Raw genomic sequence first — 52058 nt, 5'->3', positions numbered from 1 at the left:
TGCGCCTCCTGTAAAATGGAAGGCTGAACCTACACGAAAATGCCCCGTGTCTCAAGCGCCCCTGCCGGAGCCTGCGCCCGGCCGGGGCGGGCCCGATACTGTGCTTTCTTGACGCCCGCCCGCGGACAGCATAGTGTGGATAGCTTCCAATACTGAATAATCCGCACGCCGCTGCGTGCGTAAAGGAGCGACCATGAGCAAGGATATCAAAGCCTTCTGCCAGCCTGACAGCAAGGGCTTCTTCGGCGCGTATGGCGGCCAGTATGTGCCTGACGCCATCAAAGCCCGCCTGGACGAACTGGACCAGGCCTTCAAGGAGGCTCTGGCCGACCCCGAATTCACGCGCGAGATGCAGCGCCTGCTGCTGCATTTTGCCGGTCGTCCCAGCCCGGTCTTCCACTGCCGCAACCTCAGCAAGAAGCTGGGCGGCGCGCAGATCTGGCTCAAGCGCGAAGACCTCAACCATCTGGGCGCCCACAAGGTCAACAATACCATCGGCCAGTGCCTGCTGGCCAAACGCATGGGCAAGACCCGCGTCATCGCCGAGACCGGCGCGGGCCAGCATGGCGTGGGCACCGCGGCCAGCGCCGCCCTCATGGGCCTGGAATGCGTCATCTGCATGGGCGAGGTGGACGTCGTCCGCCAGCACCTCAACGTGACCCGCATGGAGATGCTGGGCGCCCGCGTGCATACGGCCATGAGCGGCCAGCGCACCCTCAAGGAAGCCGTGGACGAGGCCCTGGAAATGTGGGTCAACGAACCCGAGACCTTCTATGTGCTGGGTTCCGCCGTGGGCCCGCACCCCTACCCGCTCATGGTGCGCCACTTCCAGTCCGTCATCGGCAGCGAGGCCCGCGCCCAGATGCTGGAATTTGCCGGTCGCCTGCCCGATGTGGCCATGGCCTGCGTGGGCGGCGGCTCCAATGCCGTGGGCCTGTTCTCCGGCTTCGTGCATGACGAGGGCGTGCGCCTCATCGGCGTGGAGCCCGGCGGCCGCGGCAACGGCTACGGCCAGCATGCGGCCTCGCTCTGCTACGGCGAGCCCGGCGTGCTGCACGGCTTCAATTCCTACATGATCAAGGACGAAAAGGGCGAGGCCGGCGAGGTCTACTCCATCTCCGCCGGTCTGGACTATCCTTCCGTGGGCCCCGAACTGGCCGAACTCAAGGATGCCGGTCGTGCCGAATACGTGAACATCACCGATGAAGAGGCCCTGCAGGCTTTCTATGCCCTGTCGCGCAACGAGGGCATCCTGCCCGCGCTGGAATCCTCCCACGCGCTGGCCCATGCCATGAAGCTGGCCCCCACCATGGACAAGGACGCCATCATCTTGGTGAACCTGTCCGGCCGCGGCGACAAGGACGTGGCCCAGGTGGCCGATCTGGTGAACAGCGGCGCCTTCGTGCCTGCCGGCGACTAACGATGTCACGGCCGGGGGCAGGCCACGCCCTCCCCTCACGGCCTCTTCGCCAATGCGATCCCGCAGACCGGCACACCCTGTGCCGGTCTGTTTTTTTTGACACAAGAGACGTGACAGTCCATCCCCTTGGATGGTAACGCCACCTCACGGCTCCGGAAGGAGCTCTCCCAGTACAGGGGGGCGCCCGGGGCCCTGTTCATCTCCTGACCATGCCTGCCCCTGCGGGCGGCCGTCAGGCAAATTCCATTCTGACGAGGCACACCATGCGAGAGATCGACGCCGCGACCATCAGTGCCGCCGTGGCAAAGCTGGCCGTGCAGGCCTGCTGTCATCTGCCCGCCGATGTCCGGGACGCGTTCCGGCAGCGGCTGGACAAAGAGCCTTCGCCCGTGGGGCGCAACATCCTGGAACAATTGCTGGAAAATGCGGACATCGCCGCGCGGGACGACATCCCCATCTGCCAGGACACCGGTCTGGCCGTGGTCTTTGCCGAGGTGGGGCAGGACGTGCACATCACGGGCGGCGATTTTGAAGCCGCCATCCACGAAGGCGTGCGCCGCGGCTATGTGGACGGCTATCTGCGCAAGTCCTGTGTGGCCGAGCCCCTGTTCGAGCGCAAGAACACGGGCGACAACACCCCGGCCGTCATCCACACCCGCATCGTGCCCGGCGACGGACTGACCCTGCGTCTGGCCCCCAAGGGCGCCGGTTCCGAGAACAAGAGCGTGGTCAAGATGCTGGTGCCCGCCGACGGCATCGAAGGTGTGCGCAAGGTAGTGCTGGACGCCGTGCTGGCGGCCGGGCCCAACTCCTGCCCGCCCATGGTGGTGGGCGTGGGCCTGGGCGGCACCATGGAAGTGGCCGCTCTGTGCGCCAAGCGCGCCGCGGCCCGCGATCTGGAAAGCCGCAACCCCGATCCCCGCTACGCCGCCTTCGAGGACGAGCTGCTGGGGCTCATCAACCGCACGGGTATCGGCCCCCAGGGCCTGGGCGGCGAGACCACGGCACTCAAGGTGCATGTGGAATGGGCCCCCACCCACATCGCCTCCCTGCCGGTGGCGGTCAACATCAACTGCCATGCGGCGCGTCACGCCGAAGTGCGTCTGTAGGAGGCTGCCATGTCCGATGTAAAACGTATCCGCGCGCCCTTCGACGAAGCCACGGCCCGTTCCCTGCGCGCCGGTGACCGGGTGCTCATCACGGGCACCATCATCGCCGCCCGCGATGCCGCCCACAAGCGCCTGGTGGAGGCCCTTGACCGGGGCGAAGAGCTGCCAGTGGATCTGGACGGGGCGGTCATCTATTATGTGGGCCCCAGTCCGGCCAGACCGGGCCGGGCCATCGGCGCGGCCGGGCCCACCACGGCCGGGCGCATGGACGCCTACACGCCCACCCTGCTGGCCCGGGGCCTGCGCGGCATGATCGGCAAGGGCTACCGCAAGCCCGAAGTGGTGGAAGCCATGAAGCGGCACGGCGTGCCCTATCTGGCGGCCGTGGGCGGTGCCGGGGCGCTCATCTCGCAGCGCATCAAGAAATACACGGTGCTGGCCTACCCCGACCTGGGCCCCGAAGCCGTGGCCGCGCTGGAAGTGGAAGACTTCCCGGCCATCGTGGTCATCGACAGCACCGGTGACAATTATTACGAGACCGGTCAGGCCCCCTACAGGAAGCTCTGATGGATGATGCGGGGGAAGGGGACCCCTTTGACTGACGCGCAAAGGGGTCCCCTTCCCCCTCGCCCCCATCCCTCCCCCAACGCGTTTCATTATGGAGGATGACGGGCAGCCTCTCACGCGGGCGTGTCCCTGCCTGCCGGTCTCCCGGCAGAGGGTTCGATAGTTGTCAAAAATAAAAGCGGCGGACAGGAATTTTCCCGTCCGCCACTTTTGCGTTTTGCGTTGTACTCCCGTCAGGCTGCGGGCAGCCCGCTAGAAGCTGTACATGTAGGAAAGGCTGAAGTTCCAGGCGTCGCGCACTTCGTCGTTGCGGCCGTTCATGCGGCTGTTGCCCCACACGCTGCTGTCATGATCCAGCCACAGGGCCACATAGGCCACATCCAGGGCCACGGTGAAATTCTCGGTCACCTTCGTGGTGCTGGTCAGGCCCCATTCCAGGGCATAGTCCTGGCGGGTCAGGTAGAGGCCGTCCATGCCCACCGTCCCGGACAGGGCGCCGGAATTGGCCGCCAGCCCCTGCGAGGACAGCCACTTGGCCATGCCGGGGTCGTTAGTACCGCCGATGAGGTTGACGCGGAAGGTCTGGTACAGGTCTTCGATGACGTTGACGTCGCGCAGCTGCAGGCCCACGCCCCAGGTGCCCGTCATGCCGTTGCCCACCGCGCCTTCGCGGGAGATGTACTCGTTGCCGTTGAAGGCATAGTGCGACCAGGCGTTGTGCACGTTGGCCACGCTGAGATAGGGCATGCGCTCGGAACCGTTGCCGCGGTCGTCGTCATCGCCGGAAGCGTACCAGCCGTAGATGCCGGGCTTGGTCCAGCCCAGATCGTATTCCACCAGCAGCGAGGCCAGCCAGCCGGCGCGGTTGGCGGAAGTGTCGTCATAGCTCACGGAACCGTAGTTCAGGTCCCAGGCGATGCGCCAGGGATCCAGCAGGGTCAGCTCGCCGGTCAGGCCCGCCCAGAAGGCATTGCCGTACAGGTCCATGCGGCTGTTGTGGGACGCGCCACCGGCAGGCAGCATGCCCGCCAGATACTGGATGCCCGAAACGCCCACGCTCTTCCAGTCGTTGGCGTGGTCGGCATCAAGGCTGTTGGGACCGATGCCCGCGTACATGGCCCAGGGCGTCAGGCGGAAACCGTCGAAGGTCAGGGGCAGCAGCAGGGCCGCCACATCCACATTGTCCATGTAGTTCTTGCGGAGGCCGTCGTCGCCGTAGCCCTGGAAATTGTCGTTGTACAGGCGCGCCCACAAAGCGGTGAGGGCCACGTTCTCGTTGATCTGCCAGCTGGCCGTGATGCCGGCGGCGTCATCGCCCCACACCTGGCTGCCGGTGGTCATGCTGGGCAGGAAAAAGCCCTGCAGGCCCATGCGGACCTTGATGTCGGTATCCGGCACCATCCAGTCCAGCCAGGCGTTCTTGACTTCCACCACCGTGCCGTCGGCGCCCAGGGCACCGCCGGTGGCGCTCTGGCCCCAGATCTGGTCGCCCATTTCAAAGATGACGGAACCGGAAAGGTTTTCCGAGGCCACGGCATCCAGTTGCAGGCGCAGGCGCTGGCGGGCCTCGAAGTTGTCCTCGTTGCCCTTCTTGTAACCGGTCATGCCGTTGCCGCCGGTGAAGGCGCCATGCTCGCCGTAATCAAAGGCCATGATCCACTGGCCGCGGATCTTGAAGTCGATGGCCTGGGCCATGCCCGCGGCGGAAAAGAGCAGGCCGGCGGCCAGGAGGAGCGTTGCGATCTTTTTCATGGCGTATCCTTCATGAGGCGAATTTCTGTCCCGAAAGACAGGAGGCAGCATAGCCGCCGGCGTTCCGGCTGGCAAGATGGCGCGTCAAATTTTTTTTACCGCCCCTCGTCTTCGTCCTGCGGCCTGCCCAGCGGCCCGCCCGCCTGCCGCTGTACGGGCGCGGGCCCGGTACTGCTGCGCACGACCAGCTCCGGCATCACCTCCACGCGGGTGATGCTGCACCCGGGGCCGCTGGTGATGCGGTTGTGGAGCATCTCCAGCGCGCTGCGGCCCTTTTCCGCGATGTGGTGCTCCACCGTGGTCAGGCCCACCCGCGAGAAGTGCGAAGGATAGATGTTGTCGAAGCCGCACAGGCTGTAATCTTCCGGCACCCGCGCGCCGCTCTCCAGGATGGCGTCCAGCACGCCGTAGGCCACCATGTCGTTGACGGCCACGAAGGCCGTGATGTCCCGCTCGGCCATGCAGCGCCGGGCCAGAGTGTAGCCGGTACGGTGTTCGATGTTCAGGTCGCCGCGCTCCTGTTCGGGCGTGATGGTGCAGGTGCGGACAAGGAAGCGGCCTTCGGGACAGGCCTCGCGGAACACGTCGCGCAGGCCTTCCAGACGCCGCAGCCGTGCCGAGTTGTCCTTGTTCAGGGGCGTGGCGATGCAGGCGACGGAACGGTGCCCCAGCCCGATGAGGTAGCGGGCCACCAGCACGCCCGCGTTATAGTTGTTGAGTTCCACCGTATCCAGATTGAGGCTGGCGTCCCTGTCGCCGATGACCACCACGGGCGTCTCCCGGTTGGCCAGTTCGGCCTGTGCCGGGCACAGCGGCATGGCACAGAAGACGATGCCCCCGATGGAAGCGGCCGACAGGGTACGCAGCAGGCGGGCCTCCACAGCGGCATCACGGTAGGTGGGGAAGACCATGGTGTCGTAGTCGTGCCGGGCGGCGGCATCCTGCACGGACTGCACCAGGGTCGCATAGTAGGGGTTGACCACATTGGGGCAGAGGATGGCCACGCTCTTCTCGGCCATGAGGTGCGAGGGTCGGTGCCGCCGGATGCCCCGGTAGCCGAGGGCCTCGGCCGCCTCGCGCACCTTGAGGACCGTCTCGCGCGAGAAAGAGACGTCCGGCCGCTCCGAAAGGATCATGGACGCGGTGGCTGTGGAGACGCCGCTGCGGGCGGCGATGTCTGCCAGAGTGACGCGCTGGCTGCGTTGCATGGGCACCTCCCTGCGCAATAGATAAAAAACGTTGCTGTTAAATTTAATTTTTAATTAAAAATTAATCAAGACTACCTGCCCAAACGGCCGATTTTAGTCTTTTTCATGTAAAATAATGTTACATTTCCATGAAAATATTCTGTCCGGGCCTTGCCCCTCTTGTCTTATTTTTCCTGCTATGGCAGCCTTCTCCCAGCGTCTTTTGCCGGGCGGCCCCGGAGCGGCCCCGATGATTAAAAATTAAATAAACTTCAACCAAATTTTCAGGAGCAGGCATGAATCCTCCCTCCCAGAAACAGATCCGTACCGTGGCCCTGGCCAGCCTGCTGGGCGCCACCATCGAATGGTACGATTTCTTCCTTTACGGCGTCGTGGCGGGCATCGTTTTCAACAAGCTCTACTTCCCCACCGACGACCCCTTCATCGGGACCCTGCTGGCCTACAGCACCTTTGCCATCGGCTACCTGGCCCGCCCGTTCGGCGCTTTCGTCTTCGGCCACTTCGGTGACAAGATCGGCCGCAAGAGCATGCTGGTGCTGACCATGCTCATCATGGGCGTGGCCACCATCGGCATCGGTCTGGTGCCCACCTATGCCCAGATCGGCATCGCCGCTCCCATCATCCTCCAGACTTTCCGCCTCATGCAGGGCCTGGGCCTGGGCGGCGAATGGGGCGGCTCCGTGCTCATGACCTACGAATACGCCAGCAAGCGTGAGCGCGCCTTCTATGCCAGTATCCCCCAGATGGGCCTGGCCACGGGCCTGTGCCTGTCCTCCGGCGTGGTGGCCCTGCTCTCCGCCAGCCTGACCGACCAGCAGTTCCTGGAATGGGGCTGGCGCATCGCCTTCCTCATCAGCGTGGTGCTGGTGGGTGTGGCCCTGTACATCCGCCTGCACATCCTTGAGACCCCCGACTTCCAGAAGGCCAAGGATTCCGGCAAGACCGCCGACAAGACCCTGCCCATCGTCAAGGTCTGCCGCAACCATCCCGGCAACATCGCCCTGGGCGTGGGCGCCCGCTGGATCGACGGCGTGTTCTTCAACGTGCTGGCCGTGTTCGTCATCAGCTACCTGGTGCAGTACATCAGCATCGAGCGTACCCAGGCCCTGACCATCGTCATGATCGCGGCCCTGCTCATGTGCCCCTTCATCCTCATCGCCGGCCGCCTGGCCGACCGCTACGGCCGCGGCATGGTCTACGGTGTGTCCAGCCTGCTCTGCGGTCTGTCCATCTTCCCGTCGTTCTGGCTCATGGAAGGCAGCGGCGGCAGCCTCTTCCTCATCGCCCTGGCCATCATCATCCCCATCAGCGTGTTCTACGCCGGTGTCTTCGGCCCCGAAGCCGCCCTGTTCTCCGACCTGTTCCCGCCGGACGTGCGCTACACCGGCATCTCCATCGTCTACCAGTTCCCCGGCTTCCTGGTGGCCGGCATCGTGCCCGGCCTGTGCACCTTCCTCATCAACTGGAACGAAGGCGATCCCCTGTATGTCTGCCTCTTCACCCTGCTCGCGGCCGTGACCAGCGCCCTCTCGGCCTTTGCCATCCAGCGCAAGAGCAGCGCCGCCCAGCGCAAGCACGGTGACGACGCCGAGCATATCTAGGCGTATACGGGTTGTCATCATGGAAATCCTGCAAATATCGGACCTGCACCTGCGCGGCGACGGCAAGCTCTCCTTCCGCAAGGTGGACACGCCCGCCTGCCTGCGCACGGCGGCGGCCTATCTGCACGCCCTGAACCGCATGCCCGACGCCATCGTCATCACCGGCGACCTGGCCGACAGCGGTGACGAGCATGCCTACCACATGCTCTACGAGGCACTCGGCGACCTGCCCGTGCCCATCTACGCCGTGCCCGGCAACCATGACCGCCGTGACCGCATGCGTGCCATCCTCAAGGGCTGGGTACCCGAAGAAAGCCCCGTGCCGCCGCGCGTCTGCCATTGCGTGGACATGGGCGAAGTGCGCCTGGTCATGCTGGACAGCATGGAGCCCGGTTCCCACAGCGGCCACTGTCCCGAAGCCATGGCCCGCTGGCTGGACGCCTGCCTGCAGGAAGACAGCAGCCGCCCGGCCCTGGTCTTCATGCATCATCCGCCCTTCATCACGGGCATGGGAGCCATGGACGAACCCTTCGAAGGCGCCGACCTGCTGCGTGACGTGCTGTCCCGCGCGCCCTGGGCCCGCCTGTGCTGCGGCCACATGCACCGCCCCATCTTCACTGCCTGGGCGCAGGGCCTGGCCCTGACCGTGCCTTCCATCTCCATGCAGATCGACCTCGACCTCAGCCCCGAGGGCGGCGACACCTTCCGTATGGAGATGCCCGGCTATATGCTGCACCACTGGGACGGCAGCCACCTCAACAGCCACGTGTGCCAGATCCCCGCCGATGTGGACTTCTCCGGTCCCCATCCCTTCGCGGATTCCGTCAACCCCGTGGAAGACTGATACCAGGACGGCAGGCTCAGGCCTGCCGTCTTCTTTTTTCCTTCATGTCCACACAGCGCCGTCCGCACAACTCCGGCGCCGTGCGTCACCTTCAACAGGAGCATCCCCGCCGGATGCTCCTTTTTTTGTCCGCCTCTCCACACCAGCCCGCACGGAGAAGGGAACGCAGACAGGACAGGCCCGCCAAAAGCGGAAAACGCGCACAAGATCCGTCAACGCCCCGCTTTCCTGCCCTTGCCTTTCGCACAGGGCCGGGCCCTCTCCTGCGGTTGCACCATATTTTTCCGAAAACGCGCCTGCAGGACCGTCCCTTTCCGGCTTCTGGCAACCTGTACCTCGTCCGCTCCGGCCCCGCCCCTCCGGCTTGAGGCCGCTGTCGCCCCGTGCTAAAATCAGCTTTTGTCCCTGCCCTGCCGCAGGGACCGGCGCGCCGGCACGTCCCCGCGCTTCCGCGTCCACCGTGCCGGCCGGTGACGCCGTACAGACTCTGCCAAGGATCATCCCGTGAGCGATTCTCCTTTTACCCGTCCCGTCATCCGTCCCGATGCCGACATCCTCGCCCGTGTGCCCGGCCTCTGCCTGGGCTGTCTCGTCCATGAAGTGGAGGTCGAACCCAGCCGCCCTGACTGTCAGGACTATCTGGACAACGAGCTGGCCCCCCGTCTCGTGGCCCGCATGGAAGGCGAGCCCCTGGCCCAGTGGCCCAACCTGGGGCCCTCGCGTGCGGGCTGCAAGGCCTGCGGCAAGGACCCCGGCCGCTACCGCATCTCTTCCGAGGCCCTGTACCGCCGCCTCAAGCAGGGCAAGGGACTGTACGCCATCAACAGCGTGGTGGACGCCAACAACATCGCCTCGCTGGAGACGGGCTTTTCCCTGGGCAGCTACACGCTTGCCAATCTCCGGGGCGACATCACCCTCCGCCGCGGCCTGCCGGGCGAGACCTACGAAGGTATCGGCAAGGGCGGCCTCAATCTGGAGAACCTGCCCCTGCTGGCCGATGCGCTGGGCCCCTTCGGCAGCCCTGTCAGCGATTCCACCCGCGCTCTGGTGGATGAACGGACGCGCGTCTGTCTGACCATCATCTACGGTTTTGACGGAGCGGCCCCCGTGGAAGAGGCGCTGCGCATCAGCGCCGCCGCCTTCGCCCGCTTCTGCCGCTGCCGTCCCCTGTGCGATCCCTGGTGCGTCCAGGGCTAGGATATCCCCGGCAGCCGCAACGGCTCCCAAACGCCGTTTGCCTGCGCCGGACGATTTTACCCTTCTTACCGGAAGGCCCCCGTCACGGGCCGTACCGGCCCCCTCAAGGAGCCCCCATGACCGATCTTTCCTGCTTCAAGGCCTATGACATCCGCGGCAAGGTGCCCGATCCCCTGTCCCCCGAGCTGGCCTTTGCCCTGGGCCGCGCCGTGGCCGAACATTTTGCCGCCCGGCGCGTCGTCCTCGGCTATGATGCCCGTCTGAGCGGCCCGGTGCTGCACGCCGCGCTGGCCGCTGGCCTGCATCAGGCCGGGGCCCGGGTCTTCAGCCTGGGCATGTGCGGCACCGAAGAGATCTACGATGCCGCCGCCCGGCAGGACTTCGACGCCGGCATCATGATCACCGGCAGCCACAACCCGGCCGACGAGAACGGCTTCAAGCTGGTGCTGCGCGGCGCCCGGCCCGTGAGCGGCGATTCCGGCCTGCACGACCTGCGCGACCGCGTGGCGGCCCAGCTGGCCGCAGGCGTGAACCTGCCTGCGGACGAAGCCCCGGTGACGCCGGTCAGCTTCCGGCAGGAGTATGTCCGCCGCATCCTGGACTACACCGGCGCCGCCGCGCAAAAGCCCCTCAGGATCGTGGCCGACGCGGGCAACGGCTGTGCCGGTCTGCTGCTCAAGGAGCTGGCCCCGCACCTGCCGCACGAGTTCATCTTCTGCCAGATGGAGCCCGACGGCACCTTCCCCAACGGGGTGCCCAATCCCCTGCTGCCCGAAAAGCGCGCCGCCACGGCCCGGGCCGTGCGCGAACACAAGGCCGACCTGGGCATCGCCTGGGACGGCGACTTTGACCGCTGCTTCTTCTACGATAACGAAGGCAACTTCATCGAAGGCTACTATCTGGTGGGCCTGCTGGCTTCCGAGCTGCTGCCCCGCTTCCCCGGTGCCAGGATCATCTACGATACCCGCGTCTACTGGAACACCCGCGAACTCATCCAGGCGGGCGGCGGCATCCCCGTCATGGGCAAGACGGGCCATGCCTTCATGAAGGAACGCATGCGCGCCGAAGATGCCGTCTATGGCGGCGAGATGAGCGCCCACCACTACTTCCGCGACTTTGCCTACTGTGATTCCGGCATGCTGCCCTGGCTGCTGGTCATCGCGGCCATGCAGCGCCACGGCAAGCCCCTGGCCGAGCTGGTGCGCGAACGCATGGATGCCTGGCCCTGCAGCGGCGAGATCAACCGCCGCGTGGCCGACGCCCCGGCCCTGATGCGCAAGATCCGCGACCACTACGCCCCCGCCGCCACCTATGAAGACGCCATCGACGGCGTCAACCTGGAGTTCGGCAACTGGCGCTTCAACCTGCGCATGTCCAACACCGAGCCCCTGCTGCGCCTCAACGTGGAGAGCCGTGCGGACAGGGCCCTGCTGGAAGAAAAGACCGCCGAGCTGCTGGCCCTCATCGACGCCGGTCTGTGATTTGGGATGGGCGAGGGAAGGAGGGGCCCTTTTTGAAAAAAGGTCTCCCTCCTCCCCTCGCGCTCCCCTCCTCCTGCCAAAAACGTTTACTCTGGTCACCGGCAGGATAGAGAAGAAGCGACGGGGAGCACACGGCTGCCGGTCTCCCGGTGATACGCAAGAGGGTTTTCCCATGTCTGCCGCCGCAATTGCCGCCATGCCGGTCTCCCGGTGATACGGAGAAAATGCCTTCCGGCCGCTTTCGGCCTGCGTGACGGCACAAAGGGCTGCAACACGATGACAGCGCCTGCGAGGCAGCGACGGAGACCATCGGGTCAGACCCAAAGAAGGTTTTTTCGGGGTGGGGGAGAGTTTGAGAGGGGGAGGGGCAGTTTTTGCCCAAAAAACGCCCCTCCCCCTCTCAAGCCCTGTCGAACAGAAAACGAACCACAGGGAACCAGGTCATGGAAAAAAGCAAACTGGCCGCCGCCATGTTCATCGTGGGCAGCATCGGCCTCTTCGTCCACTACATCCCGCTGCCCCCGGCGGTCATCGCCTGTGCCCGGGCCGTCATCGGCACCCTCTTCCTGCTGCTGGTGCTGCGCCTGAAAAAAACGCCCCTGCACGGTCAGGCCATCCGCAAGAATGCCCTCTGCCTCCTGCTCTCCGGCGCGGCCCTGGGCTTCAACTGGATCTTCCTTTTCGAGGCCTTCCGCCATACGGGCATCGCCGTGGCCACGCTCTGCTATTACATGGCGCCGGTCTTCGTCATCCTGCTCTCGCCCCTGGTGCTCGGCGAACGCCTGACCCGCCGCAAGATCGTCTGCACCCTGCTGGCCGTGCTGGGGGCCGTGTGCATCTCCGGCGTGTTCACCGGCAGCCGGCAGGACCCGCGCGGCATCGCCTTCGGGCTGGCGGCCGCCCTGCTCTACTGTTCCCTCATCCTCCTCAACAAGCGTCTGCGTGGACTGGATACGCTGGAGACCACCTTCTGCCAGCTCTGCACCGCCGCCCTGGTCATGCTGCCCTATGTGCTGCTGGGCGGCCATCTGCACGGTCTTGCTCCCGCGCCGTCCACGCTCTTCCTGCTGCTGGTGGTGGGCATTGTCCACACCGGCCTGGTCTATATCCTGTTCTTCTCGGCTGTGGGCCGTCTCCCGGCCCAGACCACGGCCGTGCTCAGCTATGTGGATCCCGTCACCGCCATCCTGCTGGCCACCCTCTTCCTGCACCAGCCCTTCGGCCTGGCCGAAGCCTGCGGCACCGTCCTCATCCTGGGCGCCACGCTGGCCAACGAACTGCCGGGGAACAGGACGGCCGAGGCCCAGTCCTAAAGCATGGACGGGTGCCGGGGAATGCGTGTGCAGCCCCGGCCAGCGTTCGCGCGAAAGCACAGCGGCCCGACATGCCGGGATGCGGCCGCCTGCCTTGTATCCTGTTGCAGAAAACCGTCTGCCGCGGGCTGCCCATGCGGGGCGGCTTCGCCGGGGCACCAAAGGCCGTGCCGGATCCTCTCCCATTTTTGCCGCATCCTGCCCGCCCCCTTTACTCCCGGCGGGCAGTCCTTATCTGTAGGGTCCCGGCGCGTCGGCGACCGGGTGTTTTCAACCAAGGAGTATCCCCATGCAGGTCCTGCTCATCAACGGCAGTCCCCATCCCAAGGGCAGCACGGCCACGGCCCTGGCCACTGTGGCCCAGCAACTGGAAAAGGCCGGTATCGAGACCACCACGCTTCACGTGGGCCACAAGGCCATCCGCGGCTGTATCGCCTGCGGCAAATGTGCCCGGACCGGTCTGTGCGTCTTCAAGGACGATCCGGTCAACGAATGCGTCGAACGCATGCGTGAGGCCGACGGTCTGGTGGTGGGCTCGCCCGTCTACTATGCCGGGCCCAATGCCAGCCTGTGCGCCCTGCTGGACCGCATGTTCTACATGAAGTCCGCCCCCTACGCCTTCAAGCCCGCGGCCGCTGTGGTGAGCTGTCGTCGCGGCGGGGCCAGCGCTTCCTTCGACCGCCTCAACAAGTATTTCACCATCGCCCGCATGCCCGTGGTCTCCTCCCAGTACTGGAACTCCATCCACGGCAACAATGCGGAAGAAGCCGTGCAGGATGCCGAGGGCCTGCAGATCATGCGTACCCTGGGCGACAACATGGCCTGGCTGCTGCACTGCATCGAGGCCGGCCGCAAGGCGGGCATCACCCCGCCTGCCGTGGAGCCCTGGCAGCCCACCAACTTCATCCGCTAGACTGGCCGGGCGACACCCGCACGAGGCATCCGGCGGCACTGCCATGCCCCTGTGCGCCCTGCCCATCAGGCAACAAAAAAGAGGCCCTTTGCGGGCCTCTTTTTTATGGCAGCCTGAAAGCCGCGCTTTACGCTCGTGCAAGACTCCTTCTGCCGTCCCGTGCTACAACGGCGGGATCGTCCCTTCCGGGACGCGGACCATCAGCACCACATTTTCGTGGAAGGAGGAAGCAGGATGAACGCATGGCTGCTCCTGATACTGGCAGGACTGTGCGAGATAGGCTGGCCGCTGGGCCTCAAATGGGCGCAATCGGGCCTGTGGCGTCTGCCCGGATTCATCATGGCGTGCGTCTGCATGCTCGTCAGCGGCGCCCTGCTCTTCATGGCCCAGAAGCACATCCCCATCGGGATGGCCTACGCCGTCTGGACAGGCATAGGCGCGGCCGGTACCTTTCTGGCCGGGGCCCTGCTTTTCGGCGACCCCGTGCAGCCGCTGCGGCTTGCGGGCATCGCGCTCATCATCGCGGGCGTGGCCCTGCTCAAGCTGGCCTGAGTGTCGGCACATGGAATGGACAGGAAAGGAGCGGACGCCTGAAGGGACCGGCTGTCCGGCATCGGGAAGAGGCCCCGCCCGGTAAAGGATGCGGCAGGGACAACGGCAGGAGCGTCGAAGGGTACGGGCGGCGGCATGGCTCCGGGCCTCTGCCCCAAGGCCGGAATGCCCTGTCTGCGGGAGGCACACATGATCATCACCACGGAACGCCTGCACTATCTTTGGGCCGTGGCCGAGACCGGCTCCTTCGCGGCCGCCGGGCGCCGTCTGGGCGTGAGCGGCGCGGCCGTGCAGCAGGTCATCCGGCATTTCGAGCAAGATCTGGACGCGCCCCTGTTCCGGCGCAGCCCGGGCCGCAGTCCGGTGCTGACCGACCTGGGGCGGCAATTCTACTTCCACGCCCTGGACATCATCCCGCGCCTGGAGGGGCTGGAGAACCTGGCCGCCACACGGGGCCAGGGGCAGGAAGGGCAGCTGCGCATTGGCCTGCACGGCTTCGTCATGTTCCCGGAGGTGCGGGCCGCGCTGGTGGAACTGCAACAGGCCTTCCCGCTGCTGGAGATATTCCTGTATGACGGCGAGGATTCCGTCCTGCATTGCGACAAGCTGCGCCAGCTGGACAGCAGCGCCCGCCATACGGTGGACATCCTGCTGGCCCCGGCGCGCCTGCGCTACGATCACGGCGGCCAGTCGGTCATGGCCGGGCGTATCATCTGGCGCGTGGTGGCCGCTGCCGACCATCCCCTGAGCCGCATCCGGGGCAGTCTTTCCCTGGACGACCTGTTGCGGCACCGCCAGCTCCTGCCCCTGCCGGGCGTCATCAGTTCCGATGCCTTTTACGACAGTTTCCGCTTCAGCAGCCATCTGGTGCATTACAGCCAGTTCTACCAGTTGCAGGAGATGCTGCTGGCGGGCATGGGCTTTGCGGTCTTCCCGGCCCAGCTGGCCCGCCCTTTTGTGGAACAGGGTCGCCTCAAGCTGCTGGAACTGGACTTTGACGACGGCATCAGCACCACCGCGGTGGAGCTGGCCTGGGTCGAGCCCCTGGGCACGGCCGGTCGCTGGCTGGTGGAACGCCTGCGCGAGCTGCCGACGGAGGAAGGGGGGCGCTGAACCGCGCCGGGCCTACCAGTGCTTGCCCACGGTCATGCCCAGGAAAAGGGCCGCGAAGCCCAGGATGGTCTGGGCGCCGATATTGAACAGCAGCAGAGCCAGACGGGTCTGCCCCAGGGCGAAGGAATCGAAGATCAGGGACGAGAAGGTGGTGAACGAACCCATGAAGCCCACCAGGATGATCAGGCGCACCGTGTCCGAGATGAGCAGGCGCACCGCGGCCAGCTCCCAGATCAGCCCGAACAGGAAGCAGCCCAGCACGTTGACCACAAAAGTCCCCAGCAGATACTGCCGCCCCACCAGCGTGTTGGCCAGTTCCGAAACACCGTAGCGTGCCAGGGCCCCCGCCCCGCCCGCCAGAAAAAGAAGGCCGCAATTGCGCAGCGCCGTCACATCCATCGTCATCCTCCATCATGATCGCAGGCTGGTGGGCCGTATCCGACGCCGCCGCGCCCATCCGCAGCAGGCAGACCTTTACGGCAACGCGCTGACGTCCGCCGCGTCCCGGGCGCACGTCCCCCACGGCAAGGCAGCGGCGGCTTAAAAATGTCAGACGACCGGGCTTTGCAATCCCGCGCTTCTGCTTTAGGGTCAGCTGTGGAGTGATGCCCGGCAACATCCGGTCCCTGCCTGCGATGCCACGCCGCAACAGAGACGTGGCCCACGCCGCCGCTCCGCTGTCTGCCGCCCCGGCAGGCCATGATCCACATGTTCCCGTACTGAAGTCGTCTGACCGGGGGTCCCATGTTCCCCTTGCTGCACGGACGCCGCTGGTGGCATTTTCGCCGTTTTGAGGGTTTGCTGCTTTCCCTCGCCTGCATGTTCCTGCTGAATATCATTTTTCCCGGAAAAATCTATGGCGGTACGGCCCAGGCCTGCTACCTGCCCCTGCAACTGCTGGCCGGGATCAATCTGTACGGCCGCCTCCGGCCGGGCTTTTGGGCGGCGGCCCTGACGGCCGCGGGCATCCTGGCCCTGCATCCCTTCCAGGCGCTGTCCTCCATGCCCCGGGCGCTCCAGTTCAGCCTGCTTTTGCTGCACGGTCTGTTCTTCTTCATCATCCTGCTGGAAGTCTTCATCCAGCTTTACCGCGCCCAGACGCACCGCCTGCACCTGGATGCCCGGCAGACCCTTTGCGCGGGCCTTTCCGGCCTGCTGCTCATCGGCTACAGCGGCTTTTTCCTCTTCCTGCTGCTGGAGAACTTCCAGCCCGGTTCCTTCCGGGGCCCCGATCCCGGCGGTGTGAGCCTGCAGGATCTTTTCTACTTCAGTTACATCAGCCTCATGACCATCGGCTACGGCGACATCACGCCCGTCTCCTGGGCCGCGCGCAATGCCACCGTGCTGGTGTCCCTGTCCGCCAACATCTACTCGCTGGTGGTCATCGCCTCCATCGTGGGCCGCACCTTTGCCAGCCGCCCCGGCCAGAAGGCGGACAAGGAGCCCGCCCCCAAAGAAAATCCGTAGCGGTACCACAGGGATACTTCCGCCATCCATGTTCCGTATGAAAAGGAAGGGCGTCGTCCCCACCCCGCAGCGCACGACGGATACAGCACACACCTTCCCCTGCCGCCGTGCCCCGTCACAAGGCCCTACACGCGGCGGCGGAACATCCACACCGCCACGCAGACGCAGACCACGGTGATGGCGCAGATCTTGAGCAGGCTCACCGAAGCGGCCTCGAAGGTGATGTCACGCAGGAACACGCCCTGCACCAGGGTGGTGAAATGCCGGATGGGGTTGAGCTGGCTGCCGTGCTGCAAAAACATGGGCATGTTGATGACCGGAGTCACGGCCCCGGAAAGCAGGATGCAGGGCACGCCCACGGTGAAGGCGCCCAGAAAGGCCTGCTGCTGGGTGGAGGACAGGGAAGAGATCATCAGGCCGATGCCGCCCGCCGCCAGCGAGAAGATGAAGATGGCCACGTAAAGCAGCACGACGGAGCCCGTGAAGGGCACGCCGAAACCGAAGACCGAGACCAGCAAAAAGATGGTGCCGTGGGCCAGCCCCACCACGCAGCCGGGGATGAGCTTGGCAAGGGCGATCTCGGTGGGTGTGGCCGGCGAGACCAGCAGCTGGTCGAAGGTGCCCGCCTCGCGCTCGCGGGCGATGGACAGGCCCGTCACCACCAGCCCCAGCATGAAGCTCAGCATGCCGATGAGGTTGGGCAGGAAGAACCACTGGAACTCGAAATTGGGGTTGAACCAGCTGCGCTGCCGGATGTCCAGGCTGCCGCCGCCCGCCAGCGCGGCCTGCCTCCCCAGCGGTGTCTGCGCGGCCACCTCGGCCAGCATGACCTGCACATAGTAGGCCGCGATCTGGGCCGCGTTGGAACGCCTGCCGTCCAGCAGCAGCTGCACGGTCACGGGCTCGCCACGGGCGGCCCTGCGGGAGAACTCCGCATCGAAGACCATGACGAACAGGGCTTTTTCCTGCTCGATGGCCGGGCGCACCTCCTGCTGACCGCGCAGGAAGAACACATGCCGGAAGGTGGGCGAGCCCTCCAGACGGCGTACGATCTCCCGGCTCAGGGGGCCTTCGTCATGGTCGAGCACGGCCACGTCCACATTGCGCACTTCCATAGTGGCGGCCCAGCCGAACACGATGATCTGCATGAGCGGCGGCACGATGAGCAGCATGCGGGAGATGGGATTGCAGAACAGGACCAGCAGTTCCTTGCGCACGATGGCCAGCATGCGCCGGATATGGAGCAGGAAGGCATCGCGCAGCATCAGACATCCAGCCTTTTGACCAGCTTTTTATAGACCAGCCCCAGCATGAGCAGGGCCAGCAGGCTCATGGCCCCCAGACAGGGCCAGAACAGCTCCCAGACGTCCCCGGTCAGGAAGAGCGTCCGCAAACAGGTATTAAAGTAACGGGCCGGCACCAGATGGGTGATGGCCTGCAGGACGGGCGGCATGCTGTTGATGTCGAACACGAAGCCCGACAGCAGCAGGGCGGGCAAAAAGCCGGAAAAAAGCCCGGCCTCGGCGGCCTGCAACTGGCTGTGCAGGCTCACGGAGATGAGCAGGCCCTGCCCCAGGGCGCAGAGCATGAATACCGAGGAGATGAACAGCAGCGCCCCCACCGAGCCCCGGTAAGGCACGCCGAACAGGGTCACGGCGGCCAGCGCGCACAGGCCCATGCTGAACATGCCCATGCAGTAATAGGGGATGAGCTTGCCGAGCAGCATCTGCCAGCGGCTCACGGGCGTGGCCAGCATGGCCTCCATGGTGCCGCGCTCCCACTCGCGGGCAAAGACCAGCGAGGTCAGCAGGGTACCGATGAGCGTCATGATGACCGTGATGGCTCCGGGTACCAGAAAGCGCTCGCTCTTGGCCGTGGGATTGTACCAGTAGCGCTCCTCTATGCTCACCGGGCCGGCCTGCGGCACCCCGCCCGCCTGCCGGGCCTCCTGCCAGCGCAGCAGCACGGCCTGCGCATAGCTCTGGATGAAGCGGGCCACGTTGGGCTCGGTACCGTCCACGATGAGCTGCACGTCCGCCGTCGTGCCCCGGTCCAGCTGGGTGTCGAACTGCTGGCCCAGCACCAGGATGCCCTGCACGGAGGATTCGCGCATCAGGCGCTCGCCCTCGCGCATATGGCTGATGGAACGGATGACGAAGTGCGGCGAATGGGCAAAGTCCGTCAGCAGGGCCCGCGAATGCTGGCCGCCGCTCTGGTTGAACACGGCCAGCTGCAATACGCCCGCGTCCAAAGTGATGCCGTAGCCGAAGAGCAGCAGGAACAGAAGGGGCAGCACACCGGCCACCAGATAGGACGAGGGGTCCCGCCCGATCTGCTGGAACTCCTTGCCCACCAGGGCCAGCAATTGCCGCACCCAGAGGCGGCGTGACAGACGTTCTTGCATCAGTATTCCCTCTCCCGGCCTGCCGTTGCAGACGCCATCTTTCCTATCCGCTTTCCCGTCCCGCATCCCTGCCGCCCCGGCGCAAGATTCCGGCCCCCTGCCCTGCCGGTCAGGGCCGGCGCAGGGCCGCGCCCATCAAACGGCAAGGCAGCGCGGCCGTCAAAGCAAGGCGGGGAAGCTGGAGCTACCTTTCCCCCGCAGCCGCATGAGCCATCCCCTATTGCGGGTGCTCGGCATCATAACGCCGGATGCTGGCGATGAAGGCATCTTCCAGCGTGGGGTCGTCAGGCACGCCCGGCAGGCCCCGGCAGGAGGCCTTGAGCTCGTCCGGCGTGCCCATGCTGATCATGGCGCCCCGGTAGATGAGGGCCATGCGGCCACAGTATTCGGCTTCTTCCATGAAATGCGTGGTCACCAGCACCGAGGCACCGGCCTCGGTCATGGCCGTGATATGCTTCCAGAAGTCCCGGCGGGTGCGTGCGTCCACGCCCGATGTGGGTTCGTCCAGAAACAGCACCGGCGGCTCGTGCAGGGTGGCGCACAGCAGGGCCAGGCGCTGCTTCTGCCCCAGCGGCAGGCTGTGGGTGCGGCTGTCCAGATAGTCCGTCAGTTCCAGGGCCTGCGCCAGCACGGGCAGCAGGGCCTTGCGGCGTTCCGGGGCCAGACCGTACAGCTCCGCACAGGTCAGGATGTTCTCGCGCACCGGGATGTCCAGATACAGGGAAAATTTTTGCGCCATGTAGCCCAGACGCGAACGCGCCGCACTGCCCGCACGCAGCAGGTCCACGCCGTCCACGCTGCACTGGCCCGACGTGGGCCGCGACAGGCCGCAAAGCATGCGGAAGGTGGTGGACTTGCCCGCACCGTTGGGCCCAAGAAGACCAAATATCTCCCCGGCGCGCACCGTGAAGCTGATGTGGTCCGCCGCCGTGAAATCCCCGAAGCGCTTGGTCAGCTCCTTGGCCACGATGCGTTCCGGCGCTTCCACGGACAGTTGCGACACATGCCCGCCGCTCTCGCCGCCTGTCCTGCCGTAGGGCGAAGGTTCCTGATTGAGGCCGCCCACCATGTGCATGTAAGCGTCTTCCAGACGGGCGGGGACGTTCTCGCCCCCGGCCTCGCGCACGGCGGCCCGGGTGCTTTCCGGGGCATCCCGCCCCAGCAGCACGCGGATGCGGCTGCCCTGCATCAGGGCATCTTCCACGCCCGGCGTCCGCGTCCAGCGGGCCAGGGCCGCCTTGCTGCCCTCGCTGCCCGGCGACACATGGAACACGCGCCCTTCCACCCGGGCGGTGAGCCCCTCGGGCGGGCCGTCGTAAAGGATGCGGCCGCCGTCCAGCATGATGATGCCCGGACAGCGCGCGGCCTCGTCCAGATAGGCCGTAGACCAGATGACGGTCATGCCGTCGTCGCTCAGTTCGCTGACCATCTGCCACAGCTCCTGCCGCGACAGGGGGTCCACGCCCACGCCGGGTTCATCCAGCAGCAGCACGCGCGGCGCCCCCAGTAGGGCGCAGGCGATGCCCAGTTTCTGCTTCATGCCGCCGGAAAGGCGTCCGGCCAGACGGCGGGTGAACGGCCCCAGCGAGGTGAAGGCCAGCAACCTGTCGAACAGGGCATCGCGGGCCTCGCCCTCCAGACCGCGCAGACGGGCGTGCAGGCGCAGATTGGCCATGACGGAAAGGTCTTCATACAGGCCGAAACGCTGCGGCATGTAGCCGATGCTGTTGGGCGCGTCCGCCGCCACCTTACGGGCGGGACGACCGAACAGCAGGGCCTGCCCCGCCGCCGGTTCCATGAGCCCGGCCAGCAGGCGCAGCAGGGTCGTCTTGCCCGCACCGTCCGGCCCCACGAGACCGGTGATGCGTCCGGCCGGGATGCGGGCATCCAGACCGCGCAGGGCCTCCACGGCCCCGAAGCGCATGGCCAGACCGCGCAGCTCCACGGCGATGCCGTCCTGCGGCGTCGCGGCGTCCTGCACAGCCTCCGGGGCGGCCTGTCGGCCGGTTGCCCCGCTCCGGTCATCGCCATCGGCACGACCGTGCGCAGGCCGGGCCGTGTCCGGCACCCCGGCTGCCCGACGCCGCCACCAGGCGGACCAGAAGGACATTAGGGCTCCACCAGGGTCACGGTCACGGGCATGCCCTGCCGCATGACGTTATCGGGATCGTCCACCTGCACCCGCAGGCGGTAGACCAGCGAGGTGCGCACTTCCATGGTCTCCACGCTCTTGGGCGTGAACTCCGCCGCCGGAGAGATGAAGCCCACCCGGCCCGAAAATTCCTTGTCCGGCACCGCATCCACGCGCACCCGCACGGCCATGCCCGGCTTGATGCGCCCCAGTTGCGGCTCGTCCACATAGACGCGCAGCCACACCGGGTCCACCAGGCTCAGGGTGTACACGGTCTGCCCGGCCTGCACGATGGCCCCGGCCTCGCGGGCACGGGTCAGGACGATGCCGTCCTGCGGCGCGGTCAGCAGCGCATCACGCAGCCGGATCTCCGCCAGCTCCAGTGCCGCCGCCGCGGCATCCACCGCCGCCCGCTGGGCCAGCACCTCTTCCTCGCGGTAGCCGGACAGCAGCATGTCGAGCTGTTCCTGCGCCGAGCGCAGCTCCGCCCGGGCCGACCTGTCCGAACTGCGCGCGTTGTCCAGCTCCTTCTGGGAGATGGCGTTGCGTGCGCGCATGGCGCTGACGCGGTTCAGATTGATGGCCGCATTGTCGGCCACGGCACGGGCACGGGCCACGGCGGCGCGGGCCTGTTCCACTTCTTCCGTGCGGTAACCGCGCTCCAGGCGCAGCAGCTGGGCCTTCTGCCCGGCCAGCTGGGCCGCCGTCTGGTCCCGCTGCTGGCGCAACAGGTCGTCGTCCAGACGGGCCAACTCCTGTCCGGCGCGCACGCTGTCGCCTTCGTCCACCAGTACCTGGGCGATACGGCCATCCACGCGGAAGCTCACATCCACCTGACGGATCTCCACATTACCGTACAGCACCAGGCTCCCCTGCGTCCTGTCCCACAGGAAGTACCAGCCCAGCGCCACGGCCACGCCCACAAGCAGCACCGCTGCCAGAATCTTTTGCCGCATATCTCTCTCCCGCATGGAGCCCGGTCAGGAAGGAAGTCCCCCTGCGCCCCGCAGCCCCGGACACGTCTCCATTCTGGCCCCGGCTCGGGAATCCGGCATGATACCGGCCGGATGCGAACGTCAGGGCCCTCAGGCTAGGCAGCATACGAAGATTGTCCCGCCCTGTCCATCCGGGGCGGGGATGGGGATGGCGGAGATGGCGGGGGAGGAAGGGGCATTTTTTGTAAAAACTGCCCCTTCCTCCCCCGTACCCCCTCCAACCCCGAAAAAACTTTGCTCCGGTCGTTATGGCAGGTCCCCGTCTTTGAGCGACGGCAGGAGATTCCCGCCCCGGTCCATGAAACAAGAAAGACTGATAGCTGTGCAGGATATAAGGGAAATATGAGCTCTCAGCATCCGGCACGGAAGGTGGAACAAAAGACAGGAGCCCACCGCAGACCGGGAAACACGATCCGGCGGCTGTACGGCAGGCCATGCCGGACAAGCGAAAGATGAGGCCAGGGAAGAACGGGCAGGAAAAAGACAGGCCCCATGACGACGGCGCTGGAGAAGCGCAGACAAAAAAGCCCGTCGCAGGACACGACGGGCCGGGGAACATGGACAGGAGAGCCGCTGCCGTCAGGTCAGGACAGCGGAGAAAGGGACAGGCTCACCCAGGCATGGCTGCCGCGGGGCCTTTTCCCGGAAGGGTCAGCGGTCTTCCTCCTTGCGCCGGGCGGAAAATTCTTCCAGACGCTTTTCCCCGGGACCCGGGGCAGGACGACGGGGCATTCAGCCGCAACCGCCATTCTTGAAGACCCAGCGCATGACGAGGAACATGACGATGATGCCGATGACGGCGAACAACGGTCCAGGCATATGACCTCCCGGGCATGATGTATGCCCTGTGGTTACGGGTTATCCCGGCAGCTGCGCTTCGGCACGCCAGGCGGCCAGCGCTTCCGGGAAGGGAGAGAGCACGCGTTCCAGCACGCCCTGCGCCAGCGAGATGCATATGCCGTAATTGGTCATGGGCAGCCCGTGGGCCCGGGCTTCGTCCAGCCGGGCCAGCATCTGGCCGCGCGTGATGGCGCAGGCGCCGCAATGCACCACGGCGGCCGCGTCTCCCGCATATTCGGTAAATTCCTTGCCGGCCAGCATGGGGGTCTCCACGGGGCCGCCGGCCAGCCGGGCCAGCAGGCGCGGGATCTTCACGCGGCCGATGTCATCTTTTTGCGCATGGTGCGAGCAGGCTTCCTGCACCAGCACGGTCTGGCCGGGCCGCAGACGGGTCAGGGCCGCCGCCCCCCGGGCCAGATCCACCAGATCGCCCTTGGTGCGGGCCATGAGGATGGAGAACGTGGTCAGGGGCACGGACGGCGGCGTCAGGCGCGCGGCCACATGCACTACCTGCGAATCGCAGACCACCAGATCCGGCGGCTCCCGCAAGACGGCAAAGGCCTGCGGCAGCTGCTCTTCCGTCACCACAAGGCACAGGCAGCGGCCATCCAGGCTGTCCCGGATGGTCTGCACCTGCGGCAGGATGAGGCGGCCCTGCGGCGCCCCGGAATCCAGCGGCACCACCAGCAGCAGCGTGCCGTGCTCCGGCAGCAGGTCGTGCACCAGCGGCGGCTGTTTCAGGGCCCCGGCCGGAGCCAGACGGGCCAGCGCCGCCCGGATGCCTTCCAGTCCCCAGCCTTCCCGGGCCGAGGCCCAGAGCACGGGGACCGTCGCGGCAAGGCCGTCAGGACGCCATGCGGCATCACAGGTATCCGCCGTCCCGCGGCTGTTGACCACCACGGCAAAGGGGATGCCCGCAGCGGCCAGACGGGCGGCGGTGTCGGCGTCCACGGCCTCCCAGCAGGGGGCATCCAGCACCAGCAGGGCCACGTCCACCCGGCGCATGGCCCGCAGGCTGCGCTCCACCCGCTGGGCGCCCAGCGAGGCATCCCGATCGTCCAGCCCGGCCGTATCCAGAAAGACCACCGGCCCCAGGGGCGCCATCTCCAGCGTCTTTTCCACCGGGTCCGCCGTACTGCCCGGCGTGGGGGAAACGATGGCCACATCCTGACCCACGAGCGCGTTGAGCAAGGAAGACTTGCCCGCATTGCGCCGCCCGAACAGACCGATATGCAGGCGCAGGGCCTTGGGACTTTCGTTCATGCCGAACTCCTTCATGCTGGCCGCCGGTCATGCCGGACGACACGCCATAACTTGTATGCTGAAAATCCTGATGCGGAAGCTACGGGAGGCGACAGGACAGGCTCATGCCTTCAGCCGCGCTCCCGGCCTTTCCTTCCAGATATAGGAACGCCACGGGCACCTGTCCATGCCGTCATCATCGAAAGAGCATAAAACACTGCCCCGCTGCACATTCCAGGCCCGCTTGCAGCAGCTCTCCCCGCTCCCTGGCCGTCGCCGTCACAGAAGCCTTTCCTCACCAAAGACAAGGAAGTCCGTTCCACACCTGCCCTGTCACGGACATCCCGGCATGAGGACATAGAGAATAAAGCGACTCGCCAAAGTCCCTCTGACATCTCCCAGCCCCCATGGCCATCCCGCGATGTCCCTGCCCCGCAGACAAAGACGGGGACCCATCATACCGGCCGGAACAAAGTTTTTTCGGGGTTGGAGGGGGTACGGGGGAGGAAGGGGCAGTTTTTACCAAAAAACGCCCCTTCCTCCCCCGTCAAAACATTTCGCTCTCCCCTGCCTAAGCTTCCGGCAGCGCATGCTCCAGCCCGGCGCCCGCAATGGCGCGCCGCACGGCGTCCATGTCCACCACAGCCTTGTGGTCGTAGATGCGGTAGGCAGCCCGGCGCGCCGCCGGGGTGAAGGAAGGCATGAGCACGTTGCCGCCCGCGGCAAGGCCCTGCCGCTGACCGTCTTCGGGACGCAGGCTGGCCAGCGCCGTGGTGGCGGGCAGGTTGGCCCAGGGCAGGGCCAGACGCAGCACGGCCATGACCCGCAGGCACAGCTCCGTGGAGCCGCGCGGCTGCCGCCCCAGGGGCGTGTCAGCCTGGGGCACGAAGGGCCCGGCCCCGCACATGGCCACGCGCATGTCCCGCACCAGCAGGATGTCGTCCACCAGGCTTTCGGGGCGCTGGCCGGGCACACCGACCATGAAGCCTGAGCCCACCTCATAGCCCAGCTCCGCCAGCCAGGAGAGGGCCTGCAGCCGGTCGGTCAGACGATAGCCGGGATGCAGGGCGGCATAGAGACGGGCATCGGCGGTCTCGTGCTTGAGCAGGAAGCGGTCGGCCCCGGCCTCCCGCCACAGGGCGTACCATTCGCGCGGCTGCTCGCCCACGCTCAGGGTCACGGGCAGGCCGAAGCGCTCCTTGAGGCCGCGCACTATCTGCGCCAGCCAGAGAGGGTTGCGGGCCATCTCGCCCGATTGCAGCACCAGCGTGTCCACCCCGGCGGCCACGGCCTGTGACGCGGCCCGCAGCAGCTCCGCCGCCGACAGGCTGTAGCGGGACAGACGCCTGTTCTCGTGGCGCAGGCCGCAATAGCGGCAGTTGCGGCGGCAGACATTGGAAAATTCCAGCAGGCCGCGCACATGCACATGCCGCCCCTTGTGCCGCAGGCGACACTGGTGCGCCAGGGCCTGCAACTCCGGCCAGGGCAGGTCGAAAAGCAGCTCGCGCACTTCGGCCCGGGAAAGGGAGGGGATGGAAGCGGGGGCCGCGGAAGAACAGACGGCCTCGCGGCTGGCCGTCGCGGGGGAAGACGGTGCGGATTCCGGCATGGCGGGATCTCCTGGAAAGACTGGCGGGGCAGGAAGGGCCCTGCCCGGCGGGATGGAGGAAGGAAAAAGGCGGCAAGCGCCACGGGGAAAGCCCGGGGCCGCTCCCGGCAGACAGGAGCAGCCCCGGAAAAGGCTGTTGGCCTAGAAGCGGAAGTCCCGCTGCCCGGCCTCGATGGCGTCCAGGCACCGGATGGTGCGGGCGCGCACCTTGTCGCTGGGGATCTTGTCCAGTTCCTTCCGGATCATGTCCAGGCCCACGGCCCGGGTGGCGGGCGAGGCGTAGTCCTGCAGATATTCCTTGAGGGTCAGCAGGGCATTGGGATGACAGCAGTTGAGGATCTGGCGGCTCTTGCACAGGCTCATGAAGCGGTCGCCGGTGCGGCCCTCGCGGTAACAGGCCGTGCAGAAGCTGGGGATGTGGCCCTGATCCATGAGCCAGCGGACCACCTCGTCCAGGGTGCGGCGGTCGCTGACATCGAACTGGGCGGAGTTCTCGTCCTCGGGCTCGGGCTCGCAATAGCCGCCCACGCTGGTGCGGGAGGCACCGCTGATCTGCGAGACGCCCAGGGGCAGCACCTTTTCGCGCACGGCCTGGCTCTCGCGGGTGGAGATGATCATGCCGGTATAGGGCACGGCCACGCGGATACAGGCACAGATGCGGGCAAAGGTCTCGTCGTCGATGCCGTTGTCGAAAACGTCGGGATCGATGTCGTCGGCCTTCTTGATGCGCGGCACGCTGATGGTGTGCGGGCCCACGCCGTGCACGGCCTCCAGATGCTCGGCATGCATGAGCAGGGCCGCAAATTCGTAACGATAGCCTTCCAGACCGAAGAGCACGCCCAGACCCACGTCGTCGATGCCGCCCTGCATGGCGCGGTCCATGGCTTCGGTATGCCAGGCATAATCATGCTTGGGGCCCGCGGGGTGGAGCTTTTCGTAGCTCTGCTTGTGGTAGGTCTCCTGGAACAGGATGTAGGTGCCGATGCCCGCATCCTTGAGCATCCGGTATTCTTCCACGGTGGTGGCCGCGATGTTCACGTTGACGCGGCGGATGGCCCCGTTCTTGTGGCGGATGCCGTAGATGGTGCGGATGCAGTCGAGGATGTAGCCGATGGGGTTCATGGTGGGGTGCTCGCCCGCTTCCAGGGCCAGACGCTTGTGGCCCATGTCCTGCAGGGCGATGACCTCGCGGGCCACTTCCTCCTGGGTCAGCTTTTTGCGGATGATGTGCTTGTTGCGGGCGTGGTAGGGGCAGTAGACGCAGCTGTTGACGCAGTAATTGGACAGGTACAGCGGCGCGAACATGACGATGCGGTTGCCGTAGAACTCGTGCTTGATGCGGTTGGCCAGCCGGTACAGGGCCTCTACCCTGTCCGGCAGCTCACAGGCCAGCAGGACGGAGGCTTCCCGGTGGCTCAGGCCTTTGCAGAGCGCGGCTTTGGCAAGGATGCTGTCGATGAGCCCGGCATCGCGGGCGTGTTCCGCCGCCCAGGCAAGGGTCTCCTGCACCTCTTCGTGATCTATGAATTCTTCGGCATGCAGGGAATGGGGATCATACATGGCAAACCTCTCTGGCGTGCGCCGTTTTCGGACAGGACACAGGGCTCGACAGAGAGGAACGGAAACCGTCCCAGGGTCAGGTGGCCCCCTTTCCGCAGACGGCAGGATGGCTAGAATTTCTGTTCGTAAGGATAGGGAGAAGCGGCGAACATCTCTACATCACGGGGATTGGGGAACGTCCCCGCCTCCACCAGACGGCGATACCCGGCGGACTGGTCTGCCCAGCGGGTATGCAGCAGTTTTTCGGAAAGCGGGCCCAGCGGCCGCTTCAGATAGGCGGCATACAGTTCCCTGACCTGGGCGTTGTCCTGCGAGGCCCGCACGGGAAAGGCGGCATCCGCGCCGTAGACACCGTGGATGCGGTCCAGCATGTAGTCCCTGATGTCCCGGAACCTGGCCACAGCCACACCGGCCATGCGCAGGCTGATCATGGCACCGCCCGCGACCACGCAGGCCGCACGCAAGAAACCGCGACGGGTCAGATGCATCATCTTCATGGTGTATCCTCCTAAACTTCCGCGCGGTCAAGGCGTTGCCGCAGCGAGGCATACAGGCTGGTGGCCCGACGCCGGGCCTGCTCCAGCAACGTGGGCATGATAGGCTGCCCGCCGCCGCAGACGCAACCTCCAGGACAGGCCATGAATTCGATGAAGTGATACGGAGACCTGCCCGCGCGCACCTCGTCACACACTTTTTTGAAACGCTTGGCCCCGTGGACCACAGCCACACGCAGCTCCGTGCCTTTGATGGTCAGCGTGGCTTCCTTGAGGCCGTCCAGACCGCGCACGGTCTTGAAATCCCAGCTTTGGGGCTTGCTGCCCGTGATGGCTTCATAGGCGTAGCGCAGGGCGGCCTCCATGACACCGCCGCTGACGCCGAAGATGGTGGCCCCGCCCGACGATTCGCCCATCAGGCTGTCGCGGCCGCCATCGGGCAGCGAGGCAAAGTCGATACCGGCTTTCTTGATGAGCCAGGCCAGCTCACGGGTCGTGATGGTGGCGTCGATGTCGCGCCGGCCGCTGGCCGCCAGCTCAGGCCGCAAGCCTTCGTATTTTTTTGCGATGCAGGGCATGATGGAGACGGTGTAGACCGTGTCGGGGTCATAGCCCATACGCTCCGCGCCGTAGGTCTTGGCCAGGGCCCCGTTCATGCCGATGGGCGACTTGCAGGACGAAAAGTGCGGCAGCAGGTCGGGATAAAAGGTCTCGGCATATTTCTGCCAGCCCGGGCAGCAGGACGTGAACTGGGGCAGGTCGCGGCGCGCGGCCAGACGCTCCACGAATTCCGAGGCTTCCTCCCATATGGTCACGTCCGCGGCGAATTCCGTATCCCAGCAATGGGCGAAGCCCAGAGCCTTGAGTGCGGAGAGCATCCTGCCCGTGCTGACCGAGCCCACCGGCAGGCCGAAGCAGTCGCCCAGGGCGTAACGCACGGCAGGCGCGGGCATGGCGATGCAGCGGACGTCCCTGCTGGCAAGTCTGGCTTCCAGCTCGGGGACCCAACTTTGTTCCTCATAGATGGCCAGCTCCGGACAATGGGTCAGGCACTGGCCGCAGTTGATGCAGGCTTCGGGATGCGGGATGGCGTGCTCCCGCCCCACCTCGCCAAAGATGGCCCCTGTGGGGCAGTACTCCTGGCAGGTATCACAGCCGACGCAACGTTCGGCATCGATCTGCACGAACGGCAGGGTACCGGGATGCGGCCCCGGCTGCGGCACATGCGGCACATAGCCGATATGCTCCATCTCGATGCGCTTCATGAATCCTCCTTGGGGGAAAGCTCCTGCCCGGCGGCAGTAAGCAGGACGCTGCGTACTTTCACACCGGGAATGTTCCCCAGTTTTCCGGTCATCGCCCCGAGGGCATCCGTACTGCCGTCCACCAGCAGGGCGATGATGCTCAGGCCCCGCTCACGGTACGGCACGCCCATGCGCCCCACCACCAGATCGGCATACTGGCTGATGACGTTGTTGACGGAAGCCGCCCGGGCCTGCCTGTCGTGGATGGCGAGGGCCACCACACCTATCCGTTTTTCCTGACTGACCATGTCGTATCCGTGTCCCCAGGACGGTGACGCGCGGCGGTACGGCCCGGCGCCCGGTGCGCCGGTCATGGCCGGCTTGCGGCCCGCCCCTGCGGGCCCGCCGCGCGATATATGGCTGTGCATGCTCCCCTGACTGTGCCGGATGCCGGGGCCCTGAAAGCAATCAGGGGATACCGGTGGCAAGTCGGCATCCCCTGAACGGTCTCCCCGACTGCCAAGAAGAGGAAGACAGGAGGCGCATGCAATCGTGTTATTTTTTATAAAAACGTGTTACAAACCTTGTAGCCTCCCCCTTGCCCTGTGTCAAGGGAGGCAGAAAAAAAGCCGGGAAGATGATCATGGATCATCCTCCCGGCACAGAGCGTCGTCATCTGCCTGCCGCCGGTCCGGACGGGCGTCCCGTCAGCGACGGCAGGTCACGGGCAACGGGGACCTGGCCCCCGGTTACACCTTGCCCTTGGTGGCAAAGTTCTCCACGGCCTTGGCGCCCTTGGCGGCGGGCATCACCACACCGGCGCCGCCCACGCAGCCGCCCACGCAGGTCATGACTTCCACCAGGTTGCCGGGGCAGCCGCCCTTGACGAAGGACTGCAGCTTCTTGAGGCCCTGGGGAGAAAGGCCGTTGATGGCCACGGGACGCACCTCGAAGCGGTCGCCCACCCGCTTTTCCACAGCGGCGGACACGCCGCCCGCGATGGCATAGCCGCGCGCCTCGTTGCTGGGGCGCTCCAGCCCGTGCTCTTCGCACTCTTCCACCACGATGCCGCGGGCATTGAACAGGGCGCCCACTTCTTCGAAGGTGAGCACGTAGTCCACCATCTCGTCGTGCAGGCCTTCCTGGCGCTTGGCCACGCAGGGGCCGATGAAGACCGTCACGGTGTCGGAATGGCGCTCGCGGGCAATCTCGGCCGTATAATGCATGGGCGTGGCGGTCTCGGACACATGGGGCAGGAGCTCGGGCGCGTGGCGGCGCACGGCTTCCACATAGGCCGGGCAGCAGGAGGTGGTCATGAAGGTGTCGCCGCGTTCCATGCGTTCCACGAATTCCGCGGCCTCACGCTGCGAGGTGACGTCGGCGCCCAGGGCCACTTCCATGACGTCGCTAAAGCCCAGACGGCGCAGGGCCGTGACGATGCGGGCCGGGCCGCCGGGGAACTGGCCCACGATGGCCGGGGCCATGAGGGCCGTCACATGGCGGCCGCTGGCCAGGGCACGGAGCACGGGCAGCACTTCGCTGCGCTCCATGACCGCACCGAAGGGGCAGGCGCGCATGCAGCGGCCGCAGCTGGTGCACTTTTCAAAGTCGATCTCGGCGCGGCCCTTGTTGCCCTTGTGGATGGCGCGCACCGGACAGGCCGCCTCACAGGGGACATTGAGGCGCACGATGGCATGGTAGGGGCAGGCGTCCATGCACATGCCGCAGTTGCGGCACTTTTCGGGGTCGATGGTGGAGCGGCCGCGAGAGAAAGAGATGGCCCCAAAGCGGCAGCTGCCGATACAGGAACGCGCCACGCAGCCCTGGCAGGCGTCAGTCACATAGTAACGGGCACGCATGCAGCCCTGGCAGGCGATGTCACAGACCGTCAGGATGGGCCAGTTGGGCTCCTTGCGCTCCAGGGCCTCTTCGGCATAGGTGCGCAGGGGGATGGAGTCGTCCGTCTCGTCTTCGAGGCGGAAGCCCATGGCGGCACGCAGGCGTTCGCGCAGGATGGCGCGGTCCTTGTAGATGCAGCAGCGGCTCATGATCTCGCTGCCGCGCGGGCGCATCAGCAGGGGGATGCGGTCCACGTCTTCCGGCAGGGTCCCGGCCCAGAACGAAAGGGCCAGACGTTCGATGACGCCGAGGCGCAGCGAACTCAACATGTTGTCAGTCTTGGTAGCGGGCATGGTCTCTCCTTGCGGTGGAACGTCCGATAGGATGTTCGTCCGAAGACAGGCAAATGGCGATGGCCGGGACATCCGGCACCAGGGACAGGCGCCTCGAACAGGCGCGACAGGACAGGAGCGGCTCCCCGGACGCACGGGGCCGGGAGGCTGGCCGCCGCGCACGGGAAGAAGGATGCACGGCAGGGTGCCGTCCCGGGATGACTGTTTAATTAAACAAACAAGATTTGCAATAATAGCGAATATTTTCACATATTACAAGAAGGAGCCCAACGCCCCTCGGGCCGGGAAAAATGCCCGCATCCGCCGCTAGCGGCGACCGGGGACGGGCTTGCGGCTGCGCATGAGCGGTTTGCCTAGGTGCATGTCCTGGGCGATGGCTTCCACCGCGCGGGCACGGTCGTCCGTACCGCGCATGACCACCATCACCAGATAGAGCTTGCCGCTGCGCTCCATGCGGGTGCGCAGGCCGCGCCCTTCCAGACGCTGGCGCAAATCGTCCACGATGCCGGGATCGCGGAAGGCCCCCAGCTGGAAGACGAAATCGTATATGTCGGTGGGCGTTGGCGGCGGCGCCTTTTCCCCCGCGGGCACGGCAGGCTGCATGCCCGGAGGCATGGGCGGATAGGCGGGGGCCCCTGCCGCTGCCGGTTTGGGGGCCTGGGCAGCCGGCAACGGCGGCGAAACAGGCTCCAGACGCGCGCCGGGCTCGGCACGCAGGGCCCGGGAAAAACGCAGCTCCGAGGCCGCCAGCACCGAGGCTTCGACCAGGGCATCCTCTGTGTTCCCGGCATCAGCGGCCGTCTGGGCTTCGCCCGCGGCGGCGCTCTCTTCCTTTTCCCCATCCGTGGCGGCCGCCGCGGCCAGGGCCGCACGGGATTCCTCAAGGCTGCTGGCCCACTGGGCACGGCCTGTCATCACACCGCCAAGATACGCCAGCACGAGGGCCGCCAAAAAAAGCACGCTGGCCGTCACCAGGACCGGCAGGGTCACTTTCAGCCCTGCGGCGGGCGTCTGCTGGGAAGTATCCTGCGCACGGCGGGACGAAGACATGGCGGCTCCTTGGAAAACGGCGTGTTGGGAAAAAGGCGGACAGTCCCGCCCGACTGATTCCTATACCAGCCGGGACGGGCAGCGTAAAGGCCCCTCCTCTCCCGCTCCTCCGCCCTTCCGCCTGTAATGCCTTGCGGCCCCGGCGGGCCTTTGCTACACCTACAGCATGCCGCACGCTGCTGTGCGGTCCGATCCTGCCAACTACGGCCGACGTGCCGTCCCAGCCCTTCGGGACTGCAACCTGACGAGGTCCGACATGTTCCATCCCTGCCGTCTGCTTGTTTTTCTGACCCTTGTGTTCGTCTCCCTGCTCGCGTCCTCCCCGGCCTTCGCGACCAGGGACACCCCGGAAGACGAAAAAAGCCTGACCATCCGCAACGAAAGCGCCGAAGAGCTGCTGAGCATCCGCTTCACTGTGGGCAACCAGGCCAACTATGCCCGTCTCGACCTCCTGCCCGGCGGTGAAGACCAGCTGCTCAATCCCGGCGGCACCGCCGACCTGCGCATGGATATGGGCCTGTATCTGTGGGACTTCAACAAGGTCCGCCTGGCCAGCGTCCAGAGCCTGACCCTGTGCGGCGAACACCATCCCTGCCTGCTGGTCCGCGGCCTTGACGGCAAGATCAGCCACGTCAACGGCACGGAAAAATCCCTGCTGCCCGCAGAAGATGCCCGGCCCGTCTGCGCCCTGAGCAAATTCCGGCCCGGCATGCTGATGAAGGACGCCTGCGCCCTGCTGGAAAAGGACCCCCTGCGCGATGACGGCGGCGCCGTGCTGACCAGCCTGGGCTTTGCCGACATGGTCTGGGCCGCCCGCCTGACGCCCTACACCCCCGGCGATGACAATGTGGAAGCCTTCCCGGTCAAGGCCGGCGGCGAGGTGCTGGAGCATGTGGAACTGCGCCAGAAGCTCAGCGACCAGCGCCTGGACGCCCTGCTGGCCAGCCTTTACAACATGGGCTACCGTCCCTGGCAGGCCGAGCTGCCGGGCCTGGACATGAATTTCACCGAGATGCCCGTGGCTGACCAGAAGCGCCAGATGGAGATCCTGCACATGGCTCTGGGCATGCTCATGAACGCCCCGCGCGGTGACGCCTGCATCATGATGGCCCCCGGCGACATGCTGCCCGACCTCATCAGCGATACCCCCCGCAAGGATGTGCAGCTGTTCACCATCACCGTGCGCCGTCCCACCGCCACCCTCATCGTGGACATGACCGCGTACAGCGCCTCGTTCTAAAAGGGCAAGTTCCTTTTGTTGATTGGAGGGGAGGCCTTCCCTTTTGCTCACAAAAAAGGGAGGCTTTTCCCCAAAAAAATACGCTTTATTCAAAATATGCAATTTTTCTGTTATGAAAAAATGTAACGTAATATTTTTATTTTTAATTATATTTATTAATCTTGATTTCAACCTAATAGAGGCTAAAGAGACTCCGCAGGAACAATTCGAACGCGGTTTATGTTATCTTAGAGGAGATGGTGTAGATAAAGACTTGGAAAAAGCTGTCTCTCTTATTGAAAAATCTGCACAACAAGGGCATGCCCACGCTCAATTTTATTTAGGCCTATTTTATGCACAAGGCGAAATAAAAAGTAAAAATATAAATAAAGCTGTAGATTTTTTCAAAAAATCTGCACAAAAAGATGATACTGATGCTCAATTCTATTTGGGATTACTTTATAAAAATGGAAATGGTGTCCCCCAAGACTTCTCTAAAGCGAATCTATACTTTGAAAAAGCTGCTCGAAAGGGATTTTATCCTGCCCAGTATGAACTGGGACTTTTATATCTGCGTGGCCTAGGCGTAGAAAGAGATTTCCATCAAGCTAAAAATCTGCTTGAGAAAGCAGCACAGCAAGATTGCGATTTAGCAATGGTTGACTTAGGAATGCTCTATTTTTATGGACTTGGTGTTAGACAGAGCTACGCTAAGGCAAAAAAATTGTTCGAAAAAGCCTCTCAACATAACAATAATGAAGCTCAACTTCTTTTGGGAGAGCTTTATGAACGGGGGCTAGGTGTCAAAAAAAATGATACGATAGCCAAAGAATGGTATGGAAAATCCTGTGACAATGGTAATCAGTCTGGGTGTAATTCCTATCGACGACTACATCTTCGCTAATAAGGCTGCTTAAAATAGAAAAATCCTCCTGCGAATTACAGGAGGATTTTCATTCAAAAAAATAACTTTCTCAAGATGTCCGCCTTTCCTGGATAAAACCCATTTGGAAGAGGAAGGAGGACTGGGGGGAAAAGTAACCTTTGTGCGCTAGCCCCAAAAATTCCACCTCCCCCGCATCTTGTTTTTCTACAGCTTGCTGGCGCGCATGTCGCGCAGCCACTGGTACCAGCCTTCCAGGCCGGAACCGTCACGGCAGGAGACCTCGAACACGGCCAGTTCCTTGTTGAGGCGGGTGGCGAAATCCCGCGCCCGTTCGCGGTCGAAGTCCACATAGGGCAGCAGGTCCACCTTGTTCAGCACCATGGCCTTGGCCAGGTTGAACAGCAGGGGATACTTTTCGGGCTTGTCGTCGCCTTCGGTCACGCTCAGCAGGGCCACCTTGGCGTCTTCGCCGCAGTCGAATTCCACGGGGCAGACCAGGTTGCCCACGTTCTCGATGAACAGGATGTCCACGCCGTCCAGGTCCAGGCTCTCCATGGCCGTCATGATCATGTTGCTGTCCAGGTGGCAGCCGCCGTCGGTGTTGATCTGCACGGCCTGGGCGCCCGTGGCCGCCACGCGGCGGGCATCGTTGTCGGTCTGCAGGTCGCCTTCGATGACGGCCATGCGGAACTCGCCGGCCAGGTCATGCAGGGTGCGTTCCAGCAGGGTCGTCTTGCCGGCGCCCGGCGACGAGATCAGGTTCAGGGCCAAGATCTTGCGCTCACGCAGCTTCTCGCGCACGCTGGCCGCGATCTTCTCATTGGCTTCCAGAACGTTGCGCACCACAGGAATTTGCATCGTTTCCTCCCGGAACTCCGGCCCTTTTCCCCAGGGCCCGCCTGGCGGCAGCATGGCCGCAGGCCGTCGGTTTATGAATCCTGGCCCCCGCTGACGGAGGCTTCCAGATGACTGATCTGCAGCTCCTTGCCCTGCTCCACCGTGTGGCCTGCCAGGGCGCCGCACGCCGGACACGGCTGCCAGAGGGCTTCCTGTCCCTCGCCGCCGAAGGTCTGCCCGCAGGTGGAGCAGCGCAACAACAGGGGGATGGTCACCAGTTCGAGCCGGGCGGCCGCATGCGGCCCGCCCTGCACCAGGGCCTCGAAGCAGAATTGCAGCGAATCCGGCACCACGCCGGCCAGGGCGCCGCATTCCACACGGATGAGGTCGAGCCGGTCACAGCCCTGTTTGGCGATCTCTTCCAGAGCTATGTCCAGGATGCTTTGTGCGATGGACATTTCGTGCATAGTGCGCCGATGCTAGCGCAAAGCCCCCGGCGCGTAAAGGGATTTGGCAAATCTTGCCATTCGGCACAAATCATGTAGAGTTTAGCCGTGCCTGCATATGGGGCCTCATGGCATGCCCCGGCCCGGAAGGCCTTTTGCCCCGCCGCCGTGACACGCGCGTCATGAACCGCCACGCGCGATCTTCCGCCGGGCACTTCCCGGCGGACATCCGGCCCAAAGGCACAGGAGCCTACTGGCATGAACAAGATCTTTCTCTGGATAGTCCTCGCGGTCATCATCCTTGGCCTGCTGCTCATCCTGCTCAACACGCGTATGGGGCAGTCCGGCGACGCCCCGGTCCCGGCCGACAACTGCGTCTCCGCCCCTGTGAAGCCCGCGCCGCCCGTTGCCCAGCCCCCCCTGCCCGTGACGCCCGGCACGCCTGCCGATGGTGAAAAGCTGGCCGCTGCCGGGGTCAAGCCTTCTCCCGCTGCCGTGGAGCGCGGCTTTGCCTTCGAGACAGGAGAGGAAACGCCCGCCACGACGGAAAGCCCTGCCCCCGCAAGTCCGGGCACGACCCCGCTCACCGCTGCCGCCCATGACGAAAAAGCCCCGGCGGCCGCTCCTGCGGCTCCCGCCGCCCCGGCGGAAGTGAAGAAGGCGGAAAAGCCCGCCCCCAAGCCCCAGCCCGCGCCCCGCAAGGCGGCCCTCGCGCCCAAGAACCAGACCATCACCAACTTCGTGGTCTTCGTGCGTGACGGCGGCGCCACCATCCGTCTGGACGCCTCGTCCCCCATCCGCTTCAAGCATCTGGAGCTGACCAGCCCCTCCCGCGTGGTGGTGGATCTGCAGGGCACCTGGAAGCTCAGCGAACCCGGTGTGCCCAAGGGCGAGATGGTCAAGGACGTGCGCCTGGGCAAGAAGGGCAGCGACACCCGCATCGTCATCGACCTGCACGCCAAAGCCAAGACGCGCTACATCCTGACCAAGGGCAAGAAGCGCCTGGACATCCGTCTGGACAAGACCAAGTAACTTCTCGCAGCAAAGCGACAAAAAAACGGCAAAAAAACGGCAGGACCTTCCGGAGATCCTGCCGTTTTTCATAACTGAAAAAGGGAGGCTTTCGCCTCCCCTTCTTTTATTCCTTTTCCATTTCCCTGCCGCGTTCGTCAGCGGCCAGCACCGCGTCCACCAGCAGGCCGGAAAGTCCCGCCCTGTCGAGGACATTGACCCCGGCGATGGTCAGGCCGCCGGGCGAGCATACCTGGTCGCGCAGTTCCATGAGCGGCGTGTCGCTGCGGGCCGCCATGACGGCCGAGCCTTCGAACAGGGCCGCCACCATGTCGCGGCATTCCTTGCGGCCCAGGCCCAGGGTGACACCGGCCTGCACCAGTCCCTGCATCATGCCGAACACATAGGCAGGCCCGGCGCCGATGAGGGCCGAGAAGGCCGTGAAGCGGGACTCCGGCAGCTCCAGACAAACGCCCAGCTGGCTGAAGAAGCGCAGGATGTCTTCCTTGCTCTCCGCCGGGACCTTGTCGTCGAAGCACAGGGCGAACACGCCCTTGCCCACCAGCGCGGGCGTATTGGGCATGCAGCGCACCACGGGGCAGCGACCGCCCACGGCAGCCTGCAAACGGGCGATGCTGATGCCCGCCGCCACGGAGATCACCACCGTGTCGGGCCCGAACTCGGGCGCCATCTCGGCCAGCAGGGCCTCGATCTGGTAGGGTTTGACGGCCATGACCACATAGCGGGCCTTGCGGGCCAGCTCGCGGGCCGAATCCAGACGGGTGACGCCCGCCGCTTCCAGAGGCGCCATGCGTGCTGCCGTGCGCGTATGGCCATACAGGGTGCAGTCCAGAGAAGAGGCGGCAAGACCGGCCAGGATGGCCCCGCCCATGTTGCCGCAACCCACACAACCGATGCTCATGCTCATGTTCGTTCTCCATCACCGCCACAGGCGGCTGTCAGCCGGGAAGCGCTCCAGACGCTCCCGGAAAGATCACTCCGGCTTGCCGAACTGTCCGGCCCGCAGCTGGGCCAGATGCCAGACGTAGCGCCGCAGGGGCACCACGGCCACGCCCTCGCGGTTCTCCCAGCGCTCCAGGGCCCGCAGGGTCGAGGCATGCGGATGCCCGATGGCGATGGCGATGCCCTGCTTGCGGGCCAGGCGGGCGGCCTTGTCCAGCGCGGCCAGCACCTTGTCCGTGCCCTGGGGATCGTCCAGAAAAACATGGCGGCTGGCCGTGACGATGCCCTGGCGGACCATGCTGGTCTCCAGCTGGCTGTTGCCGCGGGTGACGCTGTCCAGCACGAACAGGCCGCGCCCGTAGGCCAGACCGGCCAGCATGCGGCAGGCATCGCGCCGTCCGGTGAACCCGGAACCCATATGATTGTTGAAGCCCAGGGCCGTGGGCACCTGCGCCAGCGCCTTGTCCAGAGCGTGTTCCATGGCATAGGCGTCCATGTCCGTCTCCAGCGCTCCGGGGCCCGGATTGGGCGCGGTGCCGTTCTTGCGGGGCATGGCCTCCATAGGCATGTGCAGCAGGACGTCCAGCCCCATGTCCCGGGCCACCTGCTGCACCGGACGGCGGGCAGCGGCATGGGGCCACAGGGCCAGGGCCACGGGGAACGGCAGGCTGGCCAGCTGCTCCGCAGGCTCCAGCTTCTGGCCCATGTCGTCGATCACCAGCACCAGAGCAGGTTCGGGCATGGGCCGGGAAAGCGTGGCCAGCATGGTCTCCCAGCCGGGGAAATGCAGGACGAGGCAGGTGCGGCCGTCCACATCGGCTTCCAGCACCCCGTCGTCCGTCCAGCGCAGTTGCGGCATGGGCACGTCATCGGCCAGCAGGCGCTCGCCGTCAGGGCCGGTACGCAGGGCCTCCTGGCACAGACGCTCCTGCAGGGCCAGGGCCAGACGCAGGGGGGCGCCGTCCCCTTCCACACGGTAATGCCGGGCCTCCTGTTCCGAAAAACCGGGCATGGTCAGCAAACGGCAGCCGGGCATGACCCGGGACAGGGTCTGGCGCATCAGATCGTCCAGACGGTCCCGGTGCCGCAACCAGTCACCGGTGGCCAGCACGGGCTGCCCGTCCTCGGCCACCAGCACGGCGCCTCCCTCCCGGGAGGCCAGCCACAGGGACAGGCCCAGACACAGGCAGAACCACAGTAAACCGCCCACCAGCAGGCGGGTCGACGCACACGGCCCCCCGGAGAGGCCGTCGTGATCGTCGCCGCTCGGGGGGCCGGGATGTAAGAAAGGCAAGCGCACAGGTTCCCTCCGCGCCGGACGCAGACCTAGCGCCGGATCTCCTGGATGCGGGGCAGGCCCTTGACCAGCTGCAGGGCCATGCGCAGCTGGTTGTCGCGGGCCAGCTGTTCCGCGGCATCGTCACGCTTCTTGCTGCTCGTGGCCTTCTTGCCGCCATCGGCGTTCTCCAGATGGCCGCTCAGGTTCTGCTCGCGCAGCAGGATGCGGGGCTCGTCGGCGTCTTCTTCACGCGGACGCTCGAAGGGGATCTCCAGGTCGGGCACGATGCCCTCGGCCTGGATGGAGCTGCCGCTGGGCGTATAGTACAGGGCCACGGTCAGCTTGAGGGCCGAGCCGTCGGACAGGGGGATGATGTTCTGCACCGAGCCCTTGCCGAAGGAGCGTTCGCCGATGATCAGGGCGCGCTTCTGGTCGCGCAGGGCACCGGCCACAATCTCGGAGGCCGAGGCCGAACCGGCGTTGATGATCACCACCACGGGCACGTCGATGTCCCCGGCCTGGTCCTTGGCCTCATAGATGCGCTCCGGCACGGGGCCGCGGCCCTGGATGGACACGATGGTGCCCTTGCTCAGGAACATGTCGGAAACGCTCACGGCCTGGTCCAGCAGACCGCCGGGATTGTTGCGCAGGTCGAGCACGATGCCCTTGAGGCCGCCGGTCTTGGCGCATTCGCGGGTGGCCTTCTTGAGGACGTCGCGCAGGTCCTCGTCGGTGCGGCCGGAGAAACGGGTGAGGCGGATCCAGTAGTAGCCGTCTTCCAGCGGCTTGGACTTCACGCTGACCAGCGGGATGGCCTCACGCTTGACCCGGATGGTCTTGGGCGACTTGGAGGTGCTGTGCAGGATGCCCAGCTCCACTTCCGTGCCCTTGGGGCCGCGGATGCGCGAGACCACGTCCTGCAGGCTCAGTTCCTGCGTGGGCTGGCCGTTGATGGTCAGGATGACGTCCCCGGACTGCAGGCCGGCACGATAGGCGGGCGTGTCCTCGATGGGGGTCACCACGGTCACCTGGCCGTTCTCCACCGTGATCTCGATGCCGATGCCGGTGAACTCGCCTGAGGTGGTCTCCTGCATCTCCTTGTGTTCTTCAGGCGTCATGAAGGTGGAGTGCGGATCCAGGCCCTGCAGCATGCCCTTGAGGGCACCGTCCAGCAGTTCACCCTGGTTCACGTCCTTCACATAATAACGGTTCACCAGATCCAGCACCTGGCTGAAGCGGCGCAGGGCTTCGAAATCTTCCTCGACCTTGTCTTTGTCGGCCTTGGCGGCAGCGGTGGCTCCCAGCGGGCAGCAGAGGGCCAGCACGCAAAGGAAAACGGTCAAACGGAAAAGAGCTCGCATGGATTGCCTCCCGAAAAGATCATACGGACGCAGGGGCTCCTGCCGGAACCGGCGGGGCAGGCACGCAGCCTTGCCGGGCCGCCTGCGGAGCGGCCATAGTTACCTTTTTCAGGTCAAAAAGCAATGACGGCCGGGGCCGCGGCCAGCCCCGGAGGAGGAAGGCCGCCGTACCGGCATGACGGCGGCCGGGGACCACGGCAACCCGGCAGGTACGCCATGGACAGGGGCGGCCCGCAGATGCATGCCGAAAAAAGTACCGCTCCCGGCCCCGCAGGCTGGCGCAAAAAAAGGGGCCGCCCGTTGCCGGGCAGCCCCTGGGATCGCAAAGGCGCAGGGCCTAGATGAAGAACAGCCAGGTCAGGATCAGGAACAGCGGGATCAGGATACCCACGGACCAGGCCATGTAACCGAAGAAGCTGGGCATGGCCACGCCCTGTTCTTCGGCGATGGAACGCACCATGAAGTTGGGGGCGTTGCCGATGTAGCTGTTGGCGCCCATGAACACGGCACCGGCGGAGATGGCGGCCAGGGTGGGCGCCATGTCGGTCATCAGGTGCACGGGGTCGCCGCCGGCGGTGTTGAAGAACACCAGGTAGGTGGGCGCGTTGTCCAGGAAGCTGGACAGGGCGCCGGTCAGCCAGAAGAACATGTAGTTCACGGGCTCGCCGTCATGGAAGACCATGTTGATGACACCGGCCAGGGCGCCGTCGGTACCGGCACGCAGGATGGCCAGGGCGGGGATCATGCTCAGGAAGATGCCCAGGAAGAGCTTGGCCACTTCTTCGATGGGGGCCCAGGAGAAGCCGTTGAGTTCACGGCACTGGCGGGTGGTGAACTTCCAGGACAGGCCGGCCAGGCAGAGCAGCAGGATGTCGCGCAGCAGGTTCTGGCCATCGATGCCCACGCCGTGGATGTTGATGGCTTCGCCGAGGTCGATCATGCCGGAAACCAGCACGCAGAGCACGATGCCCAGCAGGAAGAGCAGGTTGATGGAGCCGTCGAGGCCCAGCTTTTCTTCCACCTTGTTGGGATCATGCGGGGGCTGGGGACGACCTTCACGGCCGTACAGGACGGTATCGAGCACGAAGTAGATGCCCAGCAGGGCCAGGGACATGAAGCAGGTCTTCACGAACAGGTTGGTGGTGGTCCAGAAGAAGCTCACGCCCTTCAGGTAGCCCAGGAACAGCGGCGGGTCGCCCAGGGGAGTCAGGGAGCCGCCGATGTTGGCCACCAGGAAGATGAAGAAGACCACGGAATGCACACGGTACTTGCGGTGGGCATTGGCGCGCAGCAGGGGGCGGATCAGCAGCATGGCGGCGCCGGTGGTGCCCATCCAGCTGGCCAGGATGGTGCCCACGGCCAGGATGCCGGTGTTGACCACGGGGGTGCCCACCAGCGAGCCCTTCAGGCGCACGCCGCCGGCCACGGTGAACAGGGCGAACAGCAGCACGATGAAGGGGATGTACTCCAGCAGGATGGCATGGAGGAATTCATAGAAGGCCACGTTGAAGCCGTAGACCACCAGACAGGGAATCAGGAAGGCAAGGCCCCAGAAGACGGAGATCTTGCCGAAGTGATGATGCCAGATATGCGGCAGGGCTAGCGGCATGATGGCGATGGACAGCAGCATGCATACGAAAGGAATGACCCAGACCGCGGACAGTTCCGCACCGGGGATGCTCGGATGCCCTTCGGAGGCCATGGCCAGCACGGGAAGCGCCAGCACGGTCAGCAGGGCAAGAGGCAGGGACCAGCGTTTCAACATGGAATTCTCCTCAAGTCAGTATAAAATATCACAAGAGAAAACATTGTGATACATTATGAAAACTTTTCAATCCTACGCCATTTCCACGTTTTTTGCAATGAAAATGCTCCCTCTTGGCGCAGGATGAACATTTCACAAAATCCGGCTTACCTGACGGGGTCCGGGCCGTCCCCGGGCAGGGCCGCGGCCGGGCCGCTGTCGCTGCCGTAAAGGCTGCGGTATTCGTGCTGGAAGATGCACATGCGCGTGGCGTCGTGGTAGGCGCCGTTGGCGAAGAACTCGTGGATGAGCACGCCCTCGGCCTGGAAGCCCAGCTTGGAATAGACGTGGATGGCGCGCACGTTCTCGTTGTCCACCACGAGGTAGAGCTTGTAGAGGTTGAGCGCGTCGAAGGCGTAGGCCATGGCCAGCTTGGCCGCCGCCGTGGCAAAGCCGTGGTTCTGCCAGGCCGGGTCGATGATGATCTGGAACTCGGCCCGGCGGTGGATGTAGTCGATCTCCACCAGCTCCACCAGGCCCACGTTCTGGCCCTGATGGTCCACGATGAAGCGGCGCTCGCTCTGGTCATGGATGTGCTTGTTGTACAGGTCCTGCAGTTCCACGAAGGCCTCGTAGGGCTCTTCGAACCAGTAGCGCATGACGTTGGCGTTGTTGTCCAGGCCGTGCACGAATTTGAGGTCTTCCCGTTCCAGCGGCCGGATGCGGATGGCGGCCGATGCTTCCCTGCCAGTTTCCATGCTGAGACTCCCTGCCGCGCGCCGCAAGGCCAAGGCTTGCGGGAACGGCGTTTTTCTGCCAGATTTCCGGCGAATTCCACCAACAACGAGGATGCTATGCCCAAGGACCCCACTCCCCGGCGCAGGGCGCGTCTGGGCTCGGTGCTTGCCCACCGTCAGCCCGACCTGACCCTTGTGCTTGCCAATATCCATGACCCGCACAATGTCTCGGCCATCTACCGTTCCTGTGACGCCTTCGGCGTGGACAAGGTGCACCTGTACTATACCGACACGCCCTTCCCCGTGCTGGGCCGCAAGACCTCGGCCTCGGCCCGCAAATGGGTGGAGAGCGTGCGCCACCGCGACCGTCAGGAGCTGGAGACCAGCCTGCGTGCCCAGAACATGCAGATCCTGGCCACCACCTTCACGCCCACGGCCAAGCCGCTGCGCACCTGGGACTTCACCCGTCCCACGGCCATCATCATGGGCAACGAACACAGCGGCGTCAACGAGGAACTCATCAGCATGGCCGACGGTGAGCTCTACATCCCCATGTACGGCATGATCCAGAGCTTCAACGTCTCGGTGGCCTCGGCCATCATCCTGTCCGAAGCCTGCCGCCAGCGCGAGGCCGCCGGCTTCTACGACAGCCCCCGCCTGGAGCCCGACGAGCTGGAACGCCGCCTGGCCCTGTGGCTGGAAAAATAGACTGTCCCGCAAGATGCGAAAAGGGGGCGCCCTGCCGGGTGCCCCCTTCGTCCATTATTCGATATCCAGCCCGTCGGCGGGCTCGCCGCTGCCCTCCGCATGCGGCCTGACCACCTTCTGGAAGCGGTGCCCGTCCCAGCGGTAGCCGATCTCGTTGGCCAGCGGCAGGTAGAGCATGCCGGTCTTGTTCCAGAACACGGGGTGCGCGCGCAGGCCCCCCATGCCCAGGCAGATGAGCACCGAGGGGTTCACATCGTCGGGCACGGGCTGGCCCTTGGCAAAAAATTCCTGGATGTCCGGCTCCTGCGGCACGTCCACGGGCACCGTGCGCCCCGAGGCGTCCACGCGCCACAGCTCCACCGTGCACAGCTCGGTGCCCAGCGTGCCGATGGCCGCCACGGCCGAACCGTCGTCAGCGTCCCGGAACAGACGCAGGGCCACGCCGCTGTCGCGGAAGGGCAGCGCCCGGAACACGATCACGTCCCGGCTCTCGCCGGCCAGTTCCCAGAACTCGCTCTGGCCTTCTTCCAGCAGCTGCTGTTTGTCCTCGTCCTCAAGGCCTTCGGCCGTATTTTCAAAAATGCTCGTGGGCAGGGCGCCGAACGCCTCGCGGGCGGTGAGCGCGCTCTCCTGCGCCAGGCCCGCGGACGGGCTCAGCAGCATGAGCATCAGCAGACAGAAAAAAACACGCATAACTCCCCCTTGCCGCGACACTGTCCCGGCTCGTCAAAAATTTTATACGGCCTTCCCCGTCCTTTGTCCATCGCTCCGGGCCGTTTTTCCCGGCGCTTATCAGGAATCCCTCTTGCCAAACAGCGTCGCCACGCTTACATAACAGCCCATGAACAATCCCTGCATCCATATCGAAAAAGCCCGGCAGCACAACCTCAAGGACATCAGCCTGGACATCCCCCGCGACGAGCTGGTGGTGGTCTGCGGGCCCTCCGGTTCCGGCAAGTCCACCCTGGCCTTCGATATCGTCTATGCCGAGGGCCAGCGCCGCTATGTGGAATCCCTTTCGGCCTATGCCCGGCAGTTCCTGCCCCAGATGGACAAGCCGGACGTGGAGAAGATCGAGGGCCTTTCCCCGGCCATCTCGCTGGAACAGCAGAGCACCTCGCGCAATCCCCGTTCCACCGTGGGCACGGTGACGGAGATCCACGACTTTTTGCGCGTCTTCTTCGCCCGTCTGGGCCGCATGTACTGTCCCTCCTGCGGCCGCCCCATCGAGGCCCGCTCCGCCGACGAGATCATCACCGACATCATGGCCCTGCCCCAGGGCAGCAAGTTCATGGTCATGGCGCCGCTGGTGGAACTGCAAAAAGGCACCCATCAGGACAAGTTCAAAAAGCTGCGCGCCGAAGGCTTCGCCCGCGTGCGTGTGGACGGCACCTTCCACACCCTGGACGACGTGCCCGCCCTGGACAAGAACAAGAAGCACAGCATCGACCTGGTGGTGGACCGCCTGGTCAACAAGGACGGCATCCGCGGCCGCCTGGCCGATTCCGTGGAGCTGGCCCTGCGCTACGGCGAAGGCCGCCTGACCGTCCACCTGCCCGACAGGCCCGAAGGGGAACGGGACATCATCCATTCCACCACCTCGGTCTGTCCGCACTGCCATATCTCCCTGCCCGCGCCCAGCCCGCAGCTCTTTTCCTTCAACAGCCCGCAGGGGGCCTGTCCCCGCTGCGTGGGCCTGGGCACCGTGGACTATTTCGAGCCCCGCCTCATCGCGCCCAACCGGGGCCTTTCCCTCAATACCGGGGCCCTGCTGCCCTGGGCCGAGAGCAAACACTTCCAGCGTTACGAGCCCTCCCTGCGCGCCCTGGGCGAGCGCCACGGCTTCACGCTCTCCACGCCGCTGGAGGACTTTTCCGACGCGGCCCTGGCCTGCCTGTTCTACGGCGAGGACGAAAAGGGCCGCCCCGCCGCGCACAGCAGCGGCCTGCGCCGCAACTGGATGGGCGGCAACGTGGCCATGGATGCCACGGGCGACTACCAGAGCGAACTTTTTACCGGACGCGCCGCCGACGTGAAGGTCAGCGAGGAGCGCTGGCCCGGCGTCATCCCGCTGCTGGAAAAAGGCATGCAGTACGGCGAGGCCTGGCGCGAGATCCTGGCCCGCTTCCGCCAGTCCACGGACTGCCCGGACTGCCACGGCGCCCGTCTCAAGCCCGAGGCCCTGGCCGTGCGCGTGGACGACCTAAACATCGCCCAGTTCTGTTCCCTTTCCGTAGAACGGGCCCTGCAATGGCTGGAAGGACGGCACTTCGACGGCCGCCACGCCCTGGTGGCCGAGCCCCTCCTCAAGGAGCTGACCCACCGTCTGTCCTTCATGCGCAACGTGGGTCTGGAATATCTTTCCCTGGGCCGGGCCATGGCCACCCTTTCCGGCGGCGAGGCCCAGCGCATCCGTCTGGCCTCCCAGCTGGGCTCCGGTCTGGTGGGCGTGACCTATGTGCTGGACGAGCCTTCCATCGGCCTGCACCCGCGTGACAACGAACGCCTGCTGGGCACCCTGCGTTCCCTGCAGCAGCGCGGCAATACCGTGCTGGTGGTGGAGCACGACGAGGCCACCATCTGCGCGGCCGACACGGTCATCGAACTGGGGCCCGGTTCCGGCTCCCAGGGCGGCGAGATCATGTTCCAGGGCAGCGTGCCCCAACTGCTGCGCGCCGATACCCTCACGGCCCGCTATCTGCGCGGCGACGCCAGCATCAGCCTGCCCGACGAACGGCGCGAGCCCCAGGGCTGGCTGACCCTGCACAACGTGACCACCAACAACCTGCGCGGCATCGACTGCCGCTTCCCGCTGGGCGTGCTGACCTGTGTCACGGGCGTGTCCGGTTCGGGCAAGAGCTCGCTGGTGGTGGACACGTTGTACAAGCATCTGGCCATCAGCCTGGGCCAGCGCGTGGACCAGCCCGGCACCATCGCCGGCCTGAGCTACAGCGAGGGGGCCCGCCCCATCGAGCGCATCGTGGCCATCGACCAGACGCCCATCGGCCGCACGCCGCGTTCCAACCCGGCCACCTACACCAAGGTCTTCGACGAGATCCGCAACATCTTCGCCATGACCCCCGACGCCCGCAAGCGCGGTTACAAGCCCGGACGCTTCAGCTTCAACGTGCGCGGCGGCCGCTGCGAGGCCTGCGGCGGCGACGGCCAGATCCGGGTGGAGATGCATTTCTTGCCCGACGTCTACGTGACCTGCGATGTCTGCAAGGGCCGCCGCTACAACCACGAGACCCTGGAAGTGCGCTACAAGGGCCTGAACATCGCGGAAGTGCTGGATCTGCCCGTGCAGCAGGCCCGTACCTTCTTCGAGAACTATCCCGTGCTGGAGCGCCGTCTGGCCGTGCTTGAGGAGGTGGGCCTGGAGTACCTGCGTCTCGGCCAGCCCGCCACCACCCTTTCCGGCGGCGAGGCCCAGCGCATCAAGATCTCGCGCGAGCTGGGCAAGCGCTCCCTGCCGGGCACGCTCTACATCCTGGACGAGCCCACCACCGGCCTGCACATGCACGAGGTGGGCAAGCTCATCAAGGTGCTGCACGCTCTGGTGGACAAGGGCGCCAGCGTGGTGGTCATCGAGCATAACACGGACATGATCCTGGCCGCCGACCACGTGCTGGACATGGGCCCCGGCGGCGGCGAGAACGGCGGGCTCGTGGTCTCGCAGGGCACGCCCGAGGCCATCGTGGCCGACCCCGATTCCGTCACCGGCCGCTTCCTGATGCAGGAACGCCGCGACCGCCTCAAACGGCGCGGTTAGACGACTCCCGTTGATGTCGAAGGCTGCCCCCTGCGGGCAGCCTTTTTCGTCTTCCAGTCCTGCCGGATGCTGCGGGCCCCGGATGGGCCAGTGCGAGGAGGAAAAAGGATGCATGGAGGCCTTTCAAGAGGCTCTCCCTCTTTTATGGCCCTGCAAAAGATACGGACGATTTCCTTTTGCCTCGAGCGCAGTTTTTTTCAGAATGTCCCCTTCCGTTCCCCGCATCATTTCATCAGTCAATAAACATCAAAAACAAGCGTCGCCACTTTTCAGGACATCCTCCATCCCTTTTTCTCTTTCTTCCGCAGTGTCCCGCCCCGCTTCCGTCACCACCAATCCATAGGCAGCGCCCCTTTCCTGTGCTATACTGGATGCGTTCCCGCTCCGGGATCAATCCCTGTGTCTCCAGGAGGCACCATGTCCGCGCTCTCCTTCCTCCACGACCGTCATTCCTCTCCCCGCTCTCCCTGGTCTGCCTTGTGTGCCTGCTCCTGTTGCCCGCGTGTCCGGCACCGGGCTCCGACCTCGACGGAACGGCCCATAACCACCACGCCCAGATCAGGGCGGGCGATGCCTACAGCAATATCTACGGCGTCATGGCCTATGGCGACAGTGCCCGGGCCCGCTACGGCACGGTCGTCAATGACGGCGGTCAGGCCGTGCAGACCTTCGGCGGCTGGTGTTACGGCGGCGTCGCCGACACCGCCTACAACAGCATCGTCGTCAATGGCGGCCGCATCAGTGACAATGCCTACGGCGGATCCGCCCTTGCCACCATGTTTGCCCGAAGCAACAGCAATACGGTCCTCCAGATTGGCGGCGATGTCTCCCATATCGTGGGCGGCAATGCCGACAGCGGCCGCGACAAGGCCCTGGCCGACAGCAATCTCGTTATCATCAAGGGGGGCACGACCGGTACCGTGGTCGGCGGCCATGCGTCAGGTCTGCTTGACGGCTCGGCCCGTTACAACCTGGTCAGCATCTCCGGCGGCTCCATTACCAGCGTCGCCGGCGGCAGTGCCACCACGACCAACGGGACAGCCGACGCCAGTTTCAACGCTGTTCTCGTCAGCGGCGGCAGCATCAGGGATCACATCGTCGGCGGCATCGTCTATGCCAGCAGCGGCGGACAGTACGGCGCACGCTACAATGCCGTCACCCTCACGGGCGGCCATATCGGCGGCTATGTCTTTGGCAGCGCCCTCACGGACAGCCTGGGGCAGAACGTCTCCCCCCTGCCCGCTGCCGGCAGCGGCAACAGCCTCAACCTGCTGGGCTGGCAGGGCACGCTCCGGCGTGTGGCGGCCTTCCAGTACCTCAACCTTGCCCTGCCCAACGGCATGCGGCCCGGAGAGACCCTGCTGACACTGGGCAACGAGCAGAAAGAGGGCGACCTGCAGGGCAGTACGGTACGCGTTCTGGGGGCCCTGGGGGGCCAGGGCATGCGCATCGGTGACCGGTACACGCTGATAAACAGCATCCATGGCGATGAACTGGCCCTGAGTAATGGCGGTACCGTCCATGATGCGCCCAAGGGCTTCGCCCTGCTCTTCGACGGCAGCATGCAGCGCAACGGTGACTCCATCGACCTGACCATCACCGGCTTGCGGGCCAACCCGCAGATAAAGGCCTTCAACCAGTACCGGGTGGCCCAGATGGCGGCCCTCGACCGGGGCGCGCGCCTGGTGGAAGGCACGGCCCTGGAGCAGGCCCGCAAGGCGGCTTCCGGACAGGATGCCTGGATGCCCTTCGCGGCCATCCATGGCGGTACGGAACGCTACGGCAACGATGGCCGGGCGGACGGCACCGGCCTGGAACTGGCTGCCGGTCTGGCCCGGAACTTCACGGGCGAGGCGGGCGACCTGCTGCTGGGCGCGTTTTTCGAATACGGCCAGGCCAGCATCGGCACCCGCGAGGACTTTTCCGTAGGCGACGTCTGCGGCACCGGCAGCGCCCGCTACGCGGGCGGCGGCCTGATGGCCCGCTTCGACCTGACGTCCGGCCTTTTGTCCGGCCTGTACGCGCAGGCCGGTCTGCGGCTGGGGCAGATCAATGGCGACTGGCAGAGCCAGGACATCGCCAGCGTGCTCCAGCAGACGGCCGACTTCGATACGTCCACGGCCTACTACGGCCTGTTCGCCGGCCTCGGCTACCAGTGGCAGGCCACGGAACGCATGCGCCTGGACAGCCGGGCCAGCTTTTTCTGGAACCATCAGGACGGACAGGACATCAGCATCATGGGCGAGGATTTCCGCTTCGATCCCATGGATTCCTGCCTGCTCCGCGTGGGCACCCGCCTGAGCTATGAGCTTTTCCAGGGCTTCAGTCCCTACGCGGGCGTGGCCTGGGAACATGAGTTCGACGGCACGGCCCGCACGGAACTGAGCAATCACGGCGTGGATGCGCCCTCGGTCTCCATGCGCGGCGACAGCGCCGTCTTCATGGCAGGCTTGCAGTGGGATCCCGCTCACAGCTCCCTCCATGTGGACCTGGGGCTCGAAGGTTCCGCGGGTGTCCGGCAGAGCATCGGCGGCCAGGCCCGCCTGGTCTGGGAATTCTGATGGCAGGAGCATCGCCCGCGCCTTCCCGCGGGCACAAATAAAAAGAGGCCGGATGTCCAGCACATCCGGCCTCTTGCATAGTATCGTATCATCGATGTCGCAGACGTCCCGGCGGCACGGTGCGGCTCGCCTCAGGTACGGCCGTCCGCCCTCCGAGCCTCTCCTCCAGCCGGAGGAGCCTTCGCCGGCAAGGTCTGCCCCGCTCTGCCCGATCACCGTACGAGCCTGAAAGTCATCCCCGGGCGTGGCGGCGCAGCACCTCGTCCACCAGTCCCTGACCGAGACTGCCGAAAGGACGCAGCGGCGCAGGCTCTCCCGCACCCGGCTCCTGCAGGCAGCGACCGTACCAGACGATGTCGTGCCAGCGGCCCTGCTTCCAGCCCGAGGCCGGGAAATGCCCCAGCAGGGAAAAGCCCGTCGCCCTGTGCAGGGCTTCGCTAGGCTCGTTGGGCACCGCGATGCAGCCATAGGCGTTGACCACGCCCTGCAGGCGCAACAGTTCCAGCAGGGCCCCGTACAGGGCACGCCCCACGCCGCGCCCACGGGCGGAACCAAGCACATAGACGGAGCACTCCACGTTCCAGCCGTAGGCCGCCCGTTCCATGTGCCGGTGGGCATAGGCATAGCCCAGCACCTGCCCCGGCGCCCGGCAGACCAGCCAGGGATATTCCGGCAGCACATGATGCAGACGCGCGCCGAACTCCGCAGCCGTGGGCACCTCGTATTCGAAGGTGATGGCCGTGTCCCGCACATAGGGCGCATAGATGGCCAGCATGGGGAAGACGTCGCCGTCCCCGGCCACCTGCAGGCAAAAGCTCATCGCTTCTCTCCTCCGCCGGGGATGCTTTCCCCGTCTGCGGCCAGCCCGCTGACCACACCGCCTATGCAGATGCCCAGGCTGCACATGGCCAGCCCCAGCCACCAGATGCGATAAAAGTCATGGCCAAAGATGCCGTTGACCAGCCAGCCCAGGTACCCCAGATAGAACCAGGCCGTCAGACGCCAGTGCAGAAGACTGCCCGCGGCCTCCGCCGCACGCTGCGCCACACCGCCGTCATGCAGGGCACGACGGATATGCCTGCCCGCCCACCAGGCGAAGCCCAGCAGGAAGATCATGCCCAGGATGAAGCCGATGATGCCGTGGGCATACAGGATATCCAGATACATGTTGTGCGGGTGGCTGATGGTGATGGCGTCATGGGCCGGGACGAGCCCCAGGGCCCGGAAGCAGGCGTTGTAGCGGTCAAGCCCCGCCCCCAGCCAGGGATGCTCGAGGAAGACCTGCCAGCCCAGGGACCAGAGGCTCCAGCGCCCGTCCCCCGCGATGGTGGACGGATCCATGCGGTGGAAGGACAGCAGGGTGAAGCCCCCCAGCACCAGGACGCAGCCCCAGAGGGCGATGCGTCCCGTCCTGCCGCCCGCCAGCAGGGCCCAGAACACGAAGGCGGAGGCCACGGCCAGGATGCCGCTGCGGCTGGAAGCGCCTTCCAGCAGGAAAAAGGCCGGGATGAAGAGCACCACCCAGACGATCGCCGCGGGCAGGACGCCCAGACGGCGACGCAGCAGGAACCAGCAGGCAAAGGCAGGGATCATGGCCAGCGCCATGTAATTGCCCACGCTGTAATCCCCCAGGCTGCCGGTCAGGCGTCCGGCGTTGGGCGCATAGCCCATGATGAAGTCGAAGCCGGTCCAGGCCTGCCACATGCCGTCCAGTCCCTGCCAGACACAGGCCAGCACACAGGCATGGACAAGGCGACGCAGATCCCGTGTGGAGCGCACGCACTCCATGGCGATGAAAGGCAGGATATAGGCCTTGTTGACGCCCATGCCACCATGCAGGAAGGACTGCCAGACGTCCGTGGAGAAGACCACGCCGATGAGGGTCATGGCACCGGCGCAGAGGAAGAGCGGCCAGACCGTGAGACGGCGCAGGACGGAACGGTGCCAGGCGTGCCGGTAATAGAGCAGCAGAAAGATGAAGCACAGCGGCGGCGTCACTTCGCGCCAGCCGTAGCCGATGGGGAACAGGGCCAGGGAGACCCAGAACGTCCAGAAAAGACAGGCATGCCAGAATTCCCCGGGATCGGCGTCATGGCGTCGCCGGATACGGTCCATCACGTCCGCGACACAGCTCTTCAGTTGCGACATCTTCGGGCCTCCTGTAGTGGGATAGCGGCACCATAGCGGCAGGCTTTGCCGAATTCAAGCCGCCTCTTGCCACCAGTCCCCCGCTGCG

General features: G+C 65.4%; 44 protein-coding genes. 18 read left to right on the top strand and 26 right to left on the bottom strand.

Features of this window, described 5'->3' with window-relative positions:
* Window positions 1-193 precede the first annotated feature (193 nt).
* The 3 genes from trpB to ACQRCJ_RS05005 all read left to right on the top strand — a co-directional run bounded on the left by trpB (window position 194) and on the right by ACQRCJ_RS05005 (window position 3096).
* Window positions 194-1420, top strand: coding sequence for a tryptophan synthase subunit beta (trpB, locus tag ACQRCJ_RS05015; RefSeq protein WP_303932025.1), 1227 nt, complete (start codon window positions 194-196; stop codon window positions 1418-1420).
* A gap of 263 nt (window positions 1421-1683) precedes the next feature.
* Window positions 1684-2529: a fumarate hydratase gene (locus ACQRCJ_RS05010; RefSeq protein WP_321031948.1), complete on the top strand. Its 846-nt coding sequence runs from the start codon at window positions 1684-1686 to the stop codon at window positions 2527-2529.
* Between the two features lie 9 nt (window positions 2530-2538).
* The gene (locus ACQRCJ_RS05005) at window positions 2539-3096 is read left to right on the top strand and encodes a Fe-S-containing hydro-lyase (RefSeq protein WP_168936281.1); all 558 of its coding nucleotides are present in this window, start codon (window positions 2539-2541) and stop codon (window positions 3094-3096) included.
* A 252-nt stretch (window positions 3097-3348) separates the two neighbouring features.
* Here ACQRCJ_RS05005 and ACQRCJ_RS05000 read toward each other — a convergent pair whose 3' ends face one another.
* From ACQRCJ_RS05000 to ACQRCJ_RS04990, 3 genes are all read right to left on the bottom strand, one after another.
* Window positions 3349-4848 (bottom strand): outer membrane homotrimeric porin, encoded by a 1500-nt coding sequence (locus ACQRCJ_RS05000; protein WP_204675099.1) that lies wholly within the window; start codon window positions 4846-4848, stop codon window positions 3349-3351.
* 95 nt (window positions 4849-4943) lie between these two features.
* A complete protein-coding gene (locus ACQRCJ_RS04995; RefSeq protein ID WP_168936283.1) occupies window positions 4944-6056 on the bottom strand; it encodes a LacI family DNA-binding transcriptional regulator in 1113 nt (370 codons plus the stop codon).
* Window positions 6057-6174: 118 nt separating this feature from the next.
* Window positions 6175-6333 (bottom strand): hypothetical protein, encoded by a 159-nt coding sequence (locus ACQRCJ_RS04990; RefSeq protein ID WP_168936284.1) that lies wholly within the window; start codon window positions 6331-6333, stop codon window positions 6175-6177.
* Here ACQRCJ_RS04990 and ACQRCJ_RS04985 point away from each other — a divergent pair.
* The 8 genes from ACQRCJ_RS04985 to ACQRCJ_RS04950 all read left to right on the top strand — a co-directional run bounded on the left by ACQRCJ_RS04985 (window position 6332) and on the right by ACQRCJ_RS04950 (window position 15070).
* Window positions 6332-7657, top strand: a complete 1326-nt coding sequence (locus ACQRCJ_RS04985; RefSeq protein ID WP_168936285.1) for an MFS transporter — start codon at window positions 6332-6334, stop codon at window positions 7655-7657. The genes ACQRCJ_RS04990 and ACQRCJ_RS04985 overlap by 2 nt on opposite strands.
* A 19-nt stretch (window positions 7658-7676) precedes the next feature.
* On the top strand, window positions 7677-8501 hold the full coding sequence (locus ACQRCJ_RS04980; protein WP_168936286.1) for a metallophosphoesterase: 825 nt from the start codon (window positions 7677-7679) through the stop codon (window positions 8499-8501).
* A gap of 504 nt (window positions 8502-9005) precedes the next feature.
* Window positions 9006-9698, top strand: a complete 693-nt coding sequence (locus ACQRCJ_RS04975) for a B3/B4 domain-containing protein (RefSeq protein ID WP_303931614.1) — start codon at window positions 9006-9008, stop codon at window positions 9696-9698.
* 116 nt (window positions 9699-9814) lie between these two features.
* Window positions 9815-11179 carry a phosphomannomutase gene (locus ACQRCJ_RS04970; protein ID WP_321031946.1) on the top strand — a complete coding sequence of 455 codons (1365 nt, stop codon included), beginning with the start codon at window positions 9815-9817 and terminating at the stop codon, window positions 11177-11179.
* Window positions 11180-11622: 443 nt separating this feature from the next.
* A complete protein-coding gene (locus ACQRCJ_RS04965) occupies window positions 11623-12492 on the top strand; it encodes a DMT family transporter (RefSeq protein WP_412390294.1) in 870 nt (289 codons plus the stop codon).
* 289 nt (window positions 12493-12781) lie between these two features.
* A complete protein-coding gene (locus tag ACQRCJ_RS04960) occupies window positions 12782-13405 on the top strand; it encodes a flavodoxin family protein (protein ID WP_168935392.1) in 624 nt (207 codons plus the stop codon).
* 234 nt (window positions 13406-13639) lie between these two features.
* Window positions 13640-13957, top strand: coding sequence for a DMT family transporter (locus ACQRCJ_RS04955; protein ID WP_303996124.1), 318 nt, complete (start codon window positions 13640-13642; stop codon window positions 13955-13957).
* 189 nt (window positions 13958-14146) lie between these two features.
* Entirely contained in the window at window positions 14147-15070 is a 924-nt protein-coding gene (locus tag ACQRCJ_RS04950; RefSeq protein ID WP_168935390.1) for a LysR family transcriptional regulator, read from the top strand.
* Window positions 15071-15082: 12 nt separating this feature from the next.
* Here ACQRCJ_RS04950 and ACQRCJ_RS04945 read toward each other — a convergent pair whose 3' ends face one another.
* Window positions 15083-15475: a fluoride efflux transporter FluC gene (locus tag ACQRCJ_RS04945; RefSeq protein ID WP_427799427.1), complete on the bottom strand. Its 393-nt coding sequence runs from the start codon at window positions 15473-15475 to the stop codon at window positions 15083-15085.
* A gap of 339 nt (window positions 15476-15814) precedes the next feature.
* Between ACQRCJ_RS04945 and ACQRCJ_RS04940 the strand changes: the two genes are divergently transcribed.
* Complete coding sequence (locus ACQRCJ_RS04940; RefSeq protein WP_204626339.1) at window positions 15815-16537, top strand: potassium channel family protein; 723 nt, start codon at window positions 15815-15817, stop codon at window positions 16535-16537.
* Window positions 16538-16662: 125 nt separating this feature from the next.
* Here ACQRCJ_RS04940 and ACQRCJ_RS04935 read toward each other — a convergent pair whose 3' ends face one another.
* The 12 genes from ACQRCJ_RS04935 to ACQRCJ_RS04880 all read right to left on the bottom strand — a co-directional run bounded on the left by ACQRCJ_RS04935 (window position 16663) and on the right by ACQRCJ_RS04880 (window position 32298).
* A complete protein-coding gene (locus ACQRCJ_RS04935; protein ID WP_204626340.1) occupies window positions 16663-17802 on the bottom strand; it encodes an ABC transporter permease in 1140 nt (379 codons plus the stop codon).
* A complete protein-coding gene (locus ACQRCJ_RS04930) occupies window positions 17802-18941 on the bottom strand; it encodes an ABC transporter permease (protein WP_427799426.1) in 1140 nt (379 codons plus the stop codon). Before ACQRCJ_RS04930 ends, ACQRCJ_RS04935 begins: the two co-directional genes overlap by 1 nt.
* A 217-nt stretch (window positions 18942-19158) precedes the next feature.
* Window positions 19159-21051: an ATP-binding cassette domain-containing protein gene (locus ACQRCJ_RS04925; protein ID WP_427799425.1), complete on the bottom strand. Its 1893-nt coding sequence runs from the start codon at window positions 21049-21051 to the stop codon at window positions 19159-19161.
* Window positions 21051-22028, bottom strand: coding sequence for an efflux RND transporter periplasmic adaptor subunit (locus ACQRCJ_RS04920; RefSeq protein ID WP_239465086.1), 978 nt, complete (start codon window positions 22026-22028; stop codon window positions 21051-21053). Before ACQRCJ_RS04920 ends, ACQRCJ_RS04925 begins: the two co-directional genes overlap by 1 nt.
* A gap of 897 nt (window positions 22029-22925) precedes the next feature.
* A complete protein-coding gene (hydF, locus tag ACQRCJ_RS04915; RefSeq protein WP_427799424.1) occupies window positions 22926-24170 on the bottom strand; it encodes a [FeFe] hydrogenase H-cluster maturation GTPase HydF in 1245 nt (414 codons plus the stop codon).
* 550 nt (window positions 24171-24720) lie between these two features.
* Entirely contained in the window at window positions 24721-25758 is a 1038-nt protein-coding gene (gene hydE, locus ACQRCJ_RS04910) for a [FeFe] hydrogenase H-cluster radical SAM maturase HydE (protein WP_297138207.1), read from the bottom strand.
* Between the two features lie 141 nt (window positions 25759-25899).
* The gene (hydG, locus tag ACQRCJ_RS04905) at window positions 25900-27318 is read right to left on the bottom strand and encodes a [FeFe] hydrogenase H-cluster radical SAM maturase HydG (protein WP_168935382.1); all 1419 of its coding nucleotides are present in this window, start codon (window positions 27316-27318) and stop codon (window positions 25900-25902) included.
* A 110-nt stretch (window positions 27319-27428) separates the two neighbouring features.
* A complete protein-coding gene (locus ACQRCJ_RS04900; protein ID WP_168935381.1) occupies window positions 27429-27815 on the bottom strand; it encodes an iron hydrogenase small subunit in 387 nt (128 codons plus the stop codon).
* Between the two features lie 11 nt (window positions 27816-27826).
* Window positions 27827-29077, bottom strand: coding sequence for a [FeFe] hydrogenase, group A (locus tag ACQRCJ_RS04895; protein ID WP_168935380.1), 1251 nt, complete (start codon window positions 29075-29077; stop codon window positions 27827-27829).
* The gene (locus tag ACQRCJ_RS04890) at window positions 29074-29484 is read right to left on the bottom strand and encodes a TM1266 family iron-only hydrogenase system putative regulator (protein ID WP_427799423.1); all 411 of its coding nucleotides are present in this window, start codon (window positions 29482-29484) and stop codon (window positions 29074-29076) included. The genes ACQRCJ_RS04895 and ACQRCJ_RS04890 overlap by 4 nt, the downstream gene beginning before the upstream one ends.
* 321 nt (window positions 29485-29805) lie before the next feature.
* On the bottom strand, window positions 29806-31248 hold the full coding sequence (locus ACQRCJ_RS04885) for a 4Fe-4S dicluster domain-containing protein (protein ID WP_168935379.1): 1443 nt from the start codon (window positions 31246-31248) through the stop codon (window positions 29806-29808).
* Between the two features lie 306 nt (window positions 31249-31554).
* Window positions 31555-32298: an SPOR domain-containing protein gene (locus tag ACQRCJ_RS04880; RefSeq protein ID WP_427799422.1), complete on the bottom strand. Its 744-nt coding sequence runs from the start codon at window positions 32296-32298 to the stop codon at window positions 31555-31557.
* 256 nt (window positions 32299-32554) lie between these two features.
* Here ACQRCJ_RS04880 and ACQRCJ_RS04875 point away from each other — a divergent pair, with 256 nt between their 5' ends.
* Both ACQRCJ_RS04875 and ACQRCJ_RS04870 read left to right on the top strand, forming a co-directional pair.
* The gene (locus ACQRCJ_RS04875) at window positions 32555-33538 is read left to right on the top strand and encodes a peptidoglycan glycosyltransferase (protein ID WP_168935378.1); all 984 of its coding nucleotides are present in this window, start codon (window positions 32555-32557) and stop codon (window positions 33536-33538) included.
* Window positions 33539-33581: 43 nt separating this feature from the next.
* Entirely contained in the window at window positions 33582-34421 is an 840-nt protein-coding gene (locus ACQRCJ_RS04870; protein ID WP_204675223.1) for a tetratricopeptide repeat protein, read from the top strand.
* Between the two features lie 186 nt (window positions 34422-34607).
* Here ACQRCJ_RS04870 and hypB read toward each other — a convergent pair whose 3' ends face one another.
* Complete coding sequence (hypB, locus tag ACQRCJ_RS04865; protein ID WP_006009267.1) at window positions 34608-35261, bottom strand: hydrogenase nickel incorporation protein HypB; 654 nt, start codon at window positions 35259-35261, stop codon at window positions 34608-34610.
* 71 nt (window positions 35262-35332) lie between these two features.
* Window positions 35333-35698 (bottom strand): hydrogenase maturation nickel metallochaperone HypA, encoded by a 366-nt coding sequence (locus ACQRCJ_RS04860; RefSeq protein WP_329968263.1) that lies wholly within the window; start codon window positions 35696-35698, stop codon window positions 35333-35335.
* A 246-nt stretch (window positions 35699-35944) separates the two neighbouring features.
* Between ACQRCJ_RS04860 and ACQRCJ_RS04855 the strand changes: the two genes are divergently transcribed.
* Window positions 35945-36718, top strand: coding sequence for an AMIN domain-containing protein (locus tag ACQRCJ_RS04855; RefSeq protein WP_427799421.1), 774 nt, complete (start codon window positions 35945-35947; stop codon window positions 36716-36718).
* 106 nt (window positions 36719-36824) lie between these two features.
* On the opposite strand, the gene proC is transcribed toward ACQRCJ_RS04855, so the two are convergent.
* The 5 genes from proC to speG all read right to left on the bottom strand — a co-directional run bounded on the left by proC (window position 36825) and on the right by speG (window position 42802).
* Window positions 36825-37625, bottom strand: coding sequence for a pyrroline-5-carboxylate reductase (gene proC, locus ACQRCJ_RS04850; protein WP_304004918.1), 801 nt, complete (start codon window positions 37623-37625; stop codon window positions 36825-36827).
* Window positions 37626-37691: 66 nt separating this feature from the next.
* Window positions 37692-38960: a divergent polysaccharide deacetylase family protein gene (locus ACQRCJ_RS04845; RefSeq protein ID WP_302260250.1), complete on the bottom strand. Its 1269-nt coding sequence runs from the start codon at window positions 38958-38960 to the stop codon at window positions 37692-37694.
* A gap of 26 nt (window positions 38961-38986) precedes the next feature.
* Window positions 38987-40300 carry a S41 family peptidase gene (locus ACQRCJ_RS04840; protein WP_303930987.1) on the bottom strand — a complete coding sequence of 438 codons (1314 nt, stop codon included), beginning with the start codon at window positions 40298-40300 and terminating at the stop codon, window positions 38987-38989.
* A gap of 337 nt (window positions 40301-40637) precedes the next feature.
* The gene (locus ACQRCJ_RS04835) at window positions 40638-42065 is read right to left on the bottom strand and encodes a sodium:proton antiporter (protein WP_168935372.1); all 1428 of its coding nucleotides are present in this window, start codon (window positions 42063-42065) and stop codon (window positions 40638-40640) included.
* 146 nt (window positions 42066-42211) lie between these two features.
* A complete protein-coding gene (speG, locus tag ACQRCJ_RS04830) occupies window positions 42212-42802 on the bottom strand; it encodes a spermidine N1-acetyltransferase (RefSeq protein WP_168935371.1) in 591 nt (196 codons plus the stop codon).
* A 96-nt stretch (window positions 42803-42898) separates the two neighbouring features.
* On the opposite strand from speG, the gene ACQRCJ_RS04825 reads away from it, so the two are divergent.
* Window positions 42899-43489: a TrmH family RNA methyltransferase gene (locus ACQRCJ_RS04825; protein ID WP_168935370.1), complete on the top strand. Its 591-nt coding sequence runs from the start codon at window positions 42899-42901 to the stop codon at window positions 43487-43489.
* A gap of 54 nt (window positions 43490-43543) precedes the next feature.
* Here ACQRCJ_RS04825 and ACQRCJ_RS04820 read toward each other — a convergent pair whose 3' ends face one another.
* Window positions 43544-44182: a hypothetical protein gene (locus ACQRCJ_RS04820; protein WP_303740229.1), complete on the bottom strand. Its 639-nt coding sequence runs from the start codon at window positions 44180-44182 to the stop codon at window positions 43544-43546.
* A 148-nt stretch (window positions 44183-44330) separates the two neighbouring features.
* Here ACQRCJ_RS04820 and uvrA point away from each other — a divergent pair, with 148 nt between their 5' ends.
* Window positions 44331-47261 carry an excinuclease ABC subunit UvrA gene (gene uvrA / locus ACQRCJ_RS04815; RefSeq protein ID WP_303995769.1) on the top strand — a complete coding sequence of 977 codons (2931 nt, stop codon included), beginning with the start codon at window positions 44331-44333 and terminating at the stop codon, window positions 47259-47261.
* Between the two features lie 479 nt (window positions 47262-47740).
* Window positions 47741-49822 carry an autotransporter outer membrane beta-barrel domain-containing protein gene (locus ACQRCJ_RS04810; protein ID WP_303995773.1) on the top strand — a complete coding sequence of 694 codons (2082 nt, stop codon included), beginning with the start codon at window positions 47741-47743 and terminating at the stop codon, window positions 49820-49822.
* 232 nt (window positions 49823-50054) lie between these two features.
* Here the strand turns inward: ACQRCJ_RS04810 and ACQRCJ_RS04805 are convergent, their stop codons facing one another.
* Both ACQRCJ_RS04805 and ACQRCJ_RS04800 read right to left on the bottom strand, forming a co-directional pair.
* Window positions 50055-50642 (bottom strand): GNAT family N-acetyltransferase, encoded by a 588-nt coding sequence (locus ACQRCJ_RS04805; RefSeq protein WP_204674718.1) that lies wholly within the window; start codon window positions 50640-50642, stop codon window positions 50055-50057.
* On the bottom strand, window positions 50639-51970 hold the full coding sequence (locus ACQRCJ_RS04800) for an O-antigen ligase family protein (RefSeq protein ID WP_303995776.1): 1332 nt from the start codon (window positions 51968-51970) through the stop codon (window positions 50639-50641). Before ACQRCJ_RS04800 ends, ACQRCJ_RS04805 begins: the two co-directional genes overlap by 4 nt.
* Window positions 51971-52058: the final 88 nt, after the last annotated feature.

Source organism: Desulfovibrio sp. SGI.102, assembly GCF_050314315.1.
GTDB lineage: Bacteria > Desulfobacterota > Desulfovibrionia > Desulfovibrionales > Desulfovibrionaceae > Desulfovibrio.
This window is presented reverse-complemented; position numbering and strand designations above follow the sequence as displayed.

Coding starts and splice junctions, on each gene's coding strand:
- ACQRCJ_RS04955 (WP_303996124.1), top strand. CDS start 13,640: ATGAACGCATGGCTGCTCCTGATACTGGCAGGACTGTGCGAGATAGGC.
- hydF (WP_427799424.1), bottom strand. CDS start 24,170: ATGAACGAAAGTCCCAAGGCCCTGCGCCTGCATATCGGTCTGTTCGGG.
- ACQRCJ_RS04880 (WP_427799422.1), bottom strand. CDS start 32,298: ATGTCTTCGTCCCGCCGTGCGCAGGATACTTCCCAGCAGACGCCCGCC.
- ACQRCJ_RS04960 (WP_168935392.1), top strand. CDS start 12,782: ATGCAGGTCCTGCTCATCAACGGCAGTCCCCATCCCAAGGGCAGCACG.
- ACQRCJ_RS04825 (WP_168935370.1), top strand. CDS start 42,899: ATGCCCAAGGACCCCACTCCCCGGCGCAGGGCGCGTCTGGGCTCGGTG.
- ACQRCJ_RS04895 (WP_168935380.1), bottom strand. CDS start 29,077: ATGAAGCGCATCGAGATGGAGCATATCGGCTATGTGCCGCATGTGCCG.
- ACQRCJ_RS04835 (WP_168935372.1), bottom strand. CDS start 42,065: ATGTTGAAACGCTGGTCCCTGCCTCTTGCCCTGCTGACCGTGCTGGCG.
- hypB (WP_006009267.1), bottom strand. CDS start 35,261: ATGCAAATTCCTGTGGTGCGCAACGTTCTGGAAGCCAATGAGAAGATC.
- ACQRCJ_RS04875 (WP_168935378.1), top strand. CDS start 32,555: ATGTTCCATCCCTGCCGTCTGCTTGTTTTTCTGACCCTTGTGTTCGTC.
- ACQRCJ_RS04920 (WP_239465086.1), bottom strand. CDS start 22,028: ATGCGGCAAAAGATTCTGGCAGCGGTGCTGCTTGTGGGCGTGGCCGTG.
- ACQRCJ_RS04900 (WP_168935381.1), bottom strand. CDS start 27,815: ATGAAGATGATGCATCTGACCCGTCGCGGTTTCTTGCGTGCGGCCTGC.
- ACQRCJ_RS04935 (WP_204626340.1), bottom strand. CDS start 17,802: ATGCTGCGCGATGCCTTCCTGCTCCATATCCGGCGCATGCTGGCCATC.
- hydE (WP_297138207.1), bottom strand. CDS start 25,758: ATGCCGGAATCCGCACCGTCTTCCCCCGCGACGGCCAGCCGCGAGGCC.
- ACQRCJ_RS04800 (WP_303995776.1), bottom strand. CDS start 51,970: ATGTCGCAACTGAAGAGCTGTGTCGCGGACGTGATGGACCGTATCCGG.
- ACQRCJ_RS04970 (WP_321031946.1), top strand. CDS start 9,815: ATGACCGATCTTTCCTGCTTCAAGGCCTATGACATCCGCGGCAAGGTG.
- hydG (WP_168935382.1), bottom strand. CDS start 27,318: ATGTATGATCCCCATTCCCTGCATGCCGAAGAATTCATAGATCACGAA.
- ACQRCJ_RS04820 (WP_303740229.1), bottom strand. CDS start 44,182: ATGCGTGTTTTTTTCTGTCTGCTGATGCTCATGCTGCTGAGCCCGTCC.
- ACQRCJ_RS04965 (WP_412390294.1), top strand. CDS start 11,623: ATGGAAAAAAGCAAACTGGCCGCCGCCATGTTCATCGTGGGCAGCATC.
- proC (WP_304004918.1), bottom strand. CDS start 37,625: ATGAGCATGAGCATCGGTTGTGTGGGTTGCGGCAACATGGGCGGGGCC.
- ACQRCJ_RS04990 (WP_168936284.1), bottom strand. CDS start 6,333: ATGCCTGCTCCTGAAAATTTGGTTGAAGTTTATTTAATTTTTAATCAT.
- ACQRCJ_RS04950 (WP_168935390.1), top strand. CDS start 14,147: ATGATCATCACCACGGAACGCCTGCACTATCTTTGGGCCGTGGCCGAG.
- ACQRCJ_RS05000 (WP_204675099.1), bottom strand. CDS start 4,848: ATGAAAAAGATCGCAACGCTCCTCCTGGCCGCCGGCCTGCTCTTTTCC.
- ACQRCJ_RS04980 (WP_168936286.1), top strand. CDS start 7,677: ATGGAAATCCTGCAAATATCGGACCTGCACCTGCGCGGCGACGGCAAG.
- ACQRCJ_RS04890 (WP_427799423.1), bottom strand. CDS start 29,484: ATGCACAGCCATATATCGCGCGGCGGGCCCGCAGGGGCGGGCCGCAAG.
- ACQRCJ_RS04855 (WP_427799421.1), top strand. CDS start 35,945: ATGAACAAGATCTTTCTCTGGATAGTCCTCGCGGTCATCATCCTTGGC.
- ACQRCJ_RS04945 (WP_427799427.1), bottom strand. CDS start 15,475: ATGACGATGGATGTGACGGCGCTGCGCAATTGCGGCCTTCTTTTTCTG.
- ACQRCJ_RS04985 (WP_168936285.1), top strand. CDS start 6,332: ATGAATCCTCCCTCCCAGAAACAGATCCGTACCGTGGCCCTGGCCAGC.
- ACQRCJ_RS04860 (WP_329968263.1), bottom strand. CDS start 35,698: ATGTCCATCGCACAAAGCATCCTGGACATAGCTCTGGAAGAGATCGCC.
- ACQRCJ_RS04885 (WP_168935379.1), bottom strand. CDS start 31,248: ATGCCCGCTACCAAGACTGACAACATGTTGAGTTCGCTGCGCCTCGGC.
- ACQRCJ_RS04930 (WP_427799426.1), bottom strand. CDS start 18,941: ATGCAAGAACGTCTGTCACGCCGCCTCTGGGTGCGGCAATTGCTGGCC.
- ACQRCJ_RS05005 (WP_168936281.1), top strand. CDS start 2,539: ATGTCCGATGTAAAACGTATCCGCGCGCCCTTCGACGAAGCCACGGCC.
- ACQRCJ_RS04805 (WP_204674718.1), bottom strand. CDS start 50,642: ATGAGCTTTTGCCTGCAGGTGGCCGGGGACGGCGACGTCTTCCCCATG.
- speG (WP_168935371.1), bottom strand. CDS start 42,802: ATGGAAACTGGCAGGGAAGCATCGGCCGCCATCCGCATCCGGCCGCTG.
- uvrA (WP_303995769.1), top strand. CDS start 44,331: ATGAACAATCCCTGCATCCATATCGAAAAAGCCCGGCAGCACAACCTC.
- ACQRCJ_RS04940 (WP_204626339.1), top strand. CDS start 15,815: ATGTTCCCCTTGCTGCACGGACGCCGCTGGTGGCATTTTCGCCGTTTT.
- ACQRCJ_RS04840 (WP_303930987.1), bottom strand. CDS start 40,300: ATGCGAGCTCTTTTCCGTTTGACCGTTTTCCTTTGCGTGCTGGCCCTC.
- ACQRCJ_RS05010 (WP_321031948.1), top strand. CDS start 1,684: ATGCGAGAGATCGACGCCGCGACCATCAGTGCCGCCGTGGCAAAGCTG.
- ACQRCJ_RS04925 (WP_427799425.1), bottom strand. CDS start 21,051: ATGTCCTTCTGGTCCGCCTGGTGGCGGCGTCGGGCAGCCGGGGTGCCG.
- trpB (WP_303932025.1), top strand. CDS start 194: ATGAGCAAGGATATCAAAGCCTTCTGCCAGCCTGACAGCAAGGGCTTC.
- ACQRCJ_RS04995 (WP_168936283.1), bottom strand. CDS start 6,056: ATGCAACGCAGCCAGCGCGTCACTCTGGCAGACATCGCCGCCCGCAGC.